This window comes from Streptomyces sp. NBC_01451, assembly GCF_036227485.1.
Taxonomy (GTDB): domain Bacteria; phylum Actinomycetota; class Actinomycetes; order Streptomycetales; family Streptomycetaceae; genus Streptomyces.
The window spans coordinates 3,331,477-3,386,271 of the sequence record NZ_CP109479.1 but is presented as its reverse complement, the minus strand read 5'-3'; the positions used below and the strand labels follow the sequence as shown (position 1 = coordinate 3,386,271).

Here is a 54,795-nt window from a genome sequence, read left to right as displayed (position 1 = left end):
GCTCCGCCTTTCCGCGGCGGCCGTGGTCGTGCGACAGCAGGTCGGGCAGGCGGCGCTTGCGGCCCAGCAGCGTGCGCAGGTACGGCTCCGGCCGGCGCGAGCGAACCGTGCGCAACAGGCGCTTCTTGTAGGCGTAGACCTCGGGGAACTGGCGCTCGTGCTCGGCCAGGATCTGCTTCGCGCGGCGCAGCGTGGTGTGGGACATGTCAGCGACTTTTTGAGGGCCGGCGCCGTAGTTGATTGCAAACGCAATCGCCTTGGCGACCTGTCGCATCTGCTTGGTGACGTCCTCGGGTGCCACGCCGAACACGGCGGCGGCCGTGGCGGTGTGCGCATCGACGCCGTCCCAGAACCCCTGCCAGAGCGCACCCTTGCCCGCGAAGTGCGCCAGGATGCGTTGCTCGATCTGGGCGTAGTCGGCGACCAGGAGGCAGAAGCCTTCGAGCGGGTCGATCAGGTCGCGGATGGCCTTTCCCCACTCGGTCTCCGCCCTGGGCCAGTTCTGCACGTTGGGCCTGGAGCTGCTGAAGCGGCCGGTGACCGTGCCGTACTGCTTGAGGATGGGGTAGATCCGGCCGCCGAAGATCTGGGTCGGTTTGTCGTCCTCGGGGTTGCCCAGGTAGCCCTCCACGTAGGTGGAGAGGATCTTCGAGACCTCCTGGTAGGAGAGGATCGCGTCGACCACGTCGTTGCGGCCCTTGTACGGCTCCAGGGCTTCGGCGTCGGTGCTCGGGGCGCCCTTTTTCGTAAGTTTCCGCGGGCGCAGACCCTGCTCCTCGTAGAGGATGCGCTGCTTCTGCGGGGTTGAGCCGATGTTGAAGACCTTGCCGGCCGCCCGGTAGACGTCCCCCTCGCACTGAGTCATGCGCTCGCGCAGCGAGGCGCGGAGCTGCTCCAGGGCCTTGATGTCCACCGGGACGCCGGCCGAGCCCATGTGGAGGAGACAGGCGAGGACGTCCATCTCCAGGGCCCACATGTCCTCCAGGCCCTCGGCGGTGATGCCGGGCCGGATCTTGAGCCACTGGAGCCAGGTGGAGGCCGCGTCCATGTACGCGTAGTCGGCCACCGTGCCGAAGCCGTGTTTCTCGATGCAGCGGCCGACCTCTTCCAGGTCGTAGACCAGATTCCAGCGCTCTTTGTCGAGGGACTTGAGACCGATGGGCCGGTTCTCGTTCAGCATCCACGCGCCGACGATGGTGTCCCCGTACGGCGGCGGGGGGTATTTCCCCTTGTAGTACTTCGCGACGCTCAAGAGGTCGAAGGGCGCATTGTGGGCGACTTTCATCCGCTCGGAGAAAAGCAGCTCCTCCAGGGCGTCGAACACGGTGCTGGGGCGGAGCTGTGGTGGCGGCTCCTCCCACTCCGCGGCGAGGTGTTCCCACTCGCCGGTGCGTTTGTTCTTCCGCCGGGTCGCCTTCCGCAGCAGGTGGTACCCGTTGGGGTGCCCCATGGGAATGACGACGGTGCGGCCGTTGGTGGCGAGCGAGATCCATACGACCTCGTTGACGGCCGGCACTCCGCGGTGCGCGCCGGTGGTTTCGACGTCGAATGCGAAACCGTCCTGGTTCCTGAAGTGGGCGATGGCGTCTTCGAGTTGGACAGTGTCGGTGATGAGCTGCACGAGTACCCCGGGCCGGTGAGGAGACGGGAAAGCCCGCGCCGGCAGAAGCGAGGGAAACGGCCGGCGCGGGCAGCTTTCGGGGGGTGGGGACGGTCAGGCGTCGTCCATCAGCAGGCGGACGATCTCCTCCATGGCGTCCTCGTCGAGCGCCTCCTTGACCTTGTCGCCGTACTCGTGGCACTCGGCCTGGAAAGCGCGCAGCTCTTCCTCACCGAGCGGGGCGACGTTGTACTCCTCGTCCAGGTCCCGCTCCTTGACCCGCTCCAGGGTGTACTCGACGCTCTTTTTCTTCGTCTCCTTGCGGATGGTGAAGTACAGGTCAGGGCGGTTCAGGGGGCCGCGCTTGTCGTCGGACGCGATCTCCTTGAGCTGGCGGGCGATCTTGATTCCGACGTCCCAAACTTTCATGACCGGGACTTCCGGGTCCTCCAGGGAGACGACGTCGAAGCAGGCGCTGAACCGCTTGGCCTTGTCGCCGATCTGGCACAGCGGGCAGGTCGCGTTGCCCCAGCAGCGGATGGACTTGGAGCCGTCCTCGATCTCGTCGATCCAGTGGCTCGCGAACACGTCGAACGGGCCGTCGCCGAGGATCTTGATGACCATGCGGTTCTCGTTGACCTTGAGGTACAGGTCTCCACCGCCGGCCGCGGAGGCGACCTTGTCGACGTCGTCCCAGCCGGCCTGGGTGGTGGAGGCCGCGCCGGTCTTCACCACGCGGCCGGTGATGACCTCCCGCCGGGATACGGCGGTCTCGGAGCTGGCAGTGCGGGCCGGCTTCTCGGCCGCCGGCTTGGCGGCGGGGACGGCACGGCGACGGCCGTAGGTACGGGCTTCGGGCATGAGTCAGCTCCAGTCTTCAACGGGTTCTGGCAGGACGGCACGCGTTTGCCTGAACAATTCGTGGCAGCGAGCCGGGAATTGGGTGTGCGAGATGAATCGCTTCGTCCCGGAGAGGACGCCCTCTTCGTAGGCGATGACGACGACGCCTTCGATCTGTCGCCGCGTGTATAGGCGGCGGCGGCCGTTCTTGGATTCGCTGTTGTAGATCCAGGTGGCGCCGGGGAAGTGGCCGAGGGATTCCCACTTGTAGAGCGTTTTGGTGGACCGGCCGAGTGCTGCGGCCATGTGGCTGATCGCGAAGAACTCGCGGAACTGGCCGTTGATTTTCTTGTAGACGGGGTCCTCGTCCCAGCGGGCCACCTCCCCGACGCTCGGGCTCTGGACGGGGTGGGGAACTCCGAGGGGGCGTGCCGTTCCGGGGTAGACGTCGAGCGGCTGCCGCGGAGGGCCGATCACGAGGTCAGTCCGCGGAACGCGTAGGTCTCCCGCTGGACGAGGATCTCGTCCATCTCGGCCTCGCTCAGGTGGCCTTCCTGGAGCAGGACGTACAGCTCATCCGCGTCCAGGGTCGGCACGGGCGGGAAGGCCCGGCGGTACAGTGCCTCGCTCTTGCCCTTGAGAATCCGCTCGGCGGCTTCCTCGTCGGCGACGACGGAGACGCGGCGCTCCCGCTTGATGCGGATGTACTCGTGGTCGCCGGCGGGCACCGGGAAGGGCAGATCGAGGTACTGGCTTCCCTTGTGGTCGGTGTAGCCGCGCTGTTCGACCGCGCCGGAGACTTTGTCGCGGAGCTTGTTGAGCCGCGATGTCTCTTCGGTTACCTGGGCCTTGAGGACAGCCCACTCCCGGAACACCGGGATGATCGGGTCGAACGGAATTCGCTGAGGCTGCGGGGCGGCCGTGGGATTGTTTTCTTCAGGCACGCAGTGCTCCCGTAGGGGTTAAGCGAAGGAGCTACTCCATAGCTCCGTGCCGTTGACCCTACGAGCGGAAAAAATGACCGCCAATCGGCCAAACGAGTGCCCTCAGAAGCTATTTCCGATGTGGTCCGAGAGGCTTTCCACATCCATGTCGATGGAGTGGGTGCCGCGGCCGTCGATCACGGCCTGGGAGAGGTTCTGGCGCAGCCGGAGCGTGGCTTGCACCCGCTCCTCGATGGAGTTCTCCACCACCAGGTTGACCACGTGTACCCGCTCGAAGGTCGAGCTGGCGCGCACGTGCCGGGTGTTGCGCTGGGCCAGGAGGCCGTTGCTGTAGGGCAGGTCGTAGTTGATGAGGTACTGCACCTCGGGAAGGTCGAGGCCGTACCCGCCGGCGTTTGTCGAGAGGAAGATCCGGCAGTCCGGGTCCGTCTTGAATTTGGCCAGCGCGGCGGCCTTCTTGTCCGCGGTGAGCTGGCCGTGGAAGTGGACGAGGTCGCCGTGCTTTTCGAGCCGCTCGGACAGGTAGGGCAGCATTTTCCGGTAGTCCGTGAAGATGGCGACCTTGGCGCCTTCGTCGACCATGACGGCGACCAGGTCGTCCAGGGCGTTCAGCTTGGGGGAGTGGTTGAGGTCGGGCAGATCGGTACGGCTGGCGGCGAACTGGGCGGCGTACTCCGATCCCTCGGCCTTGGTCTCGTGGTAGGCGACCGCGGAGTCCATGAGGAGCTGTGGGTGGTCCAGCAGCAGCCGGGCCGCTTGGATGCGCGCCATGACCTTGCCCTGGGCCCCGAAGCCGGCCTCGGGGCGGACGCCGGCGTAGTAGGCGGCGACGTCCAGCTCCTGGCCGGCCTCCGCCAACTCGTCCATCGCCTGCTGGAGGTCGAGGAGGATGGCCTTGTAGACGGCCTTGGTCGTCTTGTCGAGCTGGACCGCATGGGTTGTCTCGGTGACGGCCGGCAGGTACTTCGCGACCTCGGGGTCCAGACGCGACTTGCGGATCATCGCCTTGGACAGGTTGCGGTGCAGCAAGTCCAGGTTTTTGTAGCTGGTCACGCCGCCGAACCAATTCCTGTTGATGTAGCTCTTGTCGAACAAGTCCCAGCGTCCGAGGATTTTTTCGTTGACCCACTCCATGATGGAGAAGACCTCTTCGGGCCGGTTCTCCACGGGAGTTCCCGTGAGGGCGACGCGTACCGGCGGCCGGAGTTTCTTGATGCGCTTGGTCGTCTGGGCCGCGAAATTCTTGATGGCGGTGGCCTCGTCGAGGACCAGGGCGTCGGCCCAGACGGCGCACAGGTGCTTCCAGTCGTGCAGGACGGCGCCGTAGGAGGCGATGACGTAGTCCGCGTGCTGGGCTCTCTCCCACTGCTGCTCGCGCTTGGCCGGCGGGCCGTTCACGATCACGCACACGTCCTCGGTGGGGACCGTGAGCTTGGCGCCGCGGACCTTGAGGGTGCGCTTGGGGGCGTCGGTGAACGCGGCGATGGCCTGGGCCCACTGGAATTTCAGGGAGGAGGGCACGAGGATGACGATGCGTCGGATGTCGCCGCGGCCGAGCATCTCTTCCAGTGCGGCGATGGCCATGACCGTCTTGCCGGTGCCCATCGAGTAGGCGACTAGGAGGCGGCGGTCGGACAGAATCCGGTTCACGCCGTCGTGCTGGTACGGGTGCAGGGTTCCGGTGAACATCAGCGCCTCCTGCGCCACGGGTAGTGGGCGCCGGCGTAGGCGGACTTCGCCGCCTCGTCGTCCATGTCGCCCAGGTCTTTCGCAGGGGTTCCGGCGTAGTCGAGGAACCGCATCGGCAGTCCGCGCGGGCGCCAGCGCTGGTAGAGCCGGTCGCGCGAGGTGTTGCCGGCCGAGTCGTTGTCGAGGCCCAGGACGAGCGTCGTGCAGCGGGCCTTGATGAGCCGCATCTGCATCTCGGAGACATGCGCGCCGAAGGATGCGAATGCCCCTTCGATGCCCAGCGAGTGGGCGCGCACGGCGTCGAGCGGTGATTCCAGCAGCAAGGCTGTGGGGCCGTGCCACGCGAAGTCACCGAAAAGGGTGCGAGACTTCAGAATTCCCTTTGGGTAGTTTCGGAAAAACCGTTTCCCCTTCTCCTGCCAGCCCCACAGCTCGCCTGTCATGGGGTTGCGGATTGGAAGAATCCAGTGCCCCCTCCCCGGGTTCCACAGCACACCGAAGGCGGCGCACGCCTCGGCGGTCAGTCTCCGCTTGGCAAGGGCCTCGGGGGGAGGGGGCACGAAAAGCGCAAGCGCAGCTTCAGTGATCCGCTCCTCGGGCTCCTTGCGCTCGGGCTGATCTTCGTGGCGTGTGCGGTATACGCCGTGGCGTGCGATCCAATGCCACGCCTCGACCCGCGCGAACCCAAGGGTGTCTTCCACCAGGTCGACGAACGCCCCGGAGTACCCGCACGAAAAGCAGTTAAAGAGCCCCGAACGGGAGTTGACCGAGAACGACGGCCGGCGGTCCGCCTTCCCGGTCAGAGCAAGGTGGGCGGGACAACGAGCAAGAAACTCCGTTGAGTCGTCCCCACTCACCTCCCGCAGTACCTCGACACCGAGCCGGCCCATCGCGCCGGCGACGTCGGCCGGGACGGGGTTCGAGTAGGCGGCGAGCTGCGCCCAGACGTCAGTAGGGGAGTTCGTCTTCAACGTCTTCCTCCTCGAACGCGGGAGGGTCCCAGGAGATGGAGATGAGGTTTTCCTGGGGCGGTGCGTTACGGGAGGCCAGGACTTTCATGCGGTAGCAAAAGTCCTCGTCGGTGGCCTCCATGCCGACGACCAGGTCTGCGTCCTGGCCCCAGGCGGAGGTGTAGCCGAGGCTGTTCACGGTCAGACCTTTGGCGCCGACCTTGTGAGACAGCGACTGGGTGGTGACGACGACCGGAAGGTTGTTGTTCAGCGCGAGTTTCTTCAGGCCGCGGCTGATGTTCGTCAGCGCGAGAGGTGTCCCCGACTCACGGGAGACCTCGTCGAAAAGGAAGTACGCGCCATCGACAAAGACGACGCTGGGCGAGAGCTGGTCGATCTTCGCCTGGATACCGGTCAGCGTCATGACGCCGGCGCGGTCCTCGGTGACGATGTACGGCTGGTCACCCAACGGGTCCTTCAGTGCCGCTTCCAGCGCTCTCCACTCGCGGGGGCTGAGGTCACCGGTCTGGAGTTTCTTCGGGTTGACCTGGGCGAGGAACCCGTCGAGGCGCCGGGCGATTTCGGCGTACGGCATCTCGAAGGAGATGAGCAGCGGCCTGGCGCCGTAGTCGTACGCGCTGCGGGTCATGCCGAGCATGACCGTGGTTTTGCAGCTCTTGGCCAGGCCGGTCAGCACGATCATCTGCTGCGGCTGAACGCCCAGCGTCACCTTGTCCAGGAACCTGAAGCCCGTGGGGATGCCGAGGAGTTGGTCCGGGTTGTCCCGTGCCTGCCGGTACAGGGCCAGACGGTCTGTGCCGGTGGCGGCGTAGTCGATTTCGCGGGAGGTGGCGGAGGTGGTGGTGGCGTGCGCGAGCATCATCCGCAGCAGCGGCAGCGCTGCCTCGGAGCCGTTCTTGTCGAGGGCCTCGGCGACCGCGTCCAGGCCGAGGTCGATGATGACCCGCCGGCGGGCCTCGTGCAGCTCCCGGATCAGGTAGTCGAGGGGGCCGGAAGAGTCCTCGTGGAAGGTGAAGTTCGGGTGGTCACGCACGATGACCTCGGGCGTGGGCGGCTCCCCGTAGTCCGCCCGGAAATTCACGATGTCCTGGAAGACCTTGCGGTTGGCCGGGTCGAGGAAGTGATCAGCCGTGATGCGCGCTTGGGTGACCTTTTCCAGGTCCCCCGTGAGGGCGATGTAGCTGATCACCTCCTCTTCGATGGTGCTCACGAAATGTCCACCAGGGTCAGCGGCCCGACTTCATCTTCGAGGTCGCCCAGGGCGATGGGGCCGTGGCATTCGTCGTCCACGACGGGCTCGAAAGTCACCTCGGGCATCTCGCCCTCGCGGGCGCGGATGACGACCGCCCACCCGCGCAGAGGGAGATATTCCATGTCGGACGCGCCGGACTCGTGGCGGAACTGGCAGGTCTTCCCGGTGGTGTCGGGGATGAGCTGGGCGACGATGCGGTTGCTGTCCTCGGGGGGGATGCGGTAGTTGATCACACGATCTCCAGCAGTGTCAGAGGCCCGACTTCCTCTTCGAGGTCGCCGAGTGGGACGGGGCCCATGCACCGGTCGTCGACCACCGGTTCGACGGTGAGGCGGGGCAGCTCGTCGGCTTCGAATGTCACGACGAGGGCCCAGCCGACCAGGGGCAGGGAGTCGTAGCCCTCCAGCCCCAGCTCGGAGCGAAAGAGCCCGGTCTTGCCGAACCTGTCTGGGATGAACTGGACGGTCTCGCGGCGGAATGCGCCCGGCGGGCGGTAGTCGTTCACTCAGACCACCTGGCCCATCAGTTCGCAGTGGCGCGGGTGGACGTAGATGCCCCGGGGCCCGTAGCGCAGCGTGTGCTCGGGCAGCGAGTGGAAAATATGGGCGGTGCCCAGCAGGGTGAGCAGCCGAGCCATTTCGTTGGGTGTGGTGACGACCAGCCGACTGGTGGGGATGGATTCCGCATCGACGCGGACGGCGAGGTCGCCGGCCAACTCTTCGGGCAGGTAGGTCACCAGGGCCACGTTCACGTCGCGCTGCCACAGTCGCCACAGCTCGCCGACGGCCTGTTCGTTGGTCTCCTCGAACAGGTCCAGAGCGCTCCGGCTGGCGCGGTTCCAGCGCAAGCGCCTGCGGAATCGTTTCTCCGTGTAGCTGGGGCCGGGGAGTCCGATCAGGCCCTCCCACACGACGAAGACTTCGGTGGGGATCGGCTCGTCGTCGGCGAGGTCGGCGTACCCGATCACACCGCTGCCCTCCGCGTGACCTCTCCGACGAAAACGGTCCGGCGGGTGCAGCGGTCCATGAAGGAGCGCAGGGGCTTGGAGTAGCGCTGCGCCCACTCACTGCCGCCCAAGTTGGTGGTGATGAGGGTGGGCAGGCCCTCGTCAAAGCGCTGGCGCAGCAGCTCGGAGAGGGTGTCTTCGGCGTATCCCGTGCTGGTGGTGTGCTCCTGCCCGACGTCGTCGAGGAGGACCACGTCGGCCCATTCGACGCGCTCGACGGAGTACGTCATGCGCGACACTTCCTCGGGGTTGGCGTCTCCGCCGGCCTTGAGCAGCGCGATCTTGCGGTCCACGTGGGCCGGGAAGCGCGAGTAGTAGACGCTCACGTTCCAGCGGCGGCGCAGCTCGCACAGGACCGCGGCGGCGAGCGTGGTCTTCCCCGTGTTCGGAGGGCCGGCGAACATCAGGCCCTGGCCGAAGATGTTGGGGTTGGTGGGCAGGCCCTTCCAGTTCTTGTCCTGCTGGCCGCGGAACTGGTCGACGTAGGCGCGGGCGTTCGCGAGGGCCTGGGGGTGACTGGGGCCCATCTCCTCGACGTCGTTGAGGGTGATGCCGCGCAGGCGGGGCGGGATGCCGGTGCCGACCCAGCGGGCGCGCTCGGGGTCCATGGGGCGCGTGATCATGACTTCTCCCAGGAGGCGACGAACGCCTCGTCCTCGGTCTTGCTGGTGCAGGCGGTCTCGGTCCAGCTCTGGTAGTCGGCGTCGGTGCGGGTCACGCCGGAGTTACGCAGGGCCGCCAGGAGCTGGTAGCGCTGCCACTTGAAGTCCCAGATGTAGGGGCGCTGGGGCCGGCGGTCGCCGAGCCGGGTGACGTAGAGGTCCACCAGGGCGCGGCAGTCGTCGGGGGTCAGGCCGACGCTGTGCCGCAACTCGCTGAAGACCGTCATCAGCGCCTGGCGGTTGCCGATTTCCAGGCCGCCGGCCCAGCTCAGCGGGGGGCAGGCGCGGGTGAAGTAGTCGGCGAGGCCGGCGACACTGTCGGGGCCGTACGCGCGGCCCCTGGTGCGCCTCTCACGGCGCGGGGCGGGCTCGGGCGGGGTCCAGGCGGTCTGAGGGGCTGGAGAGGGCTCTGAGGCGCCCTGGAGGAGTTTCCGGGCACAGGCTGTGGTGTCGAATTCGGAGTCGGGGTCGATCTGGCGTCGAGCCATCGCGGTCTCCTGCTGGTGTGGCGGTCCAGAAGTGCACGCGAACGAATGTTCGCGGGCAGCTAATAGAAACCGAAGGTTTCTATTTAGCAGTTCTCTTGCTTGAGCTGGTGCTTTCGCTTGAGCGTGCATGTGCGCGCTCAATGCGTCAGTTGATACGTCAGCCCAGTTACTCGCTTTCGGACATGCTCTCCTCCAGCCTTCGGTTGGATTTCACGAGCATCTGGATAGCGCAGTCCACGAGTTGGTGGTGCGGCATCCTCGCCTGCTCCATGCGAAGCAGACCGAAGGGACTCTCCACGCAGACGCTGCCTACTCGAACCTGGGTCTCTGTCTGAGCGCCCGGCCAGGCGAGAATGCGCACAAGTCCGATGGTGCGCAGGTCACTTAGCGCCCGAGTGGCAGTGCGGAGGCAGACCTTCATCTCGTCCGCGAGATCCTGCTGGGTGACGTAGGCGCACGACCAGCCGGTGTCCTGGTCGTAGCGACTGCTCTTGTGCGTAACGAGGTTGGTGTACGCCGTGCGAGCCCTTTCGGGAACTCGGGCGAGAATCTCGTCAACGGGAATTTCTAGGCTCATGCTATTCTCCCCGTGGAATGAGTTGAATTGGCGTGGCAGCCAGAACGAACGGCCCCCGGCGGAATCCGGTCAATGTCCGCCGGGGGTCTTCCGTTTGTCAGGCGGGGACCCGACGGGTCTGCGCTGTCTTGGGGGGACGGCCGCGGCCGGCCGGCTCCCACTTCCCGGACTCGGGGTTGAAGATTTCGAGCCGTGTCTTCTTGGGCTCCTCGCCCTGGGACTCGGCCGGCGTCTCCGGCCGCGGCGCGAGGAGGGAGCGCCCGTGGATGAGGCTCTGCCGCAGGGTCGCGGCCTCGTTGACCAGCTCGCCGAAGAGGCGGTCGACGAAGGTCTCCGCCAGTTCCAGCGTCCGGTTCACCGCGGCGACTTCACCGGCCGTGAGCGTGACGTCGGGGGCGTCGCTGACCACGAGCGCCATCTGCCCGTCCGGCTCGACCTCCATGGCCGCCTCCGCGGGCGGCTCGTGGTCGGGCAGGTGCTGCCAGGTGATCTCCAGCAGCATGCGGGACAGGTCGTGGACCGGGATGCCCTCCCGCAGGGCCGCCGCGGCGGCGTCCGCGGTGACTCCGTCGAGGAACTGGCCCTCGTTGGACAGCACCAGCAGCATCGGGTTCTCGGCCTTGGCGAGCTTTCCCACCATGCCGAGGTCCGGGTCGACGCAGTTGATGTAGATGTCGTCCTCGGGGTTCTCGACGTTGCCGAGGATGTCGTCGGTGCGCTCGTTCATGGTCTCGTCGAACAGCACCTGGTACGGCAGTTCACACCGCACGACCCATTCCCAGAAGGCGTGGATGCCCTGGGAGGTGACGGTCTCGCCGGCCGGGATGAGCGCGTGCAGCTCGTAGCGGTCGGAGGGGGCGAAGTAGCCCTCGTGGTCCTCGGCTCCGAGGGCGAAGTGCGCGTTGAGGGTGTCGACGATGAGGTTTCCGGCAACCTCCGCGTTTCCCAGAATCCCCAAGGTGACCGGACGCAAAGCCATATTTTCCTCACATGGGTTGATCGGGTGGGGTGTCAGCGATAGTGCCTGTGTTGACCCGTAGGAAATAGGTGCGACAGGGCATTTTGTTTAAGACCACTCGCTTGGCCCAGTCTCGGCCGTATGAGTGAGACAGCGGCTTTCACCTCACGGGCCTGGCATTGGCATCCCCCGTCCGGACCTGCCACGCGTCACGGTGGCAATTCGGGGAGTCTCACTCTTACGGCTGAGGAGGTGCAGGGTGCCGGCGATCGAGGCAGCCGCCATTACCGTCTGAAAATCCCGTCCGATCCACCGGTCCAGGGCGACCGCGACCCCCAACGCGGTCAGGGCTTTCGCATAGGCCGAGACCGCGTCAGGGATCGGCAGCACCGAGCACAGGGCGCCAACTAGCGGGCGCACGAGGCACTCCCATACGAAGAACGTGGCGAGTGCAAGGACGATCAGAGAGAGCATGGCGATTCCCGGGTCACGGGGCGCTGGCATACACGAGCCGATAGGAGGCGCCCACGCCGATCTGCCGTTGAATGAGCTGATCGAGACGGTACTGACTGACCCTTTTTCCGCGGTAATAGTGCGAGCGGGAGTCCCCGGGGGTGCCTTCCCATACGTAGTCGGCCGAGGGCTCGTTGCCGTCGAAATAGGGGGCGAGCTTGTCGGCCTGCTCGACCAGGAGGTGGTCGTAGCGGAACGTCAGCGGGCCGACGTTCGCGTACGGCCCGTTCTTCACGAGGGCCTGCCACAACTGCCCGTCCCACTGGACCAGGGCGCCGGCGGTGTAGGGGGCGCTCTGGGACCACGTCGGCTCGGCCGTGGGCGCCTCCTCCTGGAGCTGCCAGACGGCGTCGCTGGTGCCCGGCGTGACGGCCGCGTAGACGCTGGCGACGTCGTCGGCCGCGTAGCCCAGGTAGAGCCGGAGCGTTCCGCCGTACGTGGACGACGTCTTGAAACTCACCCACAGCCGGGTCCAGACCGAGTTTCCGGTTGGATCGAAAATCGGCGTACTCGTGCCGCGGATGATGTTTGTGCCGTCGCTGGCGAAAAGCGTGACGGGTACCTCGCCGGCCATCGGCAGGACGTAGATCGAGGCCGTGTAGACGGTCTCGGGCCTGAGCCGATCGACGAGGGCCGGCTGAGCGGTCTGGGAGATGACGCCGGTGCGTGGGGACGCGCCGTTGACCAGGGTGGCCGTGGGCACGGTCGTGATGCTGTACTGCGCGGCGTTGCCAACGATGCCGCCCCCGGTGGCCAGCGTCAGGGCGGAGGTCACCGATCCGTCCTTCTCCTGGCCCCAGCCCCAGAGCGAATTCTGGAAGCTGGGGTTTTTCGCGTAGTTCACGCGGGTCGCCCGCACTTTGATGATCAACTGTCGCGGCGGCTGCCACGCCCTGGCCGGTGAAGCCCCGCCGCTCTTGGTGGCCAGCGTGGAGGGCACCCACAAGCGGTGCTCGTCCACGTAGAACTGCACGCGCGAGGCGCCGCCCGAGCTGAGGCGAGGGACGACGGCGGCCCAGGCGGCGGTGGCGTCCATGGTGTGCGTGGCCGTGGCCTGCTGCCACCTGTAGCCGCCGGCTGAGGTCACGGTGCTGCCGGCCGCGAAGGTGCCGAGGAGGTTGAAATTCGCGTCGAAGCGCAGGACGGCGCAGCGGATGTCCAGGCCGGCCGTTTCCGTGGCGACGGAGATCTGGGCCTGGTAGGTGACTCCGGGCTCGACGCGTACCAGTGCGGCTTGCAGGGGTTCAAGGGTGAGGGAGGCGGGGGCCGGCACGGGGGTGCCGCCCGATACGCCGGTCCCGTTGGGGTTGTCCGGCGTTCCCTCGCCGGGGAGGAATGTCCTGTATTTGACGTCCGCGTACGTCTGCCGCTTGGCCATCAGGTTCGGGTAGCTGCCGAACTGGGCCACGGCCGCATATGAGTTGTCGGCCGGCGGGCTCTGATAGACGAACTTCCCCGAATACTCGCCGCACGAGGTGTACTCGTTGGTGCGGACGTACGTCATGTGGGCCGTCTCGCCACCGCCCCCGACCGGTGTGAACATCAGCCGGCCCTCGTACGAGGACTGCTCCAGGTCGAACAGGTTGGAGCCGAACTGGCTCGTGTCGAGGTCGATGCCCGGGGGCGTGCGCTCGAACTGCGCGTAGGCGATCTGCTGCGTCTCGCCCACGGCCATGGCCGACGACGTGATGCCCAGGCGGGCGTAATCGAACGTCCCGTAGATCCCGCCGATCGGGCCCGGGGCGTAGTTGTGGTTAGGGGACTCGACTGTCAGTGAGAGGCGCCGCCAGGTGTTGGTCGGGTCGGTGCCGCCCAGGCGAATGACGGCTGAAGTGGCGTGGCTGAAAGCTGGATCGGTCTGCACGGATGGCCCGTACGGCACGACCGCGAAATCGGTGAAGGCGCCGGGAACGTCGGAGTAGGTCAGGGCGATGGCGCCGTTTCCTACACTCTGGCCGGCGTTCATGGCGATCTGCGTGATGAGCCGGAGGGCCGGGGTGAAAGCGCCCGTGCTCGGCGTGGTGCCGTCCAGCAGGATCGGGATTGCGACGGTCATGTGCGGACCCTTTCGAGCAGCCCGTACCCGAGCGCGGTGTTGTTTCGGGTGTCGGAAACGCTGGCGAGCGTGCGCCAGCCAGACCATCCGCGGGCCTCGACGAGGATGTCTCCGGACCGGTTGCGCACGCGCATCCGCTCGCCGTAGGCGATGGGCGTCCAGGTGGCGACGACGGCGACGGTGACCGCGGTGACTGTGCCGCCGGAGACGGTGACGGTGGTGTACGTCAGCCGGTCACGCGAGGCCAGCCAGTAGGCGGAGGCGTTGTACCGGAAGGTCAGGCCGTGTTCCATCAGGGCCTGGCTGCCGTCCGGCGCGGACATGAACGTCGCGTAGACCTGCTCGCCCTGCTGTCCGGCCGGAGGGGTGGGGTAGACCCAGTCCCGCTGGAAGAACATGACGCGGCCGGCCTGGCGCTCCAGGGCGGATGCGGAGTTCCAGGCCGTCGGACGTACGACACCGCGAGTGTTGGCCCAGGTGCCCCAGGCCGTGACCCAGGGGATGGCCACGCCGTGGGTGCCTGCTGTCGGCACCGTCCAGCCGGCGGGCGCGCTGCCGGTGGCCTGCGGGTAGGTCGGCGTCGTCTCGAACCGGTCGAACAGCATCTGGGCGTCGGACTGCACGAAGCCCAGCCCGCCGTAAGTGCCGTTGGAGTTGTACCAGTTGATGAACAGCCGGACGTCCTCGCCGGTCGCTGTCGAGGTGCGGTTGTGGTAGAGCGAGTAGGTGTAGCGCTGGATATTCAGCCCGCACCAGCGCCACCACAGGTTGTCGGTGCTGTAGCCCGTCGGGTAGATGCCCAGCGAAGGCCGCGCGGCCTCGTAGAGGTGTCCCCGCCAGGAGATCCGGGCGCCCTTCTTGTACGAGCGCGTCGGGGACCAGGAGACGACCTTCGGCGTGTAGACCGAGTCGGTCAGGATGCGGCTCGCCTCGGGAGTGAAATTCGACCGGTAGGGCGTGAAGCGCCACTTGTCGGGGTTGAGGTCGGGCTGCCGGCCCACGCTCTGTGTGACGGCGACGTACACCGGAGCCGTGGCCCAGCCCAGGGGATTCCAGGTGACTGCCTGCCCCGGGTAGTAGGTCTCCGAGGTGCTCCAGGCGGTGGTGCGGACGGGGCCGGAGAGGAAGACTTCGCGCGTGCCGGCGGTGCCGAGGGCCGTGTAATTCAGGCTGTTTCCGCTGCCGGGGCTGCCGGTACCGACCGATGCGCCCTGTGGGGAGATCCACCAGTCGGGGGTGGCGGTGGCGGTGACGTCCGGATTGACGGCGCCGCCCGGGATCAGCAGGTTCCAGGAGCCGTATCCCGCAGTCAGCGGATTCCACTCGGTCTGGGTGTCTTTCAAGGTGTTGGGCGTGATGGCCTGCCAGTAGGTCGCGGACTGGGCGTGGCCGGTCGGCGTGACGTTCAAGTTGACGCCGGTGCCCTGGATGAGCAGGTAGGAGATGGTGATGTCGTAGCCCTTGGACAGGGCGTTCTTTGCGGTGCTGGTCAGAGTGAGGGTGTTGCCGGTCGCGGTGAGGGTGAAGGTGCCGACGACCGCGACGGGCACCTGCTGTCGCGAGGAGCTGTAGAGGTCGATGGGGGTCATGCCGCCGTCGACTCCGTTGACCTTCGCGCTGATGATGCCGCCGGCGGGGTCGGCGATCAGGACGGCGAGGACCGTGTAGGTGCCGGCCGCCGGTGCGGCGAAGGTGTACGTGAGGGTGTCGCCGGCCGCGGCGTTGCTGAGGCGGACGTAGCCGGGGTAGGGGTCGGCCACCCGATCGGGGTCTTTTACGATCGATCCGGTACCCGTCCGGACCGGGTTGGAGCCCGTGTAGGACAGGTAGGCCGACTCGCGGCGGGGGGTGCCGATGGCCGCGTACAGGGTGCCGTTGTAGGTGACGATGTCCGAGTAGAGCTGGGAACCGACGGTGGTGTAGTAGACCTTGTCCCGCTGCCAGTCGGGGTACGAGGGGCTGGCGAAGGCGGCCTCGTCGAGATCGTGCAGCTCGTTGTAGCCGATCAGGACGTCCGAGTCCCAGCCGGTGAGGGCCTTGACCAGCTTCTGGGTGGACTCCACGCTGCCGCGGTCCCGCTGGATCAGTGCCGCGTTCGCCACGTAGGAGCGGCGTAGCTCCGGCAGTGCCGGCATACGGTCGTTGACGCCCAACTCATGGGAACGCAGCATGAGTTGGCGGTCGGTGCAAAGCATGACGTTGTTGATGCGGAGCAACTGGTCGTGCTCGCATTTGATGACGTCAAAGAAGTACCCGAAGATCCGGCAGAAACGCAGGAGTTGCTCGTTCACCGGAATGCTCGAAGCGGTGCTTTCGACCACGTCGACCTTGTACGGGCGGGGGATGTGGTCGTAGAGAAGCTCGCTGTGGGTGAAGTCCTTTACGGCCAGGCCGACGCAGCCTCCGCACCGGTACCACGACTCCGTCATGCCGGTGAGGGTCCAGCTCCCCGGGTTGGTGTCGGGCTGGAGGCCCGTCGAGTTGGCGGAGGCCACGTACACCTTGCCGCTGTAGGTGGCGAGGTCGCCGGGGTAGTAGGCGGTGGCGGAGTCGTAGACGTCGGGGGCCGTGCTGACGAAAACGGCGTAGTAGTAGACCCGGCCGGGAACCGCCGAGTCGTCGAGGAAGCGGTTCGTGGGGTCACCGCTGCCGCCGCCAACTCCCGCGCTGCTTTCGAGGATTACCCAGCCGTCGTCCTCTGTCTCCGGGATGCCGTACGAATTGCGGACCAGGCGCAGCCGGCTCCAGGACTTCACCCCGGCAAGGATCTGACTGGAGTTCGCCTGGATAGGCGTCTCCCACGAGACCTCCAGGGCCCCGTACCCGCGCTGCTCGGCGGACATGGCGGATTCGAAGGAAACGAAAAGCGGTGCGCCGTAGAGAGTCTTGGCGTAGATATCGAGTTCGTAGACGCCCATCGTCACCTCACGTCAGGTCGCGTACGAACGACACGGAAATGTTGCAGTTTGCGTCCACGGTGTTGTCGCTCGCACCGTGCTGGCTCACCTGAACCTGAATGGGCACGCCCTTGTTCCAACGCCCCTGCCAGGAAAGGTTGATGCGGTGGCGAATCCAGGTCTGCGTCTCGATGAGGCTGTCCTGACCGGCGATTTCCTCTGAGCCACGCATCAGCCGGACGTGCACGAAGTGCAAGTCGTTGGCCTTTCGTACCGTGGAGTCGGCCCAGACGTTCACCGAGACGTCCCAGAACCCGGTGAGCGGTGAGTAGATGTTCGATCCGCCCTGGTACATCTTGTTGGGGTCGAAATCGGCCGCACCCCACTTGAACGGAACCCATTTGCCCTCGCCGGCAGGGATCTTCATACCCGGGGCCCGGATGACGGCCGCGGCCGGCTTGAAGGGCTTGCTCTGCCCGGACTGCCCGGCCAGGAGCTGCGTCATGAGAGACAGCCACGTCACCTGCTGCTGCATCGCCTTGAGCCGGTCGGCCACGGACGCATAGGTTTTGGCAGCGCCGAAGTTGGCAATGGGCGCTGGGGTCTTGACGGTCATCGTGCCGGTCTTCGGCGGCCAGGTCGTGCTCCCGCCCGGTACCCAGCCGGGCCAGACATGCGGGTTGGCGCCCACCGTGCGCTCGACGGCCGCCATCTCGTTCTGCAAGTCATTGACGTGGGCAGCCCAGATGACGTCGACGTTGTCGGTCTTCGGTGTGAACGACCGCACCGACATGGGATATACAGCGGGCATGGTGCGGGCTCCTATACTCCGCCGCTGGCGGTGATCACGATGTTGCCGACGATCGGGATTTCGTTGTCGCGGCATACGACGTCGGCCGTGCCGCTCTGCGTCAGATCGGAGCGCGCCATCATCTGAATGACAGCCCAGTCCACTCCCGGGACCTCCTGAATGGCTCGGTAGAGGTGCGAAATGGAGACCCGTGAACCGAACGTGGTTTCCGGCGGGGTGAACACCCTCTGAATGGCTTGCTGGACCGCGAGCTTCACCGTGTCGCGTCGGTAGCGGGGTTGCACCGAAATGAGGACCGGCAGCGTGGTGGAGCCGATGTTGACCGGGACCAGCGTGCCGTTGACGACATTGACGACCACGCCGGAAAGGGAGCGGGCCTGCACGTACTGGGCGACCGCGTCTCGCTGTCCTTCGCTCGGCAGGATGTTGTTCGGACCGATGATGAAGATGGTCACCGCGCTGGCGGAGCGGACTACCGCACGGGCATCTGCCACGCCGGCGACCGTCAGGGCGAGGTCGGCGTAATCCGTGGCGCTGACCGCCCGGCCTTGGGTCCGGAAAACCCTGGGCGCGTTGATGCGGATCTGGTCGATGGTCTCCTCGTCGGCACCGCCGGCCATCGGGGAGGACCCGGCGACCACCACTCCGGGAACTGACTCGGAGAGATCCGAGATGGACCCTTGCGGCACGTTGCCGTACGAGCCACCGCCGGTCCGGTAAGCCGCTGCGATGGTCAATCCGGTCGCCGGCACCGCGCCGTTGACCCCGTCGCCGAAAGTGACCTGCGTGACGCCCCGGTCATCCGTTGCCGCAGTGAAAATCAGGTCGGACTCACGGGTCAGGAGGAAGTTGTCGACCCTCGTCCACTCCGTGCCACCTACGCCGTCGTCTACGAAGACCCGCACCGTGTCGAGCAGCACGGGGGCCTGGGCCAGCGTGAACACCTGCGACTTGGTGCCGTCGCTGCTGCCGATGTCCTCCACCCGCACGGTCGTCGCCGGCTGCCCCGAGGTCGAGGCGTACAGAGCCAGCGTCCGGTCGCCCTGCGTGGCACCCTCAGCCACCAGCGCGACGGCCTGGGGCACGGGGGAGGTGTACGCCGGCACGATGACGTCCGCAGTCGTCTCGTACGTGACCGGCCGGTCGAGAGAGGCGATGTACGAGGTGATGACCTGGGTACCGGCCGGAAGGGTGAGCGGAGAGGTCAGTCCTGGCGCCGGGCTGAACGCCACCTGACCGGTAGCCGGGATCGCGGTGTGCGGCTGGTACCCGAGCTGCTGCGCGATGGCGACGACCGAGGAACGCTGGGTCGCCGTGGCAAGGAATCCCTCGTCCACGATGCGGTCCTGGTAGAACGACACGATGTCGCCGAGATACGAAAACAGCTCGACCATGACGACGCCGAAATCCGCGGGGGACCGGGACGTCCATTCGGGAAGCACCTGCTGTGCGTACGCCAGCAGTGCATCGCGATAGCCCGTGAAATCGCGCGACGTGTAGTCGATACTCGCTACCGACCCGCTGTCGACTGCCACCAGGCACACTCCCTCTCGGTCCCCGCCAGCGGGATCGAGTTAGAAATGTGTGCCGGCTGATATTCGGATTCTACGGTTTTACGCGAAGCTCCGTTAATGGCCTACCCGCCGGCCGCAACCACGGTGCCGCCTACGAGGACCCCCACGGTTCGCGTGGTGTCCAGCTCGGCGTTCGGCACGTCGGATCGCGAGACCTGGACGTTGACCCGGACCGACCCGGCCTCGTCGTCGACATCAGCGGTCACAGCGGACACCACGGCGCTCGGCTCGAACGCCCCCACGGCGTCGATGACCGCCCGCTCAAGCTGCGCGTGAGCCGCGTCCGCGTTGACCGCGAACAGGGCGGCCGAGGTCGGTACCCCGTACGTGGCACGCATGACTCGCTCACCAGGATGCGTGCCCACCAGGGCATGCACACGGTCCACGAGCTGCTCGCGCTGGTCGGTGGTCGAGGCCACTGCCCCGGTGTGGTCGATGGCGAAAGGCGTGGTCATCGCCACGCTGACGGAGGTGTCCACGGCCCCGGTTACCCGAATGACCGGCGGAGTCTCGTGCTGTTCCGCGGTAAGCGGAACCTGGGCCGCGGCCCGCTTGATGGCATCTCCGAAGGAGAAAAACGGCGGCAGTCGGTTGGCCGGGTTGCTCACGGCCGCCGTCGACAGGTCCCCGCCGGCGTAGAAGCTCTTGCGCAGGGACCGGGTGAGGTCGACCTGGACGCCGGCGCGCAGGCGCGTCCTGTTGACGATGTTCTGCGGGTCGCTGCCCTCGAAACGCAGGGGCGGGGTGTCGACGATGAACCCCGCAACGGTCAGCTCCTGACTGACCAGAGCCACCAGGACGTCGTCGAGCCCGGAGACGTAGGCGACCTCCTCGCTCTCTCGCTGGTCCTCCACTCCGCGGAAGCTGATTGCGCGCAAGCTGTTGCCGACGTTGACCTGGCAAAACGGCTCGTCGAACGTGGTCGCCGACAGGCTGAGGGTGGCGGCGGTGAGGTCGCTCAGGGCCTCGAAGGAGTAGTACGCGCCGGTTACGTCGGCGCAGTACACCGCGAGCTGCGAGGTGGGCGGCTCCATCGCCCCACCGTGAATGGCGATGTAGATCAGGTAGTCGCCGGTGCCGTACCGGTTCTTGATGTCGTAGTCGATGCCGAGAGTTTTCACGGCTGCGAGGCTGCGGAAATAGGGGTACGTAGTCACGGCTGCTCCTCAGATAAGGCGGGCCCGGATGCCGGTCAGCGACATGTCGTAGGTAGGGGCGGCGCCGCCAGGGAACAGCGCGGTCAGGTCTCCATTGGTTTCCATGGTGATACGCGCTGAGGGTGTGTCGTGCTGGCCCACAGGAATGGCGACGATCCACTTGTTGTCGAAAGACGCGGAACTGCTGGCCCCCTCCGTCCGGTAGACGGCCGTGACGGTGTACGTCGTCCCAGGCGTCATGCCGGTGACCTGGCGCGAGTTGACGGCCGTGGTGTTATTCGTGCCCTGGAGTTCTGCGGAGCGGTTGTCGTCGCCTTCCGCAATGACGGTCGCGCCTTGGAGGACCCGGACACTCATCAGGCAGCGGCCCGTGGCCGTGGTGTTCTGCATCATGGCGCCGAAGACGACCGCGGCCTGTCCCGAGGCCGGCGCGATGAAGGTGAGGCTCGGGCCGTTGGCGTCGGTGACGTAGGTCGCGCTCGTGGTCGAGATCGTGGTGCGGTGCTCCGCGTAGGCGGTCTTCGAGTTGTACGCCGTGCGGTAGATGGTGGCCGTCGTCGCGCGGGTCCGCTCGATGGGCCGGGCAAGGTCAGGCAGGCTCGCGAATTTCACCGCGCTGCCCGTCGCGATGGATTCGGCGGTTTCCACCGAGCCGGACAGTTCGACCATGCCGTCCGCGGTGGTCCGGTAGAGCGGCGTGCCGGCCGACGACGCCACCCACCCGGACTCCAGCGTCAACGGCGTCCAGGGCGAAACGCTCTGCTGGGGCCAGTAGAGGGGGTAGTTCAGGTCCCCGCCCTCGAACGCCACGGTGACCTGGTCGCCGGACACGACGGTGCCGAACGAGACCGGTTCGGCCCACCCGGAAACGGCCGTCCCGGTGACCTGCGGGATGCGCAGCCGTACGCGGCGCCGGTGCTGGGGATCGTTGGTGGCAATGACGATGCCGGCGTACACCCCGGACGTGCTCACGTCGTCCCTCCCGTGTACGCGGCCCGCCAGCGCCCGGAGACCAGGACTGTGGGGGCCGCGGGCTTCGGCCGGCTCTGGACGCCCAGCGTGAGGCCGCGGACGTCGTCGCGACCCACCACCAGCGTCGTGGTGTACGTCGACTTCTGCGGGTACACCGGGTTGATCCCCAGCTTGTGGACGGCCGACCGGACCATCCACAGCCCTGTGTTCACGTCCCCGATTCCGGCGCCACGCAGCTCGACGATGGCCCCGGGCTTCAGCCGCGGGTCGCCGTTGACCACGGCACGGGCCTCCACCCACAGCCAGTCGGCCTCCGCGCCCAAGAGCCGCTGCGACTGCGCGTAGGAGTCCGCCGGCCGCGTGCTGTACTGCGAGGTCAGCAGCGGGTCGACGGCCCGGCCCTGCACGGTGGTGCGGTCCTGGGTGAAGGTGCTCTCGGTCAGGACGCTCGACACCCGGTTGAACGCGGTCGTCTTGTAGCGGGCTCGCAGGCCGCCGGCCGGATCAGTGTCGCCCACCACAGCGCTGAACTCCCGCAGAGTGTCGATGGCGCCGGGGGTTTTGCGCTGCCAGAAAACCGGCCAGGTCCCGTCCGGGCTCTGCATGACCGTGCGACGGGTGACGAACCACAGAGACGTGTTGTCGCAGTAGAGCCGGTAGCCGCTGCGGTCGGCCAGGTCGTTGAGGTACTGCCAGTCGCTGCTCGCCTGGGTGCTCTGTTCCCAGACGTACGAGGTCGCATCCACACGGGGCTGAAGGTTGTACTCCCGGGCGATCTGGCGGGCCGCGGCCGAGGCCGTCGTGCCGGCCCAGCTTCGGTTGCGGCGCGTCTGCATCGGCATGCTCGCCCCGGTCAGCGTGTACACCACCGGCACCTGCACAGCGTGCCCGAACCGGGGGTCCGTCTCACTGCCCACAACACGCGACGAGGCGACGTACCCGTACCAGTCGGCGGAGTCGTCCGCGTACCAGCCGAAACGCAGGTGCACGGCCGTGTTCTCCGGCCACACCGACCCGGCTGGCGTCCGCCATGCCTGCGAGGGGAAAGCGGGGTTGTAGGTGTGCATGACGGTCAGCTCGACGACCTGGTGCGCGCCCTCGTCCTGGTAGACGTCCACGCTGGACAGCCAGGCGCCCCGCTCCAGCCCAGGCGTGCGGCAGAGCAGGTGGGGCCGGTAGACCTTACGCCACGCCACGGGGCACCAAGATCTGCTGGCCGGCCTGCACCTGGCTCCAGTCGAGGATGTTCGGGTTGGCCTCCGCGAACATCCACCAGGAGGACTCCGACCCGTAATAACGGGAGGCGACGTAGTCCACGCGTTCGTCGGTTCGCCAGCGGTAGTCGGTCACGCGCAGCGTCTGTGCGGCGGGCCGGCGAGGCATGACGGCGAGTTGGAGTTTGCCGTTGCGGTCGGGGACCAGGGCGGTCTCGTTGCGCTGGTAGCGCGAGGTGATGTCGATGGCCATGCCGTCTCCTAGACCCATCCGACGGTGGACATGAGCTGCATGCTGATGCTGACCGCGCACCGGACGGGGGTCATTCGCTGCGTGAAATGCGTGTAGGAAATGTCCAGGCTGGCGAGGTAGCCGAAGTAGGACATGCGGGACATGTTCGGTAGCTTGTCGGCGAATCGGTGACGAGCCTGGTTGAAGTGAACCCACACGGGATTCATCTGCATGATTCCGACGACGTCACCGATCTCGGTGCTGGCCGCGTCGCTTGCCGTCGCTGAAGTCCACACTTGCTGCTTCATGTTGATGCCGACGAGGTTGTACAGGACGTGAATGTCTGCCATGACGCCGTAGGTGCCCTCGACCGTGTTGAACTGGCTCGGGTCACTCATTTCGTAGCTGCGGTCGAAAAGCAGGGAGAACGACAGGGTGCCGCCGGCCGCAGTGAGCGGTGTGCCGGTGTCCTGGTCGGAGCGGGTGTAGGCCGGCATGACCTGGTTGGCCGCGTCGAGGGAGTGGCTCACCTGCACCGTGGAGGGGTTGTACAGGAAGTTGAGCATGTAGAAGCGGCCGGTCTGCCCCTTCGGGAACGCCGTGACCATGTACCCACGGATCAATCCGTAGTTGGTGCCGGCCGTCTCGCCGGGTAGGTATGACGGGATGTTCTGGATTCGGTTGTCGAAAGTGTTCTCGTAGATCCCCGTGCCGGGTGTTGTGACCGCGTCCTTCTTTTTCTTCTTCTTGTCGGCCATCACCAGCCTCCCATCAGGGATTTGATCCGGTCGTCGGCCGCAATGTGGGAGACGAAAGCCTGCGCGGCGCTCTTGGCGCCCTCCGCCGTGGCCGCGGGCATCTGCACGACGACACTGCCTGGGCCGAATTGCAGGGTGACGGAGCCGGACGGCCCGGAGATGTTCGAGCCCTGGCCGGGGGACGGCGTGATGCCCTGGTTGAGGAGGGCCTGGCGCACGGTGTGGGCCGTGTTGCGCTCCAGCACCATTTCGCCGCCGTGCAGTTTGGCGTCGAGGCCCTCACCCGCCTGGCCGGGCACGTCCCACGCACCGTCCTTGTACCAGTGCGGGTTTTTCGAGTTCCAGAAGGACCACGCCTTAGAGGGCGTGCCGTAACGGCCCTTGATGTACTTCAAGCCCCAAGCGATCTGCTTGGCAGGAGAGTTCCGCCATGCCGAGGTGGCAGTCTCCTTGTGGATGTTCGACATGGCCTGCGGAATTCCGTAGGCGTCGGAGTTCGGGTTGTCGGCCCAGTGTCGCCACTCGGACTCGCGCATCCACAGCTTGTAAAGGGCGTCCCACTGGCCGCCCGTCCATCCGTAGTCGGCGGCCATCTTCTTGCCCAATTTGACGTTCGCCTGGACGTTGTGCGGAGCGTCCTTCCCGGCGTTGCCTCCCGAGCCGGTGTCGGTGTCGGTGTCGGCCTCTTCGTTCTGCGTCGCGCTCGGGGTACGGCTGACGCTTTGGGCACTGCCTCCACCGCCGCCGGTGAGCGCGGCGGCGAGGGCGTCGACTTCCTCGACGGACCCGTAAGCGCCGGAGACGCTGAAGCCGCCTCCGCCGCCACCCGTACCGTCGCCGGTGGCCGGGTCCTTGCTTTCCCCGGACAGCGACTCGGTGGCTGCCATGCCACCGGACATCACACGACGTGCCCGTGTGAACTTGCTGTACATCGGGCCCTCGACGACCCCCTTGCCCGGGTTGGCGGCCTCGATGACCTTGCCGCCGCCGGAGTAGAGGCCGACGTGGCTCAAGTCCTTGTAGAAGACGAGGTCACCGGCGCGCACGTCGTCGATGGGGATCTCGACACCGCTGCCGATCTGGTCGTAGGTGACGCGCGGCAGCTTGACGCCGGCCTTGCCGAAGGCTTGCTGCACCAACGAGGAGCAGTCCCAGGCGTCCGGGCCGTTGGCACCCAGGATGTACCGCTCGCCCACCTGAGCACGGGCGAAAGAAATTGCCGCCGCGATTCCGCCGCCGGTGGAGCCGGCCTTGTCGCTCTTCTTCTTCTTGCTCCCACCCTGCTTGGACTGAGGGGTTCCGCTGTCACCGCCGAAGAGCCCGGTGAATCCGCTCCACGCAGATTTGGCCCAGGACGACTGGTCGGTGCCCTCTCCCGCGTCGCCCCAGATGAAGTTCGGGCCCATGTTCCAGCCCTTTTTGAACCCTTCGACGGTCGAACCCCAGAACCCGCCGCCGTGGGCACTGCCTGACGCGTAGCCGATGGCGTCGGCGAGAGGTTCGAGCGTCTTCTGGAGCAGCGAGTGGATATCCGCGAGGGTGTTCGCCGACGCCTTTGCCGCGTCCAGGAAGGAAGCGGAGGCCGGCAGATGGCCCTCGCGGTCCAGACCCTGGAGGTAGCGCTGTGAGTCCTGGTAGGAGTCGCCGACGCTCGGCGCGTATTTCTTGATCTTGTCGCGGGCCGTTTCTCCAGCGTCGTCACGTCGGCCGGCGTCCTCGATGACCTTCAGGGCATCCTCGGAGGAGAGTCCTTTCAGGCCGCTCTTTTTGCCCGGGTTCACCAGGTCGCGCAACAGCTCGGTTTGGTTGCGCATCGCCTCCGCGCTCTGACCGCTGAGACCGGCGGCGCGGGCGTAGTTGGCCATGGACATCGACAGCGACCCGCCCTGGGCGAGCTGCGCCTGGAGCTGACTGCCGGTGAGGCTGGAGAACTTGCCGGCGTTGACTCGCTGCGCGAGCGAGAGCGCGATGGAGGCCGAGGAGTTCTGAACGCCGCCGGCGAACCGCGTCGGGGCCAGGCCGAACATCTGGGACGCGTAGAAGGCTTGCGCGGTCCCGAGTTCCTGCTGCATCTGGGCTGCGCCCTGGATGCCGAGCCCCGGGGTGACGTACGCGGCCGACGACGCCCGCCGCATCTGCTTGTCGTACTGATTGAGCGGCGACTGCTGGAGGATCGCGGTCGCACCCCCGAAGACGTCCTCGTTCGAGGTGCCCCACATAACGGTGCCGTACCGCTTCATCTCCCGGCCGTAGCTGCGGGCACGGCCTCCGTGGGTTCCCTCGGAGTCGGGCCGCATGAGCGAGAAGCGACGCTCGAACTGGCCCAGCATTTCCTCGAAGCCGCCGCTGTAGTACGAGCGAGCGGCCCCGACGACGGCTCCGCCGACCTGGCCGGCCATCGCGACGCGGTTCATCGTCGTCTGCGTGCGCTGCTGGGCTTGCAGCCGGCTCATGTCGGAGTGCATCTGCGCCATGGCCGAGGCGTGCGCGCCCTCCTGGTGCGACCACTCCCGGCGGGTGCGGGACTGGTTGCTGGCAAAGAGGATCGCCTGCTCGTCGAGGCGGTCCTGGGCTTCCTGCCTCTGCCAGGCGGGCAGCCGCATGTTGCCCGCGGTTCGCGTGCCTACGCGCAGTTGCCTGTCCCACTGGAGCTGCTGACGCTCCAGCTCGTCCTGCATGCGCTGGCGGGCGATGTTGTGCGCGTCGTACGTCTGCTGGTAGCGCTGCTGGGTTCGGCCGAGCTGGTCCCCCATGCGCTGCGCCTGGCCGCCGTTGGATGCCTGCCAACCCATCGTGGACAGGCCGGCTGTGCTCGCGAATCGGTTCGTGAACGTGGTGAAAGCCCTGGTCAGCCCGTCGATCTGCTGGCCGAGGTTATTCGCGCCAAAGAGACCTCCCGCACCCGGATTTGGGGTGGGCGGGCCTGGCGGCGTGGGGGGAGTCGTCACCTACTGCCTCCTCTCGATTTCCCAGGCGGCACACACGAGCCAGTGGTGGCGCTCACGGACGGACAGCGACTTGATCTCGTTCAGGGTCCAGCCGGGGTGGAAGCGGGCGAGAATTTCGAACTCGGTGAAGGCCCGCGCGTAGTCACAGTCCGCGAAACAGGACGGCCAGATTGATCGGCAGCTTGACCTCCTCTCCGCACGTCTCGTGCGTGAAGGTGAAGTCGGCCAGCCGGGGCCCGGGTTGGTGGTCTACGAGGAACTGGAGGATGGTCTGCCGGTCGCCCATGTTGAGGGACTGAGCGGGCGGCCGGTGCACCTCGGTTCCGTCCTCCTGGACCAGGCGCAGGACGCAGCGGGAGAGGATGACTGAGTCCTGCTTGGCCCTGTTGTTGCGGACGTTGAAGACTTGCTCCTGGTCCTCACCGGTGGGCATGCGGAGCAGCGCCTTCCTGCCCTTGCGCAGCGGCACCTCGTACTCGGTCTGTTCCGGGTCGTCGAGGTGGACGAAGGGGATGGCCGCGAGGGGCACGGTGAGGTCGACCAGCTCGCCGCACTCCGAGCAGGGCAGGCGCTCGAATTCGAGGGTGTCTCCGAACGTGGCGCGGCGGATGGCCATGATGAGCAGCTCGCGGTCGCCGATGAGTAGCTCGCCGGCCAGCTTGCGGGTCATCTGCTCGCGGCCGACGCTGACCACGCCCCTTGTCAGGAGGGTCTCGACCACCCTGTGGGGGGCGCTGCCGGAGCCGACCGCGGCGATGGCTTCCTCGTCGTAGCCGTTGAGTTCACGTACCTCCGCGTCGCGGTACCAGGTGCCGTCCCGGAAGATTCCGCGTTCGAGGGTGACTTGAGTTTCCCCGGGGCCGTCGATGTGCGGCCGGCCGGACTCGCGGTCGTCCTTGAGGAGGGCCTGAGTCGCAGCGTGAGCCTCTTCGGGGGTTTCCAGGCCGCTGATGGCCTTGTCGCCGAAGTTCTCGAATGCGGGGAGCACGATGGGCTCGGTCATGTGTCGTCCTTGAGTGGTGGTTCGAATTACGGCAGCGAAATACCGGCGCCGGGCCCGTACTTGCTGGCGATCTTGAAGTCCCAGCCTTCGTGGGCGAGGGTGATCTGCTGGAGTTCGATTCCGTTTGCTCCGGCGTCGAGATCGCCGAATGCAATGGAGGTCGGCCAGCAGTTGTAGACCCGCCAGCCGGCCTTGTAGGTGACGGTCTGAGTGGTGACGGGGTGGTCGAGCAGGAAGATGTCCATGATGGCGCGGAAGTTGTAGCTTCCGTTGTTTCCGCCCGTCCCCTGCATTACCTGGAAGATCTGCCGCAGCCAGGCGTGAATGTCCGAGTCGCCACAGATCAGCCCCCTTGAGAGGGTGATGGGCGCGAAGTCCGATTGGCCCGGCATCTTCTGTGTTGTCGTGTTCATCCCGCCCTGCCTGTAGACCACCACGTCAGTGGTGATGGACAGGCCGGAGACGGACATGAAGCCGAGCTGGTTGGACCGCTTGGAGCTGTCGAGCGTGGACCCCGCGAGGTGGATCTGTACTTGGAACTTGAAGTTCCTCAGAGGGTCCGTGCTGAGCTGCGCCAGGGACGGCCTCTGCGTCGTGGTCGTGGTCGCCATGCTTCACCTCTCAATTCCCGGTTCGAAGGGCCGCCGGAATGAACAGAATTGAGAGGCGGGCTAGCTGGACCGTCAGAACGTTTCCGTCTGGGTCGCGGAGTCAGTGGCCGCGGAAACGCCGCCCTGGTACTGGCTGATCTCGATGACGATGAACTCGGCCGGCGACGCGAGAGCGACACCTACGGTGACGTGGATTTCGCCCAGAGCCACCGTGCTCGGCGTGTTGTTGGTCTCGTCGCAGACCACGAAATACGCCTGACTCGGCACGGTCGACTGAAGCTGACCGGCCTGGGTCAGCGTGAGGAGCTGCTGGTCGACCAGGGCCGCGATCGTCTGCCACAGGTCCGGCCCATTGGGCTCGAAGATGGCGAAACGAGTGACGTCTTCGAGGAGGTTCTCCAGGTAGATGAGCATGCGCCGGACGGAGATGTACCTGTCGGGCATGCCCTTCTTGAGGGTCCTCGCGCCCATGACGCAGTAACCGGACTGCGGTACCGGGCGGAGCACATTGACGCCGGAGTCGTTGAGCGTGTCGAGCTGGGCGTTCGTGAAAAGGTGCTCCACTCCCACCGCCCCGACGAGGTTGTACGCGACGCCGGCCGGGCTGCGGTTGGGACCCACGGCCGCATCCGCCTGTGCGTACTGGCCCATCACGGCGCCCGCCGGCGGCAGCACGCGCGTGGAGGACACCGACGAACCCGCTGGGTCAGCGACCTGGAGCCAGGGCCCGTACGCCGCGGCGTAGGAGGATGCCGGCGCGTAGCCGCCGACCGTCTCGACGAACTTCGTCGCCGCGGTCTCGCTGTCGATCGGTGAGGGCTGGCGGGGTGTGTCGAGGACGAGGAAGGCGCCGCGCCGGCTTTCCGCCCAGGAGATGGCCGCGTTGATCTGGGTGGAGGCCGGAATGTGGTCCGTCATACCCGTGTTGCCGCAGAGGTTGACCAGCAGCACATCCGCGATGGACGCGAACTGGTCGCTGAGCTGCTGAGCCAGGTTGACGGCCTGGACACCGTCGGCGCCGGTGGCCAGAGGAGCATCCGCCACATACTCGGGGAGCCAGGACGCGTCGGGCGTCATGCCGGTACCCGGAGTCGCGGACGACGGCGGCAACAGGTTGGCCACGGTCACGTAGTTCGAGCCGGCGTTGGCCGAGTTGACCAGGCCGACGATGTACCGCGGGTCGGCCGGGTTGAGGGACAGATCCTGCCAGGTCTCCACCAGCGCGCTGGAGCCGGTGCCGCCGTACTTCACGAACAGGTGGAAACGGCCGGCGGTCCAGCTCGGGGCCGTGGTGACGTAGATGCCGTTGCCGTAGGCACCCCGCCCCTTGGCGCTGATCTGGAGCGCGTCCACGTTGGTGTAGCCCGCGGCCGTGGTGAACTCCGCCGGCAGGTCCATCGGGGAGCCGGCCGTGCCGCCCTTGTAAGGCGTGATCTGGACCTCGTAGGTCGTGTCCGGCGCCAGGTCGGTGAACGCGGCCTGGGGCTTGCCGGTCTCCGGCTGAGCGACCCAGATCTGCGTGTTGAAGCTGCCCTCGTCCGGGTTGGTCACGACGACCTCGTACGCGTCCACGCTGGACAGCGGGGTGACCGCGGTCCACTCGATGGCGAACGCCGTTTGTTCCGGGTTGGCCGTCACCGGCGCCACCGGAGTGACGAGCTGCACGCCCGTGGCCTTACCGGTCGGTGCGGTGCCGGACCCCGTCGGCGCGGTGCCGTCAGGTGTCGCCGTGATGGTCTCGGCCGGCGGCACCGGCTGGTTCTGCACCACCAGACGGGACGCGGTCGAGTCGGTGGGCGTCGCCCGCAGAATCCACGCGGTCTGCCCACCGTTCGCGAAATACGAGTAGACCTGGAAGGGCAGGTAATTCAGCCCGTTCCCGAAGCCGTTGTAGAGCGCGACGAACTGCTCCCAGCTCGTGACCTTCATCGGGGTGGACGGGCCGGAGTCGTGGGTGCCGACGAACGCGGCCACTGCCAGACCCGGGGGACTGACCTGCTGCGGGAGCGGCTTGAGCGTCTCCGAGATGTAGACCCCGGGCCGCCGGTAGGGGAATGTGGTGGGCGTGGTCATGGGGTATCAGCCTCCGCGGGGGTGACCACCTGCGTGGGGTCCAGCTCGACGGTGTGCCCCTCATCAAAAAAGCGCTTGTCGAGCCAACTGACAAGGACTCGCTGCGCGGGTGTGAGGGTCTGAATGTCGGAGAGGAAGAGTTCGCTGGAAACGCGGATCACCCAGGAGACGATGAAAAGCCGCTTGCCCTGCTCGTCCTTCGACTCGCTGTACTCCGGGCCGCCGAGCAGATCGAGCCGGCGCACGGTCCCGTCCTCGCCGATAGGCAAATAGCCGAAGCGGGCGGGAAGGAAGTGGAACCCAGACATGGCGCCCGTCATCTCGATGAGATGCGTCTCTTTCCGCGCGTAGGCGTCGATCTGGTAGTCGACGTTCAGCGGGATAGGCATCTGCGCCATGTAGGGCGATTGCGAGGGGTCCGTCATGTCGGCCCACGGCTCGAAGTTTTCCGGGGCGTAGTGAAGGCGGACGTACCCGCGGTGCTCCCTGTCCTCGGCCCGGGAAATCCGGGAGTGGGAAATGAGAACCAGGGGATAGACGGCGTCCGCAAGCTCGTACTCGGGGTTGCGGTACCGCACGGTGACTTTACGGCCGGCACCAGAGGTGGCGTCATGCACCATCAGACCCTGGAACTTCTGCTTCAGGGCCTTATCTTCGTTCAGAAGAAAGGGCACAGTGGCACTCCGGTATGGGCGGTTGTAGATCGCCCCACCAGAATGCTTGGCGCCATTTGTGACCAGTTAATGGGCGCTGGCTCAGAAGAGTCCGATGATCTTCAGGATGACCAGCACGAGGAGCACAATGAGCACCAGGCCCACGATCTGCGAGACAGTCATGGTCGATTCCCTTCCGGATGGACCGGGCCCGCCGCCCCCGAGACGGCAGGCCCCGGCAGTCCTGCTACTGGTTCGGGTTGCCCTGGCCGCCAGGCTGGGTCTGGGCACCCTGGCCGCCCTGGGGACCCTGCGGTCCACGAGCGCCGTCTCCGCCCCCGCGCCGGCCGCGGCGGTCCTCGTCGTCGTCCTCGTCGTCGGCGGAGTCATCGCCGTCCGGGTTCTCCGGTGCGAGAGCCCCGCCGCCCTCGGCGTAGCGGTAGCCCTCGCCCAGGGCGGTGCTCTCCAGGAGCAGCTTGTTGCCCTCCGGCACCGAGTACTGCGACGGGTCCTCCAGCTCGATCGGGCCGTACTTGATCGTCATGTCGATGCCGTCGGCGTCCACGAGCACATAGCGGGCCATGAATGACCTCCTCAGAGAAATGGCATGGGTCGATCGCAAAAGGATCTGAGGACGAGCGTCGCATGTGGCCTTAACGGCAAGTTAATCCCTAGAACCAGGCCGTTTCGGACCATGCCTTTACCGGTTTGGTGACCCAGGCACTGCCGCTCCAGACCTTGAGGGGTTTGGTGACCCAGGCACTGCCGCTCCAGACCTTCACCACAGTCGTGGGCACTGTGTTGACGTTGTCGACCTCGGCTGGGGTCGTGGTTCCACCGGAGTCGGCGTAGCCCTCGAAATTCGTGCGCAGTGTTCCGAATTTCAGCCACTGCGGGGTGGCCACGCTGCGGCGCACGGTCCACGTCGATGCATTCGGGCTGGTTTCCCAGTAGAACGTGCCGCCCGTTTCGCGGAATCGGAGCCACCGGTGAGCGACCGGATCGTACGCCAGCGTGGTGGGGGAGGCGTCGAAATACCCGACCGCATTCTCGAAGGTGAGGTTGCCGGTGGCCACGCTGTACTTCGTGCGGACGTAGGTGCCGTTGTCGACCGGGCCGAGGACGATTGCGGAGAAGCTCGTGTAGGCGCCACCCGTGGGCATGTGCACGATTTCCGCGTAGTGCGAGGAGCCGGTGATTTCGTAGCCGACGTCCGTGGCCATGAGGCCGGGGTACTCACTGTTGGCCGGAACACCAACCCGTTTCCAGGGTTCGTTCCAGAAGGTGCCGCCCCAGAACACGAACCGTGAGCCAATTCCCGTGGTGAACTTGTCGACGATCTCGGCCGCCGGTGCGGTGAACAGTCCGTCCGCGCCGGAGAAGTCGACCCACCCCGGCTGTGTGGTCACCGCCGTGGCGGCGTTGGCCAGATCCGTGGTGCCGGTAGCGCCGTAGTACACGGTGCCGGTGTAGGACGTCGCGACCGTATTCGTGGCCTGGTAGCCGAACTCGACCACGATCCGGTCTCCGGTCTGGACGGCGACCGAACCGATGGCCTGTGCTGTTGCTGCACCACCGGAGGCAGTGGTCGGCCAGTTGCTCGACCCCTGCCAGTTGTCGAGCAGGGTGCCGCGCACGGTGTCACTGTCTCCGGCCGTGACGTACATGTGCACCCGCGTGACGAAAGCGGCGGCCGTCGCCGACGCGACGCGCCCCATGCAGAAATCCGTCGTGCCGGAGAGCGTGCCGACCGTCCGGGCCGGCGGGCTGATCCACCGCCCCAACAGGACACTGTGCTGCGACAGAGACGTCTCCGCTACCGCTGAAGTCGTCGAGGCGCCGGCCGGCTGCCGGCCCAAAAGCCCAGCCACGGTAGCCGTCGCGTTGGTCCACGCCCCGCGCTTGGTCGCCGGGGTGTAGGGCGCAGCCGCGGAGGTGAGCCAAAAGCGGGTGGCCATGCTGCCTCAGTTCGTGTCGATCCACACGTCCCCGACGGCGGGACTTGTGGGAGCGGTGACGCCGACCGTGATTTTCGGAACGCTGATCTGTGCCGCGGGAACCTTGGCGTCGGCACCGAGGCCCGCCACACCGTTGGCTGCGCCGACCTTGTCGGACGACACGACGTTGCCGCCCGTCGCGGGCACTGTCTGCGGGGCGAGCTGGCGCGCGACCATCAGCCCACCACCGTGATCCGGAACGTGTCGGCCGCGTAGGAGGCCGCGGTCGTGACACTGACGGTGTTGGCGTCGACCACCACGAACTTCGCCCCCACCAGTTCGCCGCTGCTGATCTCCTTCAGCGACGGCTCCAGGACGTCCACCGAGTTCAGGCCGTGCGTGATGTTCAGCGGCGTGCCGCCGGTCAGAGCGCCGACGTTCGCGCTGTACTTGCCGACCGTCCCGAGCGCCGTGCGGGCACCGGCCGCAGTCGTCGCGCCCGTGCCGCCCTTGGCGACGGTGACCAGGCCGACGGTCAGGCCGCCCGCGCTCTTGGAGAGGGTGGCGTCGGCCAGCTCCAGCGAGAAGGTCGTGCCCGACAGCTCCAGGCCCTGGCCGTCGGCGGTGTACGTCTGGCCGCCGGAGGAGTACAGCACCCACGTCTGGGTCCATGCGCCAGGTGCCCCGGACGGGGTCGCCGTCTGGATGTACTGGGTGCCGGCCGCGGCGCCCTCGGCCACTGCCACCAGCGTGCCGTCGAGGACTTCCCCGGTAGTGTCGGCGTCGCTTCGGCGGGTGGCCGGCTGCCCGGACCCCGGGTAGGTGTAGATGCCGTTCTGGGTGCCGGTCGTCTGGGCCGCCGCCAGGAACGCGTTGCCCGCGGCCATGGTGACGCCGTCGATGGCGGCCGGCAGGGTCGACAGGTCGATGTTCGAGGTGGCGACGACCCGCACCGGGTCCTTGACGGCGATGCCGGCCCTCAAATTGTCGGCGTACTGCTTCGTCACCAGGTCGGTTGCCGCTGTCGGATCGGCACCGTTCGTAGCCCGCTGACCGCCCAGGGAAACGGCAGCCGTCGGCGCAGCGAACTGGTCGAGCCGGTACGCCTGCACCACCGCGGCGAGGTCACTGACGGTGCTCGCCGGCTGCGTGCCGGTGTGGTCGCTGCGGCTCAGCGGGTCCTTCCACACCGAGGCGTTCCAGAACTTCACCGTGTGGTTGACGGTGTCGGTCCACAACTGCCCCTCAACAGGAGCCGTGGGAGCGGAACTTGACGCTTCCGGCACCAGGCCCTGGACGGGCAGCTTGTTGAGCTTTACCGGGAACCGGAAATCGGTAGTGGCCATCGGGCGCTCCTAGTGCAGTACTGCCGAGCCGGTCTCCGCGAACGCGAAACGGACCAGCACGGTCGTGGGGGTGGGGTATTCGACGGAGCCGCCGATTTCTCGACCCGAGACGTCGTAGACGTTCACGGCCGGCCGGTACGGCATGGTGTGCGGGATCGTCCACTCCGCGAGCGCGGAGGTCTGGGTGTACTCCTGCGGGCGCGGCGCCACCCGGGCTTCGAGTGCGTCGAGCTGCTCGCTGGTGACCTCGCCGGGCTCACCCTGGTCACCCTTGGCGCCCTGCGGGCCGGCGACCGGCAGGTAGTTGCCCGCGTAGGGCGAGACGGGGGCGATGTCCGCCAGGTCCACTGGGCCGGTACCGCCCGGCAGCATGATGTGGAAGATCCGCGGGGGGACGCCCTTGAGCTTCTCCGTCACCTGGTAGGACCACCGCGACGGCGACATGCCAGGGACGTCGGTGGGGATCAGGTCGACCTCGAAGGCGCCCATGGAGTCGAGAGTGACTTTCGCGGCCGTCGTAGAAATGACATCCGAGGCCGGCAGCGTCAGAACCGACGGCGGCGCGAACGACACGGTGCCGGCCAGCGGAGTCTTGTCAGGAGCCAGGTAGCGGCCCCTGAGCCGGACGGTCGGGACTTCAGGAGGAGTAAGGGTCATCGCTCTGGCCTTCCTCCGGCGGGATCACCGTCTGGGCCATCAGCTCCGGCGTGACGGCGGGAAGCTCGGTGGGGTCGGTGAGGTACTGCGCGAACGCGGGGTCGTTGACCAGCTCGTCGTTCTGGAGCTGCTGGGCCTCGATGACGACCACGACGTCCCGCCGGCGGATCTGGCCGAGGATGTTGACCCGCTGCACGGCGTAGAGAGAGTTGTCGTACGCGACGCGGTCACGCTGGAAACTGCCGTGCTTGATATCCATCTCGGTCAGCCCGAATTTCACGAGCTGGTCGTATTCCAGGACGATGCGCAAGGTGTCCGTGACGTACAGGCCACTGTCGCGAGGGTCAGTATTCGCGGACTCGACATGTGTGACGTGCAGGGCCGGAAGCTGCCAGCGGCCGTAGAAGACGCGGCCGGCACCGGTCGCCTCGTCGTACACCTCATGCACGTCGCTCTCGGCGTACCGGAACCGGAAATAGGTGACACTGTCGCCCGTGCGTGCCTGCCAGCCCCGCAACGCGCGGTGAATGAGCGTCGTCTCCGCATTGATCCCGAAGCGACCGCGCTTCCAGTCAGCCCGTCCCCGCATACCCGATCACCCCCACGTGCCCGGATAGAGCGGCGAAGGGATGCCGGACTCGTCGTCGTAGGCATCACCGTCGATCGGCGGCAGCAGCCGCTCAGGCCGGGAAGTGTCGTCGTACTCACGGGGCTGGAAGACCGGCACGAGCCGGTTCGTGGTCCGCGAGACTCGCCGGAGCTGGAACATCTCGATGCGGCCCAGGCCCACGTTGAGCTGCTGCGCGAGCGTGTTGTACCGGGCCTGGATCTGGTCCAGGTGCTCCATGAGCTGCCGGTAGCGCTGGCTGCGCGGGACGAAGGTCCCCTCGCTGGTGTTGACGTCGATATCGGTGCTCGCATCGGTGGCGAGCGACCACAAGACGTTGGTGATCGCGAGATAGGCCACCAGCGGTTCCTCGACCGCCGGGAGGTTCTCCAGGTCGATGGGCTCCAGGTCGTACCGGATGTGGCCGTGGCCGTCCCGGTAGCGAGTCTTGAGCGTGCGGCCGTAGGTGTGCTGATTCATCGCGTCGCTGACGTACATCTCCAGCTCCGCGTCACTGAACATGCCCTCACTGCGCCCGCGGACGATGAGCGTCTGGCCGTGCTTGAGCGGCGAGTAGGCAGGGTTGATCAGCAGGATGGAGCCCTCTGCCGGGCTGAGGACGTAGTCGGTGTCCTCCACCAGCTCGACGGTGCCCGCGGGGTCGACAGTGGCGACCTTCGCCTGGACCGAGGAAACGTTGACCTCGGACAGGTCGTAACTGCTCAGCTCGTCGCCACCGATGAAGCTGTCGACGAAAGGCGCAGGAAGGTCGCCCACCTCGGAACGGATGCGCTGAATGACCCCCGCGAGCGTCGCCACGTCAGCTCACCGCCAGCGTCATCGTCAGTGACCCTGGTGCGAGTTGGAGGGCCTGATTCTGCGCCGTGGTGATGGCGCTGGCCAGGTTCCACGCCATCAAGGCCAGGCCGGTCGGCTGGCCGGCCGACGACGTCATGCGCGTGACGAGAGCCGCGCCGGTGACCGGGGCCGCCAGGCCCGTCGGGTCGTTGAACGGGCCGAACTGCACCAAGTCCGTGTTCGCCGACGTCCTGGTGCTGGTCGACGCTGCGCCCCACGGGATGGGCTGGCGGGCGTAGCCAGTGCCGGCGGCCTCGATGCCCACGAGCGTGGTCATGTCCGTCTGAGCGTCAGTCACGACCTGGGTGAGCAGCATGAGATAGGTCGTCTTCGGCTGCGGGTCGCCGGCCGCCGTCTTGGCCTGCCACTCGGCCTCCAGGGCGGTCGTGCGGCCGTTGAGGTAGTCCAGCGCGCTGACGGCTCCCTGGAGGGCGATGAACCCGTTGGCGGCCATCAGTCACCCGCCGCCATCTGGGCCTGCCAGTCCGCGTACTCCGGCGGCTGCTTGCCCGAGCCGACCAGCTCGGTGAACTGCGTCATCGGGAAGGAGATGTGGTGTTGGGAGAAACGGCCGGGCGCACTCTGCTCCAGCCACATGGCAACCACGCTGCGCTCCGCGCTGTAGCCGACGCCGTAGCTCGCCGGCTCGACGATGGCCAGGACCAGGAGCATGCGGTCGCTCTCCTGGGTCTCGTCACTGCCCGGCGCCCGGTAGCGGTGCGTTTTGGTGAGCATGCCGACGCCCTCTCCGAAATCGGAGAGGAGCCGGTACCACTGCCCGCGGGCCGGCGTCTTGTCGGTCTCGGCCAGGCTCTTGATGTTCGCCACGAAGGCGCCCCTTTCGGTGGTTAGAGCCACTGCCAGACGTAACCGAGCCGGTCCAGGTGCAGCGCCACGTGCAGCGGAACTTCGTAGACCTGGCCCTCCTTGAAATCGAAATCCGTGCCCTGGCCGATCGTGACCTTTTCCAGGTCGCAGCCGATGCGAATGTGGACCTTCTCCGGGGGCAGCTCGACGGGCCCTTCCTGCGTCTCCTCTTCGGCGACGGCCTGGATGGTCCGGCCCTTGTCGTCCAGCGAAATGGGCTGGTCGAGGTTGGCTGCCTGCTCGGCGTGCTGCATGGCGATTTCGCCCTTGCGCTTGGCAAGTTCTTCGGCGTGCTGCTCGGCGAGGATTCGCTTCTTGTTCCCGGTGTGATCCTTGGGATTCGGTCGGGTGCGCGGGTTTGCAGGCACGGAGTGTTCTCCTATTGAGTCGGGTGAGGAGTCCGGGGCGGGGACGTTGACAGAATTCCCCGCCCCGGGGAGTGGGTTGATCAGTTGGTCACGCACTGCACCACGGCGTAATCCGTGATGAGTCCGAGGCCGAAGATCGAATACCACGCCAATGCGTGCTCGCGTCCGAAGTCGAGCACACCGCCGTCGCGAAGTTCGACGGGCAGGGAGATGGCGTGACCCGCGGCGTTGTCCCCGATTACCAGAGCGCGGTACAGGGCGTTTGCCGGGGCGTTCGGGTTGGTCGGGGTGGACGTCACGGCGGGAATTGCCGGAGTCGATCCCGACGCCGTCCGGGAGGGCTGGCCGCCCCACTTCTGGGCGGTGTTCGTCGGGATGTTGGTCCCGAGCTGCTGGGTCGCCGGCGGGGTCGTGTTGCCCTGGAAGACCTGCGTGGTTTCGATGAATACCACGTCGTTCAAGCGGCCGATTTCTCCGAGCATGAAGTTGCCCGGGGCGGCGTACTTCGTGACCTCGATGAATTCGGGGTCATCGCGAAGTCGGCGGCTCTGGTGCGGGTGGACGAACGCGACGTAGGTCTCGCCGAGACGCGGGACGTTCTTGGTGGCGAGGGTCTCCACGGCGTCCTTGACCAGGGCAGACGTGAAGTAGAAGCCGCCGTTGGTCGCCATGGTCGCCTCGGAATCGGCGAACATTCCCCGGTCGTACGGAGAAAGCGGAGTACGCGCGGCGCCGGCCGACCAGGACGCGAGCTTGTCGTATCCGTAAAGGACCGACGGGGCGCCCATGAAGGTGTCGCGAGCCAGGGCGTCGATGTACGTCGCCATGTTTCGCCCGAGAAGACGAGCACCGCTCGCCATAACGTCGTCGAAGCTCGCGTTGAGGAGAAGTTCGGTCACGGCGATTGCGAATCCGTGCTCAGCGACGCTGATTGTGATCTGCTCGGCCGAGAGCGCGTGCGTCTCCATTCGCACGCCTTCCACGAGCTGCTGCGCGCCGTCGAGCGAGCGGTACCTCATGAAGTTCACCGTGAGACCGGGAGCAGTTCCCAGCTCGGTCTTCTTCACAAGGAATTGCTCGAACCGGAGCACGGGCATTGCCTGGAACAAAATTTCTTTGCTCCACAGCGTCTGGATGGCCGGCGTGAGCATGGTGGAGTTTGCCGCCTGATACGCCGTCGGCGTCGGCGACAGGACCGGAGTCCCAGTGATTCCGCTTGCCACGGGTGCCTCTCATTCCGTGTTGGGCCGCCGGAATGAGTAGGAATGAGAGGCGGTCTGTCGAGGGAGCGGGTCAGTCGAAAAGCCCGCGATTGCTGGAGTTGGTAGCCGCTGCCCCGAGGAGCTGCGAGCGGTAGCGCGCGAACTCCGACATCGGCATGTTCTTGATGTCCTCGACCGAAAGCTGGCGGGCGCCGGCGTCCCCATCGGTGGGGCCATTCCCGGTGTAGCCAGTCGTCGACACGCCCCGCATCTGGGAGCGCGCCGCCTGCTGGGCGGCCGACACGGACTGGAAAATCGCGTCGGTCTTCACCTTGAGCAGCTCGATCGAAGCGTCGACCTCTTCCCGGGAGTTCCCGGATACCAGGTCGACCAGTTCGGGAGCGATAGCGTTCCGCTCCGCGTTGACTCGTTCCTGAATGTAGGCACGAAGCGCGTTGAATTCGGCCTCCTTGGCGAGAGTCGCACGCTCCTGCTCGCGCTCCGCCTGAAGCTCGGCGAACTTGCGCTCCCACTCGGTGGAGCGCTCCTCGACGAGTTTCTTGGCGGACATCTCTGCCTCGGACCGCTTCCTGGCCTCCTCCTCCGCGGCGGCCTGGCGCTCGGCCTCTTCCCGCTCACGGGCCTCGCGCTCCTCGCGCACCGCCGCCAGCTCGGCTTCGAGGGCCTGGAGGCGCTCGTCGCCCTTCGTGAGGCGCGAGTACAGCTTGTCCTTCTCCTCCTGCCGCGCCCTTTCGAGTTCGGCCGCGGTGAAGGTCCGCCCACCCTCGGCCGGCTGCTGGGCCGGCGGGTTGGACTCGGTGCGAAGGGTCACGGTGCCGTCGGGGTTGGCCTGCGCGCCAGTGCCCGGGTGGGCGGGCGGCGCCGGTGTCGGCGGCTTCGGGCCAGTCGGGTTCGGGTTGTCGGGCACTTCTACACTCCAGGCTGGGGTAGCCGCCGGAATGAGTAGGAATGAGAGGCGGACGGTTCAGTCGTTTTCCGGGTTTCTCCGCTGGGCGAGTTTCGTGCCCTTGGAGAGCGTCACGAGTTCACTGAGGACCGATTCGATGTCCTGACCGCTGCCCGTACCGGGAAGCCCCGGCAGTGGACCAGCGGACGTCGCTCCCGATTTGGAATCCGATGAGGACCCGCCTGCGGGGGCAGGGGGCGGGCTTTCCACGCCAGTGGGCGGCAATCCCGTTGTCCGCAAGATAGCGGAGGCAATTTGGGCCTTGATAAATTCCAGCGCCCCGTCTTCTTTGGCTTCCGCCAGGCGCTCGTCGAAAATCTCCTGCATCTTCTCGTCGAGGAAGGTTTCCCCCAGGTCCCGCAGCGCTCCGCGCTTCGATTCCAGACCGAGCGCGAGCTTGGCCTGGACCTCATTCAGCTTCACCAACTCGTCGACCGGCAGCGGAGGCGGCCAGTCGCAGGTGGTGTCGTAAACGGACGGGTCTCGCGGGTCGATGACGAGAGGCTGCTGCTCCGACGTGCGGATGCCTTGGGTGTCCGGGTTGTAGACGCGGGTCTCAGGCTCGTACAGAAAGAGCGTCCGCAGGATGAGTTCGTTGATCCGGCGCAGGCCGTCGGTGTAGTTGGTCTGCTTGAGCGAGTACCGCTGCATGAGCGGGAAAAATTGGATAGAGAGGGCGACTCCACTCGTATTCGAGATCGCCTGAGCCTGTCCCAGGGCCGACTCAGGGACACCCGTCAGCTCGTGCATGGACCGCTTGATCAGGTCCAGGTAGGCCAGGGGGCCGGCCAGGTCGACGCCGTTCTCCAAGTTGAAGACCTGGGCGTCCTTGGGGAGTCCTCCCCAGATCTTTCGGGGGCCCTTCTCCAGGTTGCTCGCCTTCGCGCCCAAAAGGATCGTGACGGGGGCGCTGTGGTAGTTGACGATGTCCGAGATCTCGGTGGCCTTCTCGTTGAACTCGCGGTTCAGCGGGATGACGTCAACGATGTCGGCCAGGCCCCAGGGCGAGCCGGACACGGAGATGTTGCGGATGTGCACGATGGGGATCTGGCCCAGCGGGTTTTCACGGGCGTCGAGGAGTTCGTCATTGACGTATTCCTCGATGTAGTCGTCCGTGATGATCTCCGTGTACGTGTACACGGCGCGGGTCCCCTCCAGTGAGGTGCCCCAAAACTTGTACTTCGTTTTCCAGCGGAGCAACCGGTCACGGTCGTGGGGGTGGTATTCAGGGAAGCACTGGGCGGAGTTGAGGGGGAGAATCCGCACCCGTCCGGGGTGCAGGTTGCCGGCGGGGTCGGTCCAGGCGGGCTCGTAGGCGACCTTCACGAAGCAGTCGCCGGAGACTCCGCCGTTCTCGCCCATCTGCCAGAGCAGCGACTTCTTGTCGTTGTCGACGTTCCAGGCGCGGTCGAGGAGCGCCGGCACGACGTGTTCGTATTTCTTTTCGCTCTGGAAGTGAATTCCGCGGCCGAACGTGAAGTTCGTGATGTAGCGGGAGAGGGCGCCGACGTAGTTGATGGTGATGCTGGGCTCGCCGGCTTCCCTCTTGTAAGCCCAGTGGTGGCCCAGGTACCACGCGAAATGGTTGGCGTAGCGGGTCAGTCGAGGTCCGTGGACGTCGGTAATTCAAACTCCTCGTCCGCCAGCTCGACCAGGCCGAGCGGACTGACCGAGATGGTCAGGTCGCTGGCAGAGGCCCGCATGCTGGGGGAAACAAAGGCGATTGACATGGCATCACCTCCTCTCTGGCGCTAGGCCGGGTCAAATCACCGGCAGGAAGGGCACGGCCGAGCCGGACCAGGGGAGGGCGACGATGTAGAGCCGCGGGTCGATCTCCTGGGTCTCGAAGCTCTTGCTGGAGGTGGCTGTGCCGTAGACGTCTGCGGCCAGGCCGATGCGCACCGACTTGCCGGCCTCGACGGTTTCCGTGAAGAACACGCTGTGCGCCTGGTCGACCCCGGTCTGCACGTGCTGGTTGCGGTCGACGTACGTGGTGGCGCCGTCCGCGCGGAGCTGGAGGCGTACGCGGACAGCGGCGGTGGTGGTGCCGTCGGTCCAGCCCAGGCAGAGGTTCCCGTAGACCAGGAGCAGCCGCCGCTGAGTGAAGCTCGGGACCTGGTACGAGTGCACCAGCGTCGGCGTGCGCACGTTGCCGGCCAGGGAGAAGCCGGTAGTGCGCGCGGTGCCGATGGCCCAGGGCTGTGCGCTCAGGGCGGCCACTTGCCCTTGCAGAGTCGTGATCTGGCCCTGCTGCGTCGACTGAGTGGCGTTGAGCGAGCCGATGGAGGCCGAGGCGTCGATCAGGGTGGGGGTGAGAGGCCCCGTGGGCGCGCTGGTGCCACCGACCACGTTCTTGAGGAGCGTGTCGATGGGGTCCGCGAGCGCGGCAAGGTCCACGGGAACATCCGGGAGCTTGCCTTCGCTCGGGATCGGCAGGTGCGCCCACGGGGTGGACTGGCCGGGATTGGTCACGGATCGTCCTACTCAGTCGACGCGGGCGTAGTTCCGGCGCTGGTGGCGGCCTTCGCCGCGGTCGACGTTCGAGTACTTCAGCTCGGGCTCGCTGGCGCCCTCCGCCATCGCGGAGATGAAGGTGGGGGCTTCCGGCCAGGAGGCAGAGCCGACGTGGGCGCGCTCGCGCAGCGTCTCCTCGGGGCTCTTGGTGAAGACGTTCATGTTGTGGTTCGAGCGGCCGGGCGGGGTGCGGTACCCCTGCATGACGCCCTCGCTGAATTCGCTGGGGATGTCGCTGTCGGAGGCGACACCTTCCTGGAAACGGAGGGGGCCGCGACGGGACGGGTTGTTGGCGGTCTTCCGCTCGTAGAAGCGGTCGGCACTTTCACGGAACTGCGGGTCTGGGGCGAGAGGGCTCTGCGCCATGGTGGGCCTCCCAATTTGAGACGTCTCACCAAGGACGCTAAGCACGGCATTTTTCGCGCCGTTAATGGCTACCAGGGGCTGTTGTGCATCTCGGCTTCCGGCATGGCGATATCAGCCGTCAGGTAGAGGGCGTTGGAGAGGGAATCCACGTAGTCGTCATGGGCTGCGTCGACCTCGGGAGCGGCCACGATGATGTGCGGCCCCTGGTAGGTGAGTTCGGCGTCTTCCATCTGCTGCCGGAACTTCCGCCAGTTCTTCGTCTGGCGGGTTTTCGCGTGCGCTGGCCAGATGACGAGGCCCTTCGACATGAGGTCCATCATGTGGGCCCACCGCTTGGTCTGGTTCGTGCGGTCGCTTTTGAGGTCGACGATCTGTGCGTACGGCATGAGGACGCGGAGCCGGCTGGCTACCACGTCGCCCAGGCCGCCGGCGTCGATGCCGATGGCGAACACGTTGTAATGGCTGAGGAACTCGACGATGCGGTAGTACTGCGTTTCCCAGTCCGTGCCGGTCAGGTCCAGCCAGTTCAGTACCCGGTGCTCGAACTGGCCGTGCTCGTTTGGGTAGTCCCAGTTGATCCAGCAGATTGTGACGACGGTGGAGTCTGTCTTGCGCGCCGGGTCGATGCCGACGACGACAGGGGAGCGGTGCCATTCCTGGACGACGCGCATGGATACGTCGCCGAGGGAGTCGAATCGGTCGGACGTGACCAGCATGCCTTTGTCGAGAAGCCAGATGAGCCGGTAGCTGAGCTTGAATTCGTCGGATTCCTCGCCGAGGCGGTCCATCTCGGACTGGACGAATTTCTTGTAGCGGGTGACGTGCTTGGAGACCTCTTTCCAGTCGACCTGGAAGTGGTCGTTCTTTCTGCCTTTGCGGTTGGCTTCGCGCTTGTTCTTCTGGATCTGCTCGTAGAAGCCGTTTTTGGTGTAGGACGGGGTGCCGGTCAGGCAGAGGGTGCCGGCGGTCGAGCTGAGCATCGGCGCGATCGACTTGTTCAGCACCTTGTCGTCCGCGGCCTGGGCCTCGTCGATGACCACCAGGTGGTAGGTCTGGCCTTCGATCTGGGCCTTCGGGTGGGCGGTTTGTTTCCTGATCAGCGAGCCGCAGCGCTTGAAGCGCAACAGCTTCCCCCGGGTGATGATCTTCTCGTCGATCTCCGGGTCCGCCATGAGATCCTGCGCCCGCTCGCTCGTGAGCCGGCCGACGATGCGGGAGAAAAGCGTCTCGCTCATTTCGTCGGTCGGAGCGAAGACGCCGATCCACAGGCCCTCGCGGAATTTCCCCAGGAGGTCGGGAAAGAGTTTGGCCAGCCGCGGCAGCATGATGGCGGCGCCGCAGACCGTGTCCGCGACGGTCTCGGACTTGCCGGACTGCCGGCTCCACAGGGCGGTCAGCTTGGCGGAGTCCTCGGTGATGAGGCTCTCCAGGATGCGGCGCGCGAGGGGGAGCTGGTAGGGGCGCAGGGGGTGGCCGGACAGCTCGTCGATGACGAGGACGATCTTGTCGATGATGTCCTCGACGAGGGCCTGGTCGGTGCCGTGCGATACGGCGGGGTCGGACTCGTCGGGCATGCCCAGCGTCAGCTCGTGGTCGGTGGCATCGAGCGGCGTGGTCCCCATGTCGGCGAAGGTAAAGCGGGGCAAATATGGACAGATAATGCTTCCGCTGGGGATCTAATGCACGGTAGTCCAGGGCTACCGTGCATTATTCCGCTAGGGTGCCGCTCATGACCGCCACGACCACCGCGCCCAACTGGGCCGACCGCAACCGCCGTTCACGCAACACGGACTGGACTCTGGCCACCTTCAGGGACCGGTGGGAAGACCAGCTCCAGAACCCCGGGACCAGGCGCAAGTACCTGGCGTACTTCGATCTCTTCGTCACGTGGATGGAGCGCTACAGCGACTACAGCGGTATCGAGGTGCTCAAGGAGGCCGGCGTCGAGGAGCTGGAGGACTACTTCGCCTACCTCCAAGCCCCCCACTGGGACGGGCACCCCGGCGACTGCAACACCGAATGCGGCAACCTGCCCTACGGTCTGCCCAGCCAGAAGGCCAAGTACGACGCCCTCAGCAGCGCCTTCAACTACGCCGTCATCCACCAGCTCCGCGGCACCAACCCCGTGCGCGCCGTCAAGCTGGACCCCCGCACCCGCAAGCAACGACTCATCCTGCTGCCCTGGGAAGTCCACGGTGTCGTCGCAGCAGCAGAACGCGAATCCCCCCGCGCCGCCCTGGTCACGGCCCTCTTCTTCGGCGCCGGCCTGCGCTGCGAGGAGGTCGCCAACATCGACGTCGAACGCTTCTACCACGTACCCCGAGGCCGCATGCTCCGGCTGAAGCGCAAGGGCAAGAACCGCTGGCAGGACATCGACATCCCCCCCGCGGTCGTGCCCCTACTCCAGAAGCACCTAAGAGGCCGCACCGAGGGACCGCTGATCACGTCCACCGGCCGACGAACCCGCAACCCGGACACCGGCCAACTCGAACACACCCGCCTCGACCAATCCGGTCTCTTCCGCATGGTCCAGCGTGCCGGCGCAGCCAGCAACATCAAGGTTGCCCCTCACGACGGCCGCGCCACGTCCATCACCCTCGCCCTGGTCGACCCCGCCCAACCCAGCCGCGACCGCATCATGACCTACTACGACCACGGCGACTTCAACACCACGATGATCTACCGCCACGCCTCCCGACTGCCGGCAGGCCACCACCGCAACCCCTACGGCATCGACTGGACCACCCAGGCACCCTGACGAATATCAGCGGAAAACCCTCCCCTCCTACGGTCAAAGAACCGGACCCGGAAGGGAGGGTTTTTCGATGCCCCTGCACGGATTCAACGAAGACGAGATCCGCGAGTACATTCTCAGCAGCCGCGAGCAGCTCGGCCCCAGGAAGTTCGCCGCGCTCGTACGTGCTTTCCACCTGGGCGACGACCAGACGCTGCTCACCGAGCGGCCCACGAACACCTCGAACCCACCGCGGCCGAGGACGGTCGCCGCTGGGTACGACTACAAGTCGAAGACCATGTTCGTCCGCTTCCGCGGCGAGAAGGTCGCCCCCGGGCATTACCAGGACGGGGTGGGCTACGAGTACTACAACGTGACCCGCCGCGAATGGGACCGTTTCCGCAACGCACACTCCCCGGGCCGGATGATCAACACCCACTTCAACAACAAGCCGTACTCGCCGGCGGCCTGGTAAAGCCCATGCTCATCACCACCACCCGCTGCCGGCGCGACTGGCCCCGCCGCTACCGGACCTACTACCAGGAGACGGCGCCGCCCTACCGCCGGGCCGAGCCCGCCACCGTCTACAGGCTCGGCACACGGGGCCTCGTCGTCGGCCGCTGGACCTCCCGCGCCCCGGACGAGCACCAGGCCCTCGCAGACGCCCTCCAGGCCCGCCCCGCGACCGTCCTCAGCTCCGAAGGCCACCTCCTGCCCAACTACCGCCGCACGGAGGCGTAGCCGTGTTCACCCGCCGAGAAGACGCCCCCAACCCGTACCTGGCCGACGCCCGCCGGCGCATCGCGAAAATGTCCTCCGACGGGGCCCGCGAGTACAGCATCAGCGTGTGGGCCTACGGCATGCGCGTCGCCGAGACGCCGGCCGAGCACCTGGCCGACGACCTGGGGGAGTGGGACATGGCCCTCGCCACGCTCCAGGCCGTCCGCGAGCGCATGGCTGCCGCCTGAGAAGCGCCCTGCCTGGCGTCATCCCGCTGCTACGCTGCGTCACTTGCCGCGTACCCGCGAAGGAGAACCAGATGACGCCGGCCGTCGGGCAACAGCGTGACGTATACAAGCCCCCGCTCCAGCAGCCCGCCAAGCCCAGGGTCCACGCGAACCCCCGGCCGGCCACGGCCGAAGAATTCGAGGACGACGCCGTACTGAAGGGCGTCCTGCTCGACAACACCCTGCTCAGCGGCCTGGAACTCGAAATCGTCGAGATGGAACAGTCCCGGCTCACCGGCACCCGCATGAACGGGACGACTCTTGAGCGGTGCGTGCTCGGCGACCTCGTCTGCGAGAACGTCGACTTCGCCAACCTCCGCGCCAGAGACACATCCGTGCTCCGGAGCACGATCACGACCAGCCGGCTCACCGGCTCCCACTGGACCTCGGGGCAGTTCACCGACGTCAGGATCGAAGGCGCCCGTGCCGACCTGGCGCAGTTCCGGCACTCCAAGCTCAGGCGCGTGGTGTTCCGGGAAACGAACCTTCGGCAGGCCGATTTCCAGTTCGCCGAGCTGGCCCACGTCAGCTTCGAGAACTGCGATCTGAGCGGCGTGCAGTTCGCCAACTCCAAAATGAGCCGCGTCGAGTTCACCAACTGCACCATGCTCGACATCGGCGGAACGGCCGGCCTGAAGGGGGCAACGGTACGAGGCCCAGGCGCCATGGAACTGGGCCTGAGCCTCGCACGTGAAGCGGGGATTCTGATCGAGTCGTAGCCCGTCAGGCAGCGACGGCCGGCTTGTAGCCGGCGTACCTCACGGAGGAGATGCTGCGGGCGACGTGACCGAAGTCGAGCGGCTCGGGGCCGGTGCCGGCCCACTCGGTCATCTCGTCCAGCAGCAGCCTCCCGTAGTCCGTGAAGTGCTGCCGCTGGTGTCCCAGCGACTCACACGCCTGCCGCAGCGAGCTGGTGTACAGGTCGACGAGCGTGCTGACGCCGCGCAGGTGCTGCATGTACATCAGAGGCACGGTGACCGCGGCAGCGTGGAACGCCTTGTCCAGCGGGCGCATCTGACCGAGCTTCACCGCGGACAGCGCGCGGTACCGCTCGCCCTCCATCTCGCGCGAGGTCAGGTTGAACATGCCGTAGGCCATGTCCATCACGAACAATCCGGTGTGCAGGGCCTCGTGCACCAGGCACTCGGCGAAGTCCGGCACCTCCCATGTCTCGGCCGGGCTCATGACGACGACACCCGGGAGCGTGTTGGCGCTGCCGCCGCCGTCGACCCCGCTGTTGAGGACTACGACGTCGGTGACGAACAGCTCGGCCAGCCTGTGCAGGTTCGGGTCGAGGGTGCGGACGTGCTCGAAGGCCCCGTGGACCTTCATGTCCCATGCCTCGCGGGTCGGCCCGTCAGTGGCCGTGGCTCCGGCGAAGATGTGCTCGAAGATGCCTTCGGCGCGGCAGTGCCTGGCCCACCTGCCGTCTTCGTAGGTGATGGCGACGCCGGCCTCGGCCGGCGCGAAGGGGCGCAGCTTGGCGATGGCCTCACGGTAAGCCTCCGCCAGGTCGGCCGCGTCCTCCACGTGCTTGCCGTTGACCGCGTGGGCGAACCGGGCGACCGTCTCTGCGATGTGACCGATGTTGAGGAAACGCACAGGCTTTCTCCTAGAGTGAGATGCGTGTGCCCGGAGCGAATGATCCTCGCTCCGGGCACACTCAGGGGTTCAGCGCGTCAGGGGCGGACTAGGAGGTCCAGCCGCCCATCATGCAGACGTTGCCCTCCTGATGGGACGCGGTGATCCGGCCGCGGATACCGGCCGCGAGCGCCGGCGGGTCGGTCTGGACGGCCGTCACGACGCCGGTGAGCGCCTGCGTGTCCACGGCCGGCGGGGTCGGTCCGGGGGGAGTGGTCATGGGTTCCTCCAGGTACTCCGATGGATGTGCATTACCTGGCTGACAGCGTGTGTTTCCGCCGTCACCGGCCGCTGTCGCCGAGGAGAAAGCTACCGACGAAACCCGGTCCCGGAAACACCGAAAACCGCCAATCCGCGAAATCGGACTATGCCAAATTAGAGTGTCTGACTTTGAGCACGCAAAAGGCCGGAAGCGCAGAATGCAATCTTCCGGAGAATGGGAACACCTGAATGCCTGGGCTGGTGAGCGACTCTAGGGAGTGGTAAGAGCAAATAGCGCCAGCCCAGGCACTCTAGGTGCGATCATGCCTGAAATTCGTTCCCTGAATCATCTCCTCTCTGACTCGGCATCGTGTACCGCCCGGACGACAGGGGAGACCGGAAAGGAAGGTCGTCCTCGGCGGAGTCCAAGTAGTCCTCGCTGTGGCAGCACAGGCATGCGCCGGGCCGCCGAGCGAGAGCGAGCATCATGGAAATCGACCCGGCCCAGACCGTTATGCAAAAAATCCCGGCGAGGGCGCATACCGTCGTGCCGCTGGTCCTCAAGCTCACTGCGAATCTCCTGTACGAGGGCCTGGCCGGCGGCCAACTCGGAGGGGGGTCACGCGCCGGCCAGGCCCGTATCAGGTGGCGGGAGGGCCTTCTTGTGAACACCTCCCGCCACCGCTTGCGCGGCCCAACAGCGATGAATTTGGGCCGAGTTGAGGCGAAGCTACGCGGCCCTCAGCTTCACGAGGACCAGCTCCAGCAGGTCGGTGGACGGCGGAGGCGCGGCCCGAGCTACCTCGCGCGCTCTCGCACGTTCGAGCTGCTCGTCCGTCATGCGCCCCAGGCGGCTGGCGTAAGCCAGCTCGGCGGCCCTGATCTGCGCCTTGAGGGCGGCGATGTCCGCGCTGTTGAGGCGGACCTTCAGATTCCCGTACTGGACCGTGCCGTCCGGTCCGGTTCGCGAGTAGCCCGCGAAGTCGATGCGAAAAGGCTCGTCAGGGTAGGGGTCGGCGTCCAACTCCGCCTGACTGAGCAGAAATAACCGAGGGTGCTGCTCCTCCGGGTTCACGCCAGCCTCCTCACGCATCGACGCGCTCCAGTTAGAGCCGAAATCGGCTGATTTTGCCATCATCAGTCAAAATGACCTCGTACTTCTGGGCTAAGAGCGTCACCAGGAGCAGGCCCCGGCCGCCCTCTTCCCCGTCACCGGGGAAGCGACTCTCCGGCTCCTTTCGTGATCCGTCCCTCACGTCGATCGTGCACTCCGGCCACACCGTGACCTCAAAGCGCTCGCCCTCGGCGTGCAGTACCGCGTTCGTTGCGAGTTCGCTGACCAGCAGAGCGCAGGTCTCGGCCTGTAGCTCCGTGCCGCCGCCGGCCTGCCGGAGAACGCTGGCGGCCCAGTCTCGGGCCGGCCTGACGGCCTCCGCGGTGCACGGAAACACGCTTCTCGCCACGAACGCGCCTTGCTGTTGGTGCTGTTGTGAGCGCATCGCAGCCTCCAGCACGCGGCATCCGAAGCCGCGCAAGACGATCACGCACCGCTACGAGCCCCGTCCGGTACGTGACTCACTACTGTGGTGCGCGCGCACCTGCGCGCGCAAGTCTGTGGCCCAACTTGCCCTCAGAAGTGCCAATGTCGCTGCTCTCCCGCTACCCTGCGCAGAGAGTCAGGAGGGGAGGTGAGTCCATGTCGGTGAACACGTCCGCGGTCGCCGTGGGACGAAAATTTGGTGAAGCACTGAAGGAGGCCCGGCTGGCTGCGCGCCGGTCCGACGGCCGGCCCGTGCGGCAGTTGGACGTTGCTCAGGCGCTCAAGCGAGGCACCCGCGACCGGTACTCCCGTCTGGAGCGCGGTAGGGCATTTCCCGAGCCGGAAGAGTGGGAAATCATTCGCTCAGTCCTCGCCATGGACGAAGCGACCCGGGCCCGTCTGGAAGCCTTGATGGAAGCTGGCAGGGAGATCGCGGACTCCTGGTGGCGCGACTTCGAGGAGGAATTCCCCGAATCGCTCTTGCAGTTTGTGGCCTTCGAGGATGCCGCGGAGCGCGTCACGACTTGTGCGGTCAACGTACTGCCGTCTCTCCTTCAGACGGCCAACTACGCCCGTTTTCTTACGTCACGGGTCGCCGGCTCTGTGCTCACTGCTGACGCGGTAGAGCGCTCGGTGGAGCTTCGGCGGAACCGACGGCGCATCTTCGCCAAGCCCAACCCTCCTGTCGTCGAGTTCATCTTCAGTGAGGCCGCTCTGCGACAAGCAGTTGGCGGCAAAGACGTCATGCTGGAGCAGCTCGATTCGCTGATCGAGGACGGGGCATTGCGTAACGTCAGCCTTCGCGTCGTTCCTTTCACGGCAGTTGCTCCGTCCGCGTACATGGTGCATCTGCTGGAGTTCGGAGGCGACGAGAAACCCATCACGGCGTTCGATTCCATGACGGGGATGTCCTTCCAGAAGCGTCCCAGGGAGGTCCGCGAGAACCGTTACTACGTCGAGGCCATGAGGAACTTGGCCCTGCCGCATCTGGAAACGATTGCTGTGATCAAGAGAATCAAGAAAGAGATGTCTAGTGCCTGACAACAACGAGCTGAAGAACCAGACCATCCCCGAGAGCGCGTGGGTGAAGTCGTCGTTCTCCGGCGCCGGCAGCGGCGGCGACTGCGTGGAGGTTGCCCGGCTCCAGCGCGGCCGTGCGGTCCGTGACTCCAAGAACCCCTCGGGGCCGAAGCTGTTCTTCACCGATGCCGAGTGGAGTGCCTTCACCCAGGGCGTTCAGGCTCAGGAGCCCGGCCTGAGCTGAACGGCCCACGCATGCTGAAGGCCCGCTCCTCTGTTCAGGTCAGAGGGGCGGGCCTTCTCATGGCCGCACGCGGGTCTTCGCCCCCCGCGGCCGGCCACGCCTACAGGCCGAGGAACACCCCGAGCTGGACGGTGACGGACACGAAGACGTCGAGGACGCTGGACATGGGGACCTCCGAGGGTCAGTACGTGGGTGCCATGAAAATCGAGCTGCGGCCCTGCCCCATGGACGGCGCCCCGGTGGACGCGGCGCCAGGGGAGCCGAGGCCGAGCTGGGCGTGGGTGGGTCGTCCGCGGACCGGGCTGGTGCCCGGCTGAGCGCTCAGCCGCGGCAGAGTGCTCGCGGAGAGGGCCGGCGTGCCAGGGTCAGGCAGTTCAGACGGCCAGCCGGCCGCCAGGCTGCTCCTGGGGCCCCCGGTGGGGGTGCCGGGGAGTATCTCCTGGAACGCCTGCCACGACGGGTTGGGGCGTCGTACGAGGGGCATGACGGTCACCTCGAATCGGGCGGGAACCCCTTAAAGGTGCCGGCCACGAATATCCGGCAGGTAATTAGGGGTTGCCGTACTCCGGCTTCGCGTACGTCAGTTTCGGGAGTTGGGCGACCAGGTTGCGCACGCGCTTGTACTTCACGCGGGTGGTGTGTTTGTCCCAGGGGTAGTTGTCGACGACCGGCACGTTGGGGAACAGCCAGACGTCGTCGGGGTGGATGTGCCAGGAGAGCTGGCCGGTCGGGCTCTCGACGTACAGCACGGGCCAGTCCGGGGTCTGGGGGTCCGTGTAGCTGAGCGCCCCACCGAAAAGCGCGACCATCACGGCCAGGAGGTGGGCGCGCTCCGCGTAGATGTCGAGTTCCGTTTTTTCGCAGGCGTCAGCCATATGGGGGGTCCTTTCGGAACTGGGCTGACGCAATCGTGCAACGTGAAGTTATTTCGCCGGTAGCGACACGGATGGGCGCTCGGGTGAATCCCCCCGCCAGCCGATTCCGTACCGGATATCGCGCAGGATCTCACCCTGGGTGAATTCCTTGTCGGCACACTCGAATGGCGGCATGTAGAACAGCCGGTACAGGCGCCGGCCGGGGTCGTAGCCGGCGATGGTGAGCACGGCGGGGGAGCTGAGGGGGATCTGCCAGCGCTTGTACTGGGTGGAGACGAAACCGAAGCGGTGCAGCTCCTGCATCGCGGCCTGGAGCTGCTGCTGCGGCACGATCGGGTTGCTCACCTCCCACCCGTAGTCCTCGGGCCGGAAAGGCTCGGGTACCGCGAGCTGGAACATCACGCGCCCCTCCTCGGGGCGTAGGCGAGCGCCGCGGACACCGCGAGCCGGTAAGCGAGGTAGGGCCGGCGCAGCTCGTGCACGTGCAGCTCCAGGACGCGGTTCATCGCGTCGACCAGATCGGTGCGCACGCCCAGGCCCTCGTCCTTGAAATACGTGTACCCGGGCTCTGTGCGGCCTTCCTCGGCCAGGTGCAGGAGCGGCAGGGTGGCCGGCGGCGGGTCGCCGGCCGAGTCGACGTGGTCGCACTCGGGGCAGCAGCAGGGCCGGCCGCTGAAGGCGTCGACCGCCCAGCAATGCCCGTGCTCGCCGGCCGCGCATGCGGGGGAGAGGAACAGGTCGGTGCTCAGCGCGACGAGGAAGGCGACCTCGGGCCTGACGTCGGTCCAGTCACACACGGCCGGCTCCTCGCGGGGCCGGCGCTTCCCAGCTCGCGACGTGGTCGCGGCCGGCCTCGGTGGGGCTGTAACAAGTGCCCTCGTCTCTACGGTCTTTGAGAGCGTTGCCGGCTCGCTGGAGGCTGCCCAGAGCGGCAACGACTCGGCCGGTCGGGATGCCCGTGAGTGACACCACTTCGTCCACGGTGCAGGCCCCCTCATCACGGAGAAGCCTGAGCACCTGCTGGGTTTCCGTCATACCCATGAGTTTTTCACTCCGTGACCAGTACGGCGCGGGAAACAAGCAAGACCCCCCACTGGGGAGGAACAGGCCGCAGTGGGGGGTCTTTCGCTCCGGTCTCCGGTCAGTCCCATCACTCCACCGTCAGAGCGACACCGCTACATCGGGGACTTTCCGTCGTCCGTCGTAATGCGTAACTGCGCCACCCGCCCGCCGGTTACGCGTTTTCGGACGGGCCACTCGAACGGCCGAATCGGACCCGGTACCTTTCCAGCATTTCGACCACGGGTGCCGAGCCGTACAGCAGCGGCGGGTCAGGAGCACACTCGGCCTGGTACGCCAGCCACAGCAGGCCAACAACGTCTTTGGCCGTCTGCCGCAGCCGGTACTTGGGGCACGCGGATTGGCCCAGGCCCTGCCGCCGGTACCGCTCCCTGCGGGCGAGGGCCTCGCGCAGGGCCGGGCTGAGACGGCGAAGGGCGTCGACCTCCACCCACGAATCCGTCCAGTGCACCCGGAAGTTGACCGGCAGCTCGACCGCGTCCATGAGAAACAGGGCGAAGTTCCCGACGGCTCTGGACATGTACCCGGAGTCGCGCTCCAGCAGCCGCCGACTTTCACGGCTTTCCGGGTCCGCGTCCTGGACGAAGAACTTGACGTACGCAATCGCCCAGAGACGCGGGTCGTCCACGGCTTTCGGTTCAGCCATTTGTGGCATGTCAGCGTTTAGCCTTCCCAGCATGATCCATGTTCCTGAGCCGCGGGACGTGTGCCCCGAATGCGGCAGCCAAATTGAAGCAACCCGAATGGACTACGGGTACTGCTCCCTCTGCCGCGATTTCCACGCGGCCAACGAAGATGTGGGGCTCGCCATCCTCGATCCGGTGCCCGTCATGGGCGGCGGCTTCATGCGCTGCTGTAGCGCCTCCCTGCGGGCCTGGACCGTCTACCACCCCGCCCCGTGGGATGTGGGCATGCTGGTGCGCTGCATCTTCAGCGAGGACCCCCACCTGCACGCCATGCGGTACTGCACCTGCGACCACTGGCACTGGGCCCGTGCCATGTGCGCGGCCTTCGAGCGCGAGGAAGCGTCGTGACGACGGCAACCTGTGCCTGCGTCGTGGCCGCGCTCGTGGACATGGCACCCGACCCGGACACCGTGCCGGGCTGTTACTTCCACTGCGTCAGCCACGGCCAACTGGTGGTCTTCACCGGGCGCCGCTGGGTCTGGTCGAACCAGCCGGAGGATTTCGAGCAGCTCCCCCAAATGGCGGGCTGTGAGGGCGTCAGCCCTGTGCCAGACTAAATCCCGGCAGGGCGGGACTGGAAAGTCCCGGACAGCCGAGGCCGCACCCTTGCGCATGGGGTGCGGCCTCGGTCATGTCAGAAGGAAAGGCTTGTAACCCCTCGGACGCAGTTCGACCTCGAAGTGCTGACCGTCGGCTTTGGGGGCGAAAACGACCGGGCAGGGGAAAATTTCGTCGTGCCCCACAAGTATCTGGGCGCGCTCCTCGATTTCCTCAGCCCAGCCCCGCATCACGGCCGGCAGGCGCCAGGTGCCCTGCTGGCACTCCATCCACGCGAGCCGTTCCTGCGGCGCGGTGTAGATGGCCAGCACATTCAGCGTCACGGGCCGCTCGACGTGGAACACGTGCATGTTCCGGATTTCGTTGAGGTACTGGGTCCTCAGCGTCCCCGTGTGGGCCAGCCGTGCCACAAGCTCTCTCCGTTCACCCGTTCTGCGCAGCAGACAGTATCCGGGCCGCCGCGGCGCCGCCGTGCTGAGCGAAGGCGCACACCACCGGCAGCCGCACAAGACGCCGACGGACATCGCTGTCGAGACTCCGCGCCCACCCGTGCAGCCCTTCCGGCAGCACGTAGCGATCCCCGTTTTCCAGAGTCACGGACCAGTAGCCCCTGATGTCGCGCCGGCGCTCGGCGTGGGGGGCACGCTCCCACTCGACGCCGCACACGGTCAGCACCAGGCCGACTTCGCCGGTGTCGACGGTCGGCACCACCAGGCGGTGCGGCAGCGGGGGGCGCTCGTCGACTTCAGAGGTCGACATCGACTCGCCCCGACTGGAACTCGATGACGGCCTCGGGGTGGCCGGCATGCGCCTCGGCCGGCGACCCGTACGTCCACAAGCGCTTCAGGAAACGATTCTCCGGTGCCGGCGTGAACAGCACGCTGGCGTACAACTGGGGCACGTGGCCCTCCGGCACCGCTCTCTGCGACGCCTCGTCGTCGAAAACGCGGAAGAGGGTGCGCACGATGGCCAGCCGCCCGGACGCGAGGGTGACGGGCGTCCAGAGCAAGGTGCAATGGTCGAGGTTGTCTGCGAGTTCGATGGCCTCGCGCACGGAGATG

Annotated in this window: 66 protein-coding genes (2 of these 66 cut by a window edge); 9 read left to right on the top strand and 57 right to left on the bottom strand. The window is 66.6% G+C overall.

The genetic code is table 11. The features are described 5' to 3' along the window. The 45 genes from OG595_RS14605 to OG595_RS14385 form a co-directional block, all read right to left on the bottom strand. A protein-coding gene (locus tag OG595_RS14605; protein WP_329272016.1) for a DNA polymerase crosses the window boundary here: on the bottom strand, positions 1-1,621 show its 5' portion. The gene continues 263 nt to the left of window position 1, outside the view; only the first 1,621 of its 1,884 coding nucleotides appear in the window; its start codon is at positions 1,619-1,621; the stop codon falls past the left edge of the window. 93 nt (positions 1,622-1,714) lie between these two features. Beyond that, positions 1,715-2,461: a hypothetical protein gene (locus tag OG595_RS14600; protein WP_329272014.1), complete on the bottom strand. Its 747-nt coding sequence runs from the start codon at positions 2,459-2,461 to the stop codon at positions 1,715-1,717. Between the two features lie 3 nt (positions 2,462-2,464). Continuing rightward, entirely contained in the window at positions 2,465-2,821 is a 357-nt protein-coding gene (locus tag OG595_RS14595; protein ID WP_329272012.1) for a hypothetical protein, read from the bottom strand. A 92-nt stretch (positions 2,822-2,913) separates the two neighbouring features. Then, a complete protein-coding gene (locus OG595_RS14590; protein WP_329272010.1) occupies positions 2,914-3,384 on the bottom strand; it encodes a hypothetical protein in 471 nt (156 codons plus the stop codon). Between the two features lie 102 nt (positions 3,385-3,486). Then, on the bottom strand, positions 3,487-5,073 hold the full coding sequence (locus OG595_RS14585) for a DEAD/DEAH box helicase (protein ID WP_329272008.1): 1,587 nt from the start codon (positions 5,071-5,073) through the stop codon (positions 3,487-3,489). Then, a complete protein-coding gene (locus OG595_RS14580; protein WP_329272005.1) occupies positions 5,073-6,044 on the bottom strand; it encodes a toprim domain-containing protein in 972 nt (323 codons plus the stop codon). Before OG595_RS14580 ends, OG595_RS14585 begins: the two co-directional genes overlap by 1 nt. Next, positions 6,022-7,254 carry a DnaB-like helicase C-terminal domain-containing protein gene (locus OG595_RS14575; RefSeq protein WP_329272002.1) on the bottom strand — a complete coding sequence of 411 codons (1,233 nt, stop codon included), beginning with the start codon at positions 7,252-7,254 and terminating at the stop codon, positions 6,022-6,024. The genes OG595_RS14580 and OG595_RS14575 overlap by 23 nt, the downstream gene beginning before the upstream one ends. Beyond that, on the bottom strand, positions 7,251-7,529 hold the full coding sequence (locus OG595_RS14570; protein WP_329272000.1) for a hypothetical protein: 279 nt from the start codon (positions 7,527-7,529) through the stop codon (positions 7,251-7,253). The genes OG595_RS14575 and OG595_RS14570 overlap by 4 nt, the downstream gene beginning before the upstream one ends. Then, a complete protein-coding gene (locus OG595_RS14565; protein WP_329271997.1) occupies positions 7,526-7,801 on the bottom strand; it encodes a hypothetical protein in 276 nt (91 codons plus the stop codon). Before OG595_RS14565 ends, OG595_RS14570 begins: the two co-directional genes overlap by 4 nt. After that, a complete protein-coding gene (locus OG595_RS14560) occupies positions 7,802-8,263 on the bottom strand; it encodes a hypothetical protein (protein ID WP_329271995.1) in 462 nt (153 codons plus the stop codon). It abuts the gene before it with no gap. Beyond that, complete coding sequence (locus OG595_RS14555; RefSeq protein WP_329271993.1) at positions 8,260-8,925, bottom strand: AAA family ATPase; 666 nt, start codon at positions 8,923-8,925, stop codon at positions 8,260-8,262. Before OG595_RS14555 ends, OG595_RS14560 begins: the two co-directional genes overlap by 4 nt. Next, positions 8,922-9,452, bottom strand: a complete 531-nt coding sequence (locus OG595_RS14550; protein WP_329271990.1) for a hypothetical protein — start codon at positions 9,450-9,452, stop codon at positions 8,922-8,924. The genes OG595_RS14555 and OG595_RS14550 overlap by 4 nt, the downstream gene beginning before the upstream one ends. Before the next feature lie 166 nt (positions 9,453-9,618). Continuing rightward, positions 9,619-10,029 carry a hypothetical protein gene (locus OG595_RS14545; protein ID WP_329271987.1) on the bottom strand — a complete coding sequence of 137 codons (411 nt, stop codon included), beginning with the start codon at positions 10,027-10,029 and terminating at the stop codon, positions 9,619-9,621. A gap of 97 nt (positions 10,030-10,126) precedes the next feature. Next, positions 10,127-11,008 carry a hypothetical protein gene (locus OG595_RS14540; RefSeq protein ID WP_329271985.1) on the bottom strand — a complete coding sequence of 294 codons (882 nt, stop codon included), beginning with the start codon at positions 11,006-11,008 and terminating at the stop codon, positions 10,127-10,129. Between the two features lie 466 nt (positions 11,009-11,474). Continuing rightward, on the bottom strand, positions 11,475-13,556 hold the full coding sequence (locus OG595_RS14535; RefSeq protein WP_329271982.1) for a hypothetical protein: 2,082 nt from the start codon (positions 13,554-13,556) through the stop codon (positions 11,475-11,477). Further along, positions 13,553-16,474 carry a hypothetical protein gene (locus OG595_RS14530; RefSeq protein ID WP_329271980.1) on the bottom strand — a complete coding sequence of 974 codons (2,922 nt, stop codon included), beginning with the start codon at positions 16,472-16,474 and terminating at the stop codon, positions 13,553-13,555. The genes OG595_RS14535 and OG595_RS14530 overlap by 4 nt, the downstream gene beginning before the upstream one ends. Positions 16,475-16,481: 7 nt before the next feature. Beyond that, positions 16,482-17,264, bottom strand: a complete 783-nt coding sequence (locus tag OG595_RS14525) for a hypothetical protein (RefSeq protein WP_329271978.1) — start codon at positions 17,262-17,264, stop codon at positions 16,482-16,484. Positions 17,265-17,275: 11 nt separating this feature from the next. Further along, complete coding sequence (locus OG595_RS14520) at positions 17,276-18,799, bottom strand: baseplate J/gp47 family protein (RefSeq protein WP_329271977.1); 1,524 nt, start codon at positions 18,797-18,799, stop codon at positions 17,276-17,278. A gap of 101 nt (positions 18,800-18,900) precedes the next feature. Next, complete coding sequence (locus tag OG595_RS14515; protein WP_329271975.1) at positions 18,901-19,995, bottom strand: poly-gamma-glutamate hydrolase family protein; 1,095 nt, start codon at positions 19,993-19,995, stop codon at positions 18,901-18,903. A gap of 9 nt (positions 19,996-20,004) precedes the next feature. Then, positions 20,005-20,967: a phage baseplate assembly protein V gene (locus OG595_RS14510; RefSeq protein ID WP_329271973.1), complete on the bottom strand. Its 963-nt coding sequence runs from the start codon at positions 20,965-20,967 to the stop codon at positions 20,005-20,007. Further along, positions 20,964-22,163 (bottom strand): hypothetical protein, encoded by a 1,200-nt coding sequence (locus OG595_RS14505; protein WP_329271971.1) that lies wholly within the window; start codon positions 22,161-22,163, stop codon positions 20,964-20,966. Before OG595_RS14505 ends, OG595_RS14510 begins: the two co-directional genes overlap by 4 nt. Continuing rightward, a complete protein-coding gene (locus tag OG595_RS14500; RefSeq protein ID WP_329271970.1) occupies positions 22,150-22,434 on the bottom strand; it encodes a hypothetical protein in 285 nt (94 codons plus the stop codon). Before OG595_RS14500 ends, OG595_RS14505 begins: the two co-directional genes overlap by 14 nt. 8 nt (positions 22,435-22,442) lie before the next feature. Further along, the gene (locus OG595_RS14495; protein WP_329271968.1) at positions 22,443-23,171 is read right to left on the bottom strand and encodes a hypothetical protein; all 729 of its coding nucleotides are present in this window, start codon (positions 23,169-23,171) and stop codon (positions 22,443-22,445) included. Then, complete coding sequence (locus tag OG595_RS14490) at positions 23,171-25,963, bottom strand: C40 family peptidase (protein ID WP_329271966.1); 2,793 nt, start codon at positions 25,961-25,963, stop codon at positions 23,171-23,173. The genes OG595_RS14495 and OG595_RS14490 overlap by 1 nt, the downstream gene beginning before the upstream one ends. Before the next feature lie 298 nt (positions 25,964-26,261). Beyond that, a complete protein-coding gene (locus OG595_RS14485) occupies positions 26,262-27,122 on the bottom strand; it encodes a T4 family baseplate hub assembly chaperone (protein WP_329271964.1) in 861 nt (286 codons plus the stop codon). Between the two features lie 26 nt (positions 27,123-27,148). Then, positions 27,149-27,733, bottom strand: coding sequence for a phage tail protein (locus OG595_RS14480; RefSeq protein WP_329271962.1), 585 nt, complete (start codon positions 27,731-27,733; stop codon positions 27,149-27,151). Positions 27,734-27,805: 72 nt separating this feature from the next. Continuing rightward, on the bottom strand, positions 27,806-29,806 hold the full coding sequence (locus tag OG595_RS14475; protein WP_329271958.1) for a phage tail sheath subtilisin-like domain-containing protein: 2,001 nt from the start codon (positions 29,804-29,806) through the stop codon (positions 27,806-27,808). Next, complete coding sequence (locus tag OG595_RS14470; protein WP_329271956.1) at positions 29,803-30,480, bottom strand: hypothetical protein; 678 nt, start codon at positions 30,478-30,480, stop codon at positions 29,803-29,805. Before OG595_RS14470 ends, OG595_RS14475 begins: the two co-directional genes overlap by 4 nt. 226 nt (positions 30,481-30,706) lie before the next feature. Further along, entirely contained in the window at positions 30,707-31,042 is a 336-nt protein-coding gene (locus OG595_RS14465; RefSeq protein ID WP_329271953.1) for a hypothetical protein, read from the bottom strand. A gap of 88 nt (positions 31,043-31,130) precedes the next feature. Further along, positions 31,131-32,417: a hypothetical protein gene (locus OG595_RS14460; protein WP_329271950.1), complete on the bottom strand. Its 1,287-nt coding sequence runs from the start codon at positions 32,415-32,417 to the stop codon at positions 31,131-31,133. Positions 32,418-32,423: 6 nt separating this feature from the next. Continuing rightward, the gene (locus tag OG595_RS14455) at positions 32,424-32,633 is read right to left on the bottom strand and encodes a hypothetical protein (protein WP_329271948.1); all 210 of its coding nucleotides are present in this window, start codon (positions 32,631-32,633) and stop codon (positions 32,424-32,426) included. Continuing rightward, positions 32,633-33,742, bottom strand: coding sequence for a hypothetical protein (locus OG595_RS14450; protein WP_329271947.1), 1,110 nt, complete (start codon positions 33,740-33,742; stop codon positions 32,633-32,635). Before OG595_RS14450 ends, OG595_RS14455 begins: the two co-directional genes overlap by 1 nt. Before the next feature lie 9 nt (positions 33,743-33,751). Beyond that, positions 33,752-34,399 carry a hypothetical protein gene (locus tag OG595_RS14445; protein WP_329271944.1) on the bottom strand — a complete coding sequence of 216 codons (648 nt, stop codon included), beginning with the start codon at positions 34,397-34,399 and terminating at the stop codon, positions 33,752-33,754. After that, a complete protein-coding gene (locus OG595_RS14440) occupies positions 34,380-34,988 on the bottom strand; it encodes a hypothetical protein (RefSeq protein ID WP_329271942.1) in 609 nt (202 codons plus the stop codon). Before OG595_RS14440 ends, OG595_RS14445 begins: the two co-directional genes overlap by 20 nt. A gap of 6 nt (positions 34,989-34,994) precedes the next feature. Then, positions 34,995-35,825 carry a hypothetical protein gene (locus OG595_RS14435; RefSeq protein ID WP_329271940.1) on the bottom strand — a complete coding sequence of 277 codons (831 nt, stop codon included), beginning with the start codon at positions 35,823-35,825 and terminating at the stop codon, positions 34,995-34,997. A gap of 1 nt (position 35,826) precedes the next feature. Next, the gene (locus OG595_RS14430; RefSeq protein ID WP_329271938.1) at positions 35,827-36,318 is read right to left on the bottom strand and encodes a phage tail fiber protein; all 492 of its coding nucleotides are present in this window, start codon (positions 36,316-36,318) and stop codon (positions 35,827-35,829) included. Next, a complete protein-coding gene (locus OG595_RS14425) occupies positions 36,318-36,692 on the bottom strand; it encodes a hypothetical protein (RefSeq protein ID WP_329271936.1) in 375 nt (124 codons plus the stop codon). The genes OG595_RS14430 and OG595_RS14425 overlap by 1 nt, the downstream gene beginning before the upstream one ends. Before the next feature lie 20 nt (positions 36,693-36,712). Then, the gene (locus OG595_RS14420) at positions 36,713-37,099 is read right to left on the bottom strand and encodes a hypothetical protein (protein WP_329271934.1); all 387 of its coding nucleotides are present in this window, start codon (positions 37,097-37,099) and stop codon (positions 36,713-36,715) included. Positions 37,100-37,179: 80 nt separating this feature from the next. Next, positions 37,180-38,322: a N4-gp56 family major capsid protein gene (locus OG595_RS14415; protein ID WP_329271932.1), complete on the bottom strand. Its 1,143-nt coding sequence runs from the start codon at positions 38,320-38,322 to the stop codon at positions 37,180-37,182. A gap of 70 nt (positions 38,323-38,392) precedes the next feature. Next, on the bottom strand, positions 38,393-39,229 hold the full coding sequence (locus OG595_RS14410; protein ID WP_329271929.1) for a hypothetical protein: 837 nt from the start codon (positions 39,227-39,229) through the stop codon (positions 38,393-38,395). A gap of 57 nt (positions 39,230-39,286) precedes the next feature. After that, positions 39,287-40,837, bottom strand: a complete 1,551-nt coding sequence (locus OG595_RS14405; protein ID WP_329282875.1) for a phage portal protein — start codon at positions 40,835-40,837, stop codon at positions 39,287-39,289. Positions 40,838-40,866: 29 nt separating this feature from the next. Continuing rightward, entirely contained in the window at positions 40,867-40,998 is a 132-nt protein-coding gene (locus OG595_RS14400) for a hypothetical protein (protein ID WP_329271927.1), read from the bottom strand. A gap of 31 nt (positions 40,999-41,029) precedes the next feature. Beyond that, positions 41,030-41,740 (bottom strand): hypothetical protein, encoded by a 711-nt coding sequence (locus tag OG595_RS14395; RefSeq protein ID WP_329271926.1) that lies wholly within the window; start codon positions 41,738-41,740, stop codon positions 41,030-41,032. A 12-nt stretch (positions 41,741-41,752) separates the two neighbouring features. Next, positions 41,753-42,148, bottom strand: coding sequence for a hypothetical protein (locus OG595_RS14390; RefSeq protein ID WP_329271922.1), 396 nt, complete (start codon positions 42,146-42,148; stop codon positions 41,753-41,755). A gap of 68 nt (positions 42,149-42,216) precedes the next feature. Next, positions 42,217-43,770 carry a phage terminase large subunit family protein gene (locus OG595_RS14385; RefSeq protein ID WP_329271919.1) on the bottom strand — a complete coding sequence of 518 codons (1,554 nt, stop codon included), beginning with the start codon at positions 43,768-43,770 and terminating at the stop codon, positions 42,217-42,219. Between the two features lie 107 nt (positions 43,771-43,877). Between OG595_RS14385 and OG595_RS14380 the strand changes: the two genes are divergently transcribed. The 5 genes from OG595_RS14380 (at position 43,878) to OG595_RS14360 (ending at position 46,608) form a co-directional block, all read left to right on the top strand. Then, positions 43,878-44,906, top strand: coding sequence for a tyrosine-type recombinase/integrase (locus OG595_RS14380; RefSeq protein WP_329271917.1), 1,029 nt, complete (start codon positions 43,878-43,880; stop codon positions 44,904-44,906). Positions 44,907-44,973: 67 nt separating this feature from the next. Then, on the top strand, positions 44,974-45,357 hold the full coding sequence (locus OG595_RS14375; RefSeq protein WP_329271914.1) for a KTSC domain-containing protein: 384 nt from the start codon (positions 44,974-44,976) through the stop codon (positions 45,355-45,357). A 5-nt stretch (positions 45,358-45,362) separates the two neighbouring features. After that, positions 45,363-45,623: a hypothetical protein gene (locus OG595_RS14370; RefSeq protein ID WP_329271911.1), complete on the top strand. Its 261-nt coding sequence runs from the start codon at positions 45,363-45,365 to the stop codon at positions 45,621-45,623. 2 nt (positions 45,624-45,625) lie between these two features. Then, a complete protein-coding gene (locus OG595_RS14365) occupies positions 45,626-45,850 on the top strand; it encodes a hypothetical protein (protein WP_329271909.1) in 225 nt (74 codons plus the stop codon). A 71-nt stretch (positions 45,851-45,921) separates the two neighbouring features. Then, on the top strand, positions 45,922-46,608 hold the full coding sequence (locus OG595_RS14360; protein ID WP_329271906.1) for a pentapeptide repeat-containing protein: 687 nt from the start codon (positions 45,922-45,924) through the stop codon (positions 46,606-46,608). A gap of 4 nt (positions 46,609-46,612) precedes the next feature. On the opposite strand, the gene OG595_RS14355 is transcribed toward OG595_RS14360, so the two are convergent. From OG595_RS14355 to OG595_RS14340, 4 genes are all read right to left on the bottom strand, one after another. After that, positions 46,613-47,491 carry an aKG-HExxH-type peptide beta-hydroxylase gene (locus OG595_RS14355; protein WP_329271905.1) on the bottom strand — a complete coding sequence of 293 codons (879 nt, stop codon included), beginning with the start codon at positions 47,489-47,491 and terminating at the stop codon, positions 46,613-46,615. An 88-nt stretch (positions 47,492-47,579) separates the two neighbouring features. Then, complete coding sequence (locus OG595_RS14350) at positions 47,580-47,750, bottom strand: hypothetical protein (RefSeq protein WP_329271903.1); 171 nt, start codon at positions 47,748-47,750, stop codon at positions 47,580-47,582. A gap of 711 nt (positions 47,751-48,461) precedes the next feature. Continuing rightward, positions 48,462-48,824 carry a hypothetical protein gene (locus tag OG595_RS14345; protein ID WP_329271901.1) on the bottom strand — a complete coding sequence of 121 codons (363 nt, stop codon included), beginning with the start codon at positions 48,822-48,824 and terminating at the stop codon, positions 48,462-48,464. Positions 48,825-48,837: 13 nt separating this feature from the next. Continuing rightward, on the bottom strand, positions 48,838-49,275 hold the full coding sequence (locus tag OG595_RS14340; RefSeq protein WP_329271898.1) for an ATP-binding protein: 438 nt from the start codon (positions 49,273-49,275) through the stop codon (positions 48,838-48,840). A gap of 152 nt (positions 49,276-49,427) precedes the next feature. Between OG595_RS14340 and OG595_RS14335 the strand changes: the two genes are divergently transcribed. Together OG595_RS14335 and OG595_RS14330 are read left to right on the top strand one after the other, a co-directional pair. Further along, a complete protein-coding gene (locus tag OG595_RS14335) occupies positions 49,428-50,312 on the top strand; it encodes a helix-turn-helix domain-containing protein (RefSeq protein ID WP_329271895.1) in 885 nt (294 codons plus the stop codon). Continuing rightward, complete coding sequence (locus OG595_RS14330) at positions 50,305-50,535, top strand: DUF397 domain-containing protein (RefSeq protein WP_329271893.1); 231 nt, start codon at positions 50,305-50,307, stop codon at positions 50,533-50,535. The genes OG595_RS14335 and OG595_RS14330 overlap by 8 nt, the downstream gene beginning before the upstream one ends. Positions 50,536-50,716: 181 nt before the next feature. Here OG595_RS14330 and OG595_RS14325 read toward each other — a convergent pair whose 3' ends face one another. The 5 genes from OG595_RS14325 to OG595_RS14305 all read right to left on the bottom strand — a co-directional run bounded on the left by OG595_RS14325 (position 50,717) and on the right by OG595_RS14305 (position 53,136). Further along, the gene (locus OG595_RS14325; RefSeq protein WP_329271891.1) at positions 50,717-51,019 is read right to left on the bottom strand and encodes a hypothetical protein; all 303 of its coding nucleotides are present in this window, start codon (positions 51,017-51,019) and stop codon (positions 50,717-50,719) included. A gap of 64 nt (positions 51,020-51,083) precedes the next feature. Continuing rightward, a complete protein-coding gene (locus tag OG595_RS14320) occupies positions 51,084-51,410 on the bottom strand; it encodes a hypothetical protein (protein WP_329271888.1) in 327 nt (108 codons plus the stop codon). Positions 51,411-51,458: 48 nt separating this feature from the next. Continuing rightward, positions 51,459-51,812, bottom strand: coding sequence for a hypothetical protein (locus OG595_RS14315; protein WP_329271885.1), 354 nt, complete (start codon positions 51,810-51,812; stop codon positions 51,459-51,461). Further along, positions 51,809-52,207 carry a hypothetical protein gene (locus OG595_RS14310; RefSeq protein WP_329271882.1) on the bottom strand — a complete coding sequence of 133 codons (399 nt, stop codon included), beginning with the start codon at positions 52,205-52,207 and terminating at the stop codon, positions 51,809-51,811. The genes OG595_RS14315 and OG595_RS14310 overlap by 4 nt, the downstream gene beginning before the upstream one ends. Positions 52,208-52,644: 437 nt before the next feature. After that, the gene (locus OG595_RS14305; protein ID WP_329271880.1) at positions 52,645-53,136 is read right to left on the bottom strand and encodes a hypothetical protein; all 492 of its coding nucleotides are present in this window, start codon (positions 53,134-53,136) and stop codon (positions 52,645-52,647) included. Between the two features lie 31 nt (positions 53,137-53,167). Here OG595_RS14305 and OG595_RS14300 point away from each other — a divergent pair, with 31 nt between their 5' ends. Together OG595_RS14300 and OG595_RS14295 are read left to right on the top strand one after the other, a co-directional pair. Beyond that, complete coding sequence (locus tag OG595_RS14300) at positions 53,168-53,524, top strand: hypothetical protein (protein ID WP_329271877.1); 357 nt, start codon at positions 53,168-53,170, stop codon at positions 53,522-53,524. Then, complete coding sequence (locus OG595_RS14295; protein WP_329271875.1) at positions 53,521-53,733, top strand: hypothetical protein; 213 nt, start codon at positions 53,521-53,523, stop codon at positions 53,731-53,733. The genes OG595_RS14300 and OG595_RS14295 overlap by 4 nt, the downstream gene beginning before the upstream one ends. 72 nt (positions 53,734-53,805) lie before the next feature. Here the strand turns inward: OG595_RS14295 and OG595_RS14290 are convergent, their stop codons facing one another. The 3 genes in view from OG595_RS14290 to OG595_RS14280 are tightly spaced (at most 13 nt apart) and all read right to left on the bottom strand, a layout consistent with a single transcriptional unit that may run on beyond the window. Continuing rightward, positions 53,806-54,144 (bottom strand): hypothetical protein, encoded by a 339-nt coding sequence (locus tag OG595_RS14290; RefSeq protein ID WP_329271873.1) that lies wholly within the window; start codon positions 54,142-54,144, stop codon positions 53,806-53,808. Between the two features lie 13 nt (positions 54,145-54,157). Continuing rightward, positions 54,158-54,493, bottom strand: a complete 336-nt coding sequence (locus tag OG595_RS14285; RefSeq protein ID WP_329271870.1) for a hypothetical protein — start codon at positions 54,491-54,493, stop codon at positions 54,158-54,160. Beyond that, on the bottom strand, positions 54,480-54,795 hold the 3' portion of the coding sequence (locus OG595_RS14280) for a hypothetical protein (protein WP_329271868.1). The gene runs 98 nt beyond the window's last position; the window shows 316 of its 414 coding nt (coding positions 99-414); the start codon falls outside the window, past its right edge; the stop codon is at positions 54,480-54,482. The genes OG595_RS14285 and OG595_RS14280 overlap by 14 nt, the downstream gene beginning before the upstream one ends.

What these genes read in the sequence shown, in the direction of transcription:
- OG595_RS14555 (WP_329271993.1), bottom strand. Translation starts at nt 8,925, where the DNA reads ATGATCACGCGCCCCATGGACCCCGAGCGCGCCCGCTGGGTCGGCACC.
- OG595_RS14325 (WP_329271891.1), bottom strand. Translation starts at nt 51,019, where the DNA reads ATGCCCCTCGTACGACGCCCCAACCCGTCGTGGCAGGCGTTCCAGGAG.
- OG595_RS14550 (WP_329271990.1), bottom strand. Translation starts at nt 9,452, where the DNA reads ATGGCTCGACGCCAGATCGACCCCGACTCCGAATTCGACACCACAGCC.
- OG595_RS14370 (WP_329271911.1), top strand. Translation starts at nt 45,363, where the DNA reads ATGCTCATCACCACCACCCGCTGCCGGCGCGACTGGCCCCGCCGCTAC.
- OG595_RS14540 (WP_329271985.1), bottom strand. Translation starts at nt 11,008, where the DNA reads ATGGCTTTGCGTCCGGTCACCTTGGGGATTCTGGGAAACGCGGAGGTT.
- OG595_RS14385 (WP_329271919.1), bottom strand. Translation starts at nt 43,770, where the DNA reads ATGGGGACCACGCCGCTCGATGCCACCGACCACGAGCTGACGCTGGGC.
- OG595_RS14465 (WP_329271953.1), bottom strand. Translation starts at nt 31,042, where the DNA reads ATGGCCCGCTATGTGCTCGTGGACGCCGACGGCATCGACATGACGATC.
- OG595_RS14460 (WP_329271950.1), bottom strand. Translation starts at nt 32,417, where the DNA reads ATGGCCACCCGCTTTTGGCTCACCTCCGCGGCTGCGCCCTACACCCCG.
- OG595_RS14350 (WP_329271903.1), bottom strand. Translation starts at nt 47,750, where the DNA reads ATGACCACTCCCCCCGGACCGACCCCGCCGGCCGTGGACACGCAGGCG.
- OG595_RS14300 (WP_329271877.1), top strand. Translation starts at nt 53,168, where the DNA reads ATGATCCATGTTCCTGAGCCGCGGGACGTGTGCCCCGAATGCGGCAGC.
- OG595_RS14320 (WP_329271888.1), bottom strand. Translation starts at nt 51,410, where the DNA reads ATGGCTGACGCCTGCGAAAAAACGGAACTCGACATCTACGCGGAGCGC.
- OG595_RS14400 (WP_329271927.1), bottom strand. Translation starts at nt 40,998, where the DNA reads ATGTCAATCGCCTTTGTTTCCCCCAGCATGCGGGCCTCTGCCAGCGAC.
- OG595_RS14475 (WP_329271958.1), bottom strand. Translation starts at nt 29,806, where the DNA reads ATGACCACGCCCACCACATTCCCCTACCGGCGGCCCGGGGTCTACATC.
- OG595_RS14585 (WP_329272008.1), bottom strand. Translation starts at nt 5,073, where the DNA reads ATGTTCACCGGAACCCTGCACCCGTACCAGCACGACGGCGTGAACCGG.
- OG595_RS14450 (WP_329271947.1), bottom strand. Translation starts at nt 33,742, where the DNA reads ATGGCCACTACCGATTTCCGGTTCCCGGTAAAGCTCAACAAGCTGCCC.
- OG595_RS14390 (WP_329271922.1), bottom strand. Translation starts at nt 42,148, where the DNA reads ATGGCGCAGAGCCCTCTCGCCCCAGACCCGCAGTTCCGTGAAAGTGCC.
- OG595_RS14375 (WP_329271914.1), top strand. Translation starts at nt 44,974, where the DNA reads ATGCCCCTGCACGGATTCAACGAAGACGAGATCCGCGAGTACATTCTC.
- OG595_RS14480 (WP_329271962.1), bottom strand. Translation starts at nt 27,733, where the DNA reads ATGGCGACCACGACCACGACGCAGAGGCCGTCCCTGGCGCAGCTCAGC.
- OG595_RS14455 (WP_329271948.1), bottom strand. Translation starts at nt 32,633, where the DNA reads ATGGTCGCGCGCCAGCTCGCCCCGCAGACAGTGCCCGCGACGGGCGGC.
- OG595_RS14525 (WP_329271978.1), bottom strand. Translation starts at nt 17,264, where the DNA reads ATGCCCGCTGTATATCCCATGTCGGTGCGGTCGTTCACACCGAAGACC.
- OG595_RS14360 (WP_329271906.1), top strand. Translation starts at nt 45,922, where the DNA reads ATGACGCCGGCCGTCGGGCAACAGCGTGACGTATACAAGCCCCCGCTC.
- OG595_RS14305 (WP_329271880.1), bottom strand. Translation starts at nt 53,136, where the DNA reads ATGGCTGAACCGAAAGCCGTGGACGACCCGCGTCTCTGGGCGATTGCG.
- OG595_RS14485 (WP_329271964.1), bottom strand. Translation starts at nt 27,122, where the DNA reads ATGACCGAGCCCATCGTGCTCCCCGCATTCGAGAACTTCGGCGACAAG.
- OG595_RS14285 (WP_329271870.1), bottom strand. Translation starts at nt 54,493, where the DNA reads ATGTCGACCTCTGAAGTCGACGAGCGCCCCCCGCTGCCGCACCGCCTG.
- OG595_RS14380 (WP_329271917.1), top strand. Translation starts at nt 43,878, where the DNA reads ATGACCGCCACGACCACCGCGCCCAACTGGGCCGACCGCAACCGCCGT.
- OG595_RS14495 (WP_329271968.1), bottom strand. Translation starts at nt 23,171, where the DNA reads ATGGCCGACAAGAAGAAGAAAAAGAAGGACGCGGTCACAACACCCGGC.
- OG595_RS14445 (WP_329271944.1), bottom strand. Translation starts at nt 34,399, where the DNA reads ATGACCCTTACTCCTCCTGAAGTCCCGACCGTCCGGCTCAGGGGCCGC.
- OG595_RS14335 (WP_329271895.1), top strand. Translation starts at nt 49,428, where the DNA reads ATGTCGGTGAACACGTCCGCGGTCGCCGTGGGACGAAAATTTGGTGAA.
- OG595_RS14545 (WP_329271987.1), bottom strand. Translation starts at nt 10,029, where the DNA reads ATGAGCCTAGAAATTCCCGTTGACGAGATTCTCGCCCGAGTTCCCGAA.
- OG595_RS14345 (WP_329271901.1), bottom strand. Translation starts at nt 48,824, where the DNA reads ATGCGTGAGGAGGCTGGCGTGAACCCGGAGGAGCAGCACCCTCGGTTA.
- OG595_RS14600 (WP_329272014.1), bottom strand. Translation starts at nt 2,461, where the DNA reads ATGCCCGAAGCCCGTACCTACGGCCGTCGCCGTGCCGTCCCCGCCGCC.
- OG595_RS14500 (WP_329271970.1), bottom strand. Translation starts at nt 22,434, where the DNA reads ATGGCCATCGACATCACCTCGCGCTACCAGCGCAACGAGACCGCCCTG.
- OG595_RS14430 (WP_329271938.1), bottom strand. Translation starts at nt 36,318, where the DNA reads ATGGCCGCCAACGGGTTCATCGCCCTCCAGGGAGCCGTCAGCGCGCTG.
- OG595_RS14440 (WP_329271942.1), bottom strand. Translation starts at nt 34,988, where the DNA reads ATGCGGGGACGGGCTGACTGGAAGCGCGGTCGCTTCGGGATCAATGCG.
- OG595_RS14535 (WP_329271982.1), bottom strand. Translation starts at nt 13,556, where the DNA reads ATGACCGTCGCAATCCCGATCCTGCTGGACGGCACCACGCCGAGCACG.
- OG595_RS14530 (WP_329271980.1), bottom strand. Translation starts at nt 16,474, where the DNA reads ATGGGCGTCTACGAACTCGATATCTACGCCAAGACTCTCTACGGCGCA.
- OG595_RS14490 (WP_329271966.1), bottom strand. Translation starts at nt 25,963, where the DNA reads ATGGGTTGGCAGGCATCCAACGGCGGCCAGGCGCAGCGCATGGGGGAC.